Below are 56572 nucleotides of genomic sequence, written 5' to 3'. Positions count from 1 at the left end.
GATCTATCATGCTGGCCCGGCCTTCGACGGTGCCCAGATCGGCATCGATATCAGAATTGCGCAGATCGACGCCAATGACGCGATGGCCGCCACGTTCCAGCCTGTCGCGGGTGGCGGCGCCGATTCCCGATGCAGCGCCGGTTACAACTATGGTTCTGCTCATGAAACACTCTCCATCTTTTGCTTTGTTGCGTTGTAGATGGCAGTTTTTTCTGCGCATAGCCAGTGCTTGTTCTCTCGCTCGCATGAGATTATCGTTGCGGTGATGACGCAGCAGCTTTTGACCGATGCCAAAGCTACGCCGGGCGGCCATAGCGGACCGTGGACGGTGCTGGCCTCTGCCGTCAGCAGTGCTGCGCGTGTCGAACTTCGCCGTTATGAGCTGCCCCGGCCCAATGAGATGTGGGAACTGGACGAAGCGCCGATCCTGTCGATCGTCATGCCGCGCGCCGAAGGGACGCAGGGCGAAATCATGTTCGATCTGGGCGACCGGCGGCGACACAAGGTTGGCCGCCTGATGCTGCGGCCCGGCGGCATCGCCATGCATTCGCGCGGCGATGGGGGCACGCTGGACATATTGACCTGCCGTTTCGATCCGGTGCGCTTTGCCGCTGTAACGGGATTGTCGGACTGGGACTCACGGCGGTTGAGCCGATGCGCGGCGATCAACTCACCGGTGCTGATGGCGCTGGCGGAGCGGCTGAAGCAGGAAACGGTGACGCCGGGCTTTGGTGCGGAGATGGCGGTCGAGGCGCTGGTGCAGTTGGCGATGGTAGAACTGGCGCGGCTGTTCCGGCGGACGCGGCAAGCGGACGCGGCGCAGGGAGGTCTTGCGCCCTGGCAGCTCGCCCGGATCGAGGAGGCGCTGCGGTCGAGTGACGGGGAATGGCCGACGACGCAGGCGCTTGCCAGCCTGTGTGGGATCAGCCGGTCGCACCTGTCGCGATCCTTCGCGGCGACGGCGGGCATGGCGCTGTCCGATCATGCAGCAGCGATCCGGATGGAGCGGGCGCAAGACATGATCCGGGGCGGATTGCTGCCAATGAACCGGATCGCGAAAGCGTTGGGCTTTGCGACGGCGAGTGCTTTTAGTGCCGCGTTCCGGCGGGCTACGGGGCTGACTCCGCGTGCGTTCCGGCAGGGGTTTCACTGAGGGCTGTTCCGCCAGACTCCGTTCGTGTCGAGCGTAGTCGAGACACGATGTACTGCGGCTTCTCGACTGCGCTCGAAGCGAACGGACTTAGTGATTGGCCTTTAGAAATTTGATCAGCACCCGCGCCAGCGCTGCGCCCTGATCTTCCTGCACGAAATGGCCGCCATTGGGGATGCGGGTGTGCGGCTGGCCTTTTGCGCCTGGGATGCGGCGTTGGAAGACCGCTTCCCAGGCAATGGTGGCAGGGTCCTGATCGCTGAAGGCGGTGAGGAAAGGCTTGTCCCAGCTTTCGAGGAAGCGCCAGGCGGCGCGGTTCGCCTCCAGCCCTTCGGCGCCCTCCGCGATCGGGATGCCGCAGGTGATCTGGAGCATGCCTTTCTTGTAGGAGGCGTCGGGGAAAGGTGCGGCATAGGCGGCGAGCACCTCTGTTGGAACATCGGTGACGCAGGCGCGACCGACGAGTAGTTCCAGCGGCAGATCTTCGCTGGTGCGGCAGGTTTCGACCCAAATGGCGATCTGCTCGCTCGGCCAATCGGGGACGCCGAGCGGTGGCGGGTCGCAATTTTGCAGCAGCGTGTTGGTGGCGAGGACAGCGCTGAAACGCTCGGGACATTCGGACAGGACGCGCAGGCCGACGGGGCCGCCCCAATCCTGGCAGACGAGGGTGACGCCGCGAAGGTCGAGGGCCTCCACGAAGGCGCGCATCCATTGGACGAAGCGGTCGAAGCCATAGTCGGCGCGAGATGCGGGCTTGTCCGATTTGCCGAAGCCGATCATATCAGGCGCGATGACGCGATAGCCGACCGCCGCTACCGGGCCGATCATGTGGCGGTATAGATAGCTCCAGGTGGGATTGCCGTGCAGCATGAGGACTATGGGTGCCTTCGCATCCCCTTCATCGACATAATGCGTGCGCAGCGGGCCAAGGCGCGTATCCTCCACCTCCACATAGTGGGGCGCGAAGTCATAGGCCGGCAGCGCATCGAAGCAGGCTTCGGGCGTCCGCAATATGCCCGGTCGGACTTCCATCGTCAGGAAATGTAGCGTTCGCGATAGGTGGCGAATTCGCGCTTGATGGCTTCTTCATCGAGGCCGAAGCGTTCGAGCGAATAGTCGTGCATCGGGCGCTGCTCGCGCTTGTTGCCCGCAAGAAATTCAGCCAGCACTTCTTCCAATTGCGCATCGACGGGGATGCCCATGCGGGAAAGGACCCGTTCGGCCTGCGCCATCGGTTCCTTGCCGACTTCGCGATAGTCGATGTCGATGAATCGGTCTTCGCCGATCCGCTCACGCGCGGCTTCGAACATGCGCATCCATTCGACAAGGCGCGGGAACCAGAAGGCGCCGACTTCCGCGTCGGTCAGCGTGGCGCTGAGCTTGTAAAGTGCGGCCTGCATGGAAACGTAGGAGGGGACGGTCTGCAACGGGTCGCGATGCGTCATGATGAGCAGCGCGTTCGGAAAAGCCTTGGCCGCGACCTCGGCATAGGGAAGGTTGGACGGGCTCTTCAATATCCACTTGCGGCCCTTGCGCGAAGGGTCCTGCCACTGGAGATATTTGAGGATGGTCTTGAGGTCCTCATGCCCCTTTGACTGGTCGTAAGTGTTCAGCCAGCGGGTGAAGCTGGGCACATAATTCATGCCCTCGATCATCGTGCTGACGAACATCTGGCCGAGGATCAGGATTTCTTCGTCCGGCGCGTCGGGTTCGAGCGGGTGGATGGACGCGAGTTCGGGTGAAAGCTGGAGCCAGCCGTCGATCATCGCCTGCGCATAGGCGCGGCGCTCGACCGGATTGCCGCGTTCTTCGCCGGGGAAGGGGGCGAAATTCTGCGCTTCGTACCAGCGTATGCCCGTCATGCCGGGCGCGCTGGCGAGCAGGCGCTGGAAGATGGTGCTGCCCGTGCGCGGCAGTCCGAGGATGATACCCGCGACATCGACTTTTTCGTTGAGAATCTCAGGGTGGCGCTTGATGTCCTCGACCATGCGCAGGCGGCTGACCAGCCCCTTTACGATCACTTCCGTCGTCGAAGCGCGGCCGGCCGGGGTCAGGCGCCCTTCTCGGTCAGATGCCTCGATATACTGGTCCATCGGTTCTAAGAACCATTCGTCCCCGAAGTCAGCGAGCCCTGCCCTTTCACGCGCCTGTTGCAGCAGCGCCTCCCGTTCGAGGGGCTGGGTCTGAATCTGGTCGGGCTGGGTCGCCATGGTCGTCACTCTTCTTCAAAAAGCTTGAGGTTGGGGTAGAATCAGCCTGCGGTCTGGCCGCCGTCGACGGGGAAGGCCACGCCGGTGATTCGCTTTGCCTCTGCCGATGCCAGAAAAGCCACGGTGTCGGCGATGTCGTCGGTGGTCGCCATCGCGCCGCTGTCTAGCCAGGATGCCGAACGCATCACCATCTGCCAGTCGATATTTTCCGGCGGGGTCTGATGCAGCATCGGCGTGTCTACGCCGCCCGGACAAACGGCGTTCACGCGCACGCCTTCCTTCGAAAATTCCAGCGCCAGCGCGCGGGTCAGGCCGACTACGCCATGTTTCGACGCAGTGTAGGCCGAATTATAAGGCACGCCGACAAGGCCAGCGGCTGACGCCATGTTGATGATATTGCCGCGGCGCTCGACCAAATGGGGCATGGCGGCGCGGCACATCTGATAGACGCCGGTCAGGTTGACAGAGATGACGCGGTCCCACCGCGTGCGATCAACATCTTCGAAGCGGCCGAAATCCAGCACGCCAGCGATGTTGCAGAGGATGTCGAGCCCGCCATGAAGCGCGACCGCGCGATCGACTATAGCCTTGCAGGATGCTTCATCCGCGACGTCGAGCGCGAGGGCGGTAGCCGCCGAACCAATGGCCTGTGCCGTCTCTTCAACGCCTTGGGCGTTTCGATCGCCGATGATCACCTTGGCGCCGTCGGCCGCCAGCCGCTTTGCCACCGCCAGACCGATTCCCGAAGCTGCGCCGGTCACGATCGCCGTCTTGCCTTCCAGACGCATGCTACCTCTCCTTAACCTGTCATTTTGTTTGTTGATGCTTGCGTCAGTTTGCTACGCAATTCAAGGCTCATACACGGAAAAACTTGACAAGCGCGAACCCGGCGGGCCTGTTTCGGTATATAAAATCAGAAGGAGGATGTCTGATGCTGTCGCTTCAGGAAATATCGGATCGGCTGGAGATTCAGGATCTTCTGTCCCGCTATAGCTATGCCATTGATGAGCGGAACTGGGACGGACTGGACGACGTCTTCACCCCCGACGCAGTGATTGATTACAGCGAAACTGGCGGCGCGAAGGGCAGCGTGGCGCAGATCAAGGCATGGTTGCCCGTGGCCATGGAGCGATTCCCGCTATTCCAGCATATGGTGGCGACGACCAAGCTGGAACTGGACGGGGACACGGCGCGCAGCCGGACCGTTCTGTTCAATCCCATGGTCTATAAGGGCGACGATGGCGTGGAGCAGGTGTTCTTCATCGGCCTCTGGTATCGCGACAAGCTGGTCCGCACGGACAAGGGGTGGAGGATCGCGGAACGATATGAGGAAATGGGTTACGCGCATAATGTGCCGGACATGCCGCCAGTGCCAACGGTCGTGGCATGAAGGCGCGCTAAGCGGCCTCCAACTCGTGCCCTGATCGGGTCCCCGCCCGGGATCCGCGGTCGGAAGCATTCTTGCGCGTTCCGCCACTATCTGGACCGGTCAATATATCCTATAGCCAGGCGTTAGAGCCGCACGGCGTTCGTGCGGGTTCATGGTGCCAGGCCAAGGGGGGACGAGGCCAGTCGATGATCAGCAGCGAGGCGGAGAAAAGGGTTGAGGGGGCAACGCGGCGGGTAGGCAGACCCAATGCGCGCGAGGCTGAGCTGAAACAAGAGGCAATGCTGGAAGCGGCGTTGGAGGAATTTTCGAACCATGGTTTCCATGGTGCCTCGGTGCGCGCGATCGCCGAACGCGCGGGCGTATCCACGCGGACGGTGTATAATCGCTATACCGACAAGGTCGCGTTGTTCGAAGCCTGTCTGGAAATGTCGGCCATCCGTCATCACTTCCCGGGGGATTGCAAGGGCACGCTGCGTGAGCAGCTGATGCGCTACGCGCTGCATGTAAGCACCCGGATAAACCATGACCGGCAGGTCAGGCTGGCCCGCATCATCTATCGCGAAAGCATCAGCTTCCCTCAACTGGAGGACGTGTCGCGCCGCCAGTTCGAACGGTTCCAGCTTGATCCGTTGCAGCAGATTTTAAGGGCGCATGGTTTCAGCAAGCCCCGTGCTGAAATGCTGGCCGATTTGTATGTCGCCCTGTTGCTGCGGCGGTGGCAGTATCGCGTGATCTATAATACGAAGGCCATGACCCCGGCACAGATCAAGGCCAATGCCGAAACCGTGACAAGCCTGTTCCTGAACGGCGCATGCGCGATGTTGAACGAGGATAGCCCCACAAAGAAGGACTGACGCGGCTCCGGCTGGCCCTCAGACAGTCGCGATGGGCGTCACGGGTGAACCGACGCTGCCCGGCAGGCGAAGCGGCGGCGCGGTGAGCAGGAAAGCATGGCGCTTTTGTTCATGCAGCCATGCGGCCAGTTGCTCAAGATACCAAAGTTCGCCCAGGAAAATGCCCTGCCGGAACAGGCATAGGTCGTGGATGGGCAGGCGGATGGGGGGTGGTTCAGGCGAAAGGATGAGGTCGAGCGCCTCGATCGCGATATTGTCTGAACAGATGGCGGTGATGCCGCTGTCGATTATCCATTGGAGCAGGCTTTCGTCCCGGCCGTCCAGGGCGCACCCTGCCATGGCCAGCGGCGTATCCTTGCCGCTCGCTTCCCGGTCGAGAACCATCCGGTCGACGCCGGTGTAGAGGAGCAGGAAGTCGCCTGTACGCACCTCCACCCGCTGTGCATCCATCGCGCGCAGCAGATCGTCGCGGGAGATGGGCCGGTACTCCGTCCCATAGGCGGCTTTCAGGTTGACCATGACGCCGCGACCCTGCACGCCCGCCATCGCCAATGTCTCTATGCCGAGCGCGCGGGCGCAGGTCTCGCCAGCCGGGCCGTCGGGGCCGTTGATATGATCGCCAGCGCGGAAGCCGTTATAATAGACCAGCTCCGCCACGCCGTCGCCGTCCGCGTCGAAGGCGCGACCGCGATGTGACAGCGCGTCCCACTGGGTGGAATGCTGGGTGTAGAGCAGGACCCGGTCATCGCAGGTGGATTCGTCGCCATTGTGGTCGAGGCGGTTGTACATTTCGCCCTCCTCGTCGCAGGCTGCGCTGAGCAGCGGTGGGCGGCGGAAAGGCGCGAGGGGAATGGTGGGTACGTTGAGTGGCAGGCTGAGCGTGAAGGCGATGCCTTCGACGACTTCCGCCATGGCGGCGCGGCGGCGTTCGGGCGTGATCAGGTTCATCCGGCCGATCTGGTCATCCTCACCGAAATCGCCCCAGTTGGACCCTTCAGGCCGGTTCACCCAGCGCGGCATGTTCACTCTCCTTCATGTTATCCTGTCAGGGTAAAGCTGCGTCATGACGCGGCGCAAGCCTTCGCGCCAGTTGACCTGGCATGGCCCGGTGATGGCGAGGCGTCGCATGTTGTCGACGCCCGAGCCGGGTTGTGCGCCGGGTGCGGGGACGATTTCGACACGCGCGGGGACGCCGATCAGGCTTCCGGCATAGGCGGCCATATCCTGCACGCTCACCATGTCGTCGCCTGCCCAATTGACGATTGTCGCGGGGACGCTTGCGGCATCGAGGAGGGCTGGCAGTTGAGCGAGCAGATCATCGTCATGGATCGGATTATAGGGGCAAGGATCGGATCGCGTGAGCCACGGTCGGCCTTCCGCCACGGCTTGTGCGACCAGCGTCGGCAACCCTCCGCGCGGGCCATAGGATGCGCCCATCCGGGCGAGGATTGTGGATATACCGAACTCCCGCGCGCAATACCGGGCAACCGCTTCCTGCGCGATTTTGGCGACTGAATAGGCGGTCATGCCTGGAAGCATGGCATCGCCTAATGGATCAGTTTCGCCATAGGCGTGGCGTGGGTCGGGGTGCGGTTTGTAGATGGCGACGGTCGACATGATCAGCGCCGCCTCCACATTGCGGCAGTGGGACAGGAGCAGGCCGGTTCCTTCCGCATTGGTGGTGATCGCCTGATCGCAATCGCTTCCCTCGACCGAGGCGGCGAGATGCAGGAGATGCGTGAAGTCGCGCGGGAGATCGGAAAAGTCGGGCTGCCGGAGATCGATGGCCAGGGTTCTGATCCCCGCTTCTTCAACCTCCTGCCGTTGCGTGGGATCGCTGCAGCGGGCGATGCCCCAGACTTCGTTGGAAAGAGCGAGGGAACGGGCGAGGGGGAAGGCGATCTGGCCAGCGGGGCCGGTGATCAGGATCTTGCGTCCTTGCAGGGGGGAAGATGATGCCATGGTCCGATGCATAGGCGCGAGGCGTGGTGACGCTAGCGGGGAGTGCGGTTCTACGCATTTCTGTAACGGTGTGATCCTGACGTAGGAGAATTACCACATGGGAGGCATTTGATCTGCTTTCCAGTCGGTGGAAGATTGGGATGTTGTTCTGAAAATAATGAATGAAATGCAGAATTGGCAGCGGTGGGGATATTGATTTCACAACATGGCATGTTAATAGGCCTGTGAAAGTGAGTGCTTACACAACACACCGGGGAACGGGGTGGGGCACGGACCTTAAAAAAGGGGGAGTTAGAGTGCGGCCTGCATGACATCGTAAGATGAACGGTGACGAAGAAGCCGCGGCACCATCCATTTCGAACATCGACGCAGCCGCCTGAACCATCGCCATGTCGGCGGAGGCGGGGCTGTTTCGGCCCTGTGGCGCCGATCAGCTTAACCAAAAAACACAGTGGAGAGGATCGGGGTTGCGGTGAGAACGCCGCCAGCCCTGCACCATATGCATAGGAGAGTGTGAATGTCGTCTGTTATCCGCGCGCGGCGGCGGTTGCCGCTGCTTGCCACCAGCATGATGGCTGGTGTTGCCGTTACAATGTTTGCTCCGGCGGCCCTGGCCCAGACCGAAGCACAGCCGCAGGCGGCCGAGCAGGATGGTGGCATTGCCGACATCATCGTCACGGCCAACCGTCGTCAGGAACGCAACCAGGACGTTCCGATCGCCATCACTGCTTTCTCGCCCGACCGGCTGGAACAGCAGGGTATCGCCAAGGAACAGGATCTTCAGGCGAGCGTGCCGTCGCTGGTCGTCGGTCCCAACGGCAATGGTTCGCGTGATTCGCAATCCTTCACCATTCGCGGCCAAGGCGCGACTTTCCAGGCCTCGCCGGGCGTCGTCGTGTATATGAACGAAGTGCCGCTGCCCGCTGGCATCACGCTCAGCCAGCAGGGCGGACCCGGCAACTTCGTCGATCTGGAGAATTTGCAGGTTCTTTCCGGCCCGCAGGGCACGCTGTTCGGTCGCAACACGACCGGCGGCGCGGTGCTGCTGGTGCCCAAGAAGCCGACCAACAATTTTGGCGGCTGGATCAAGGGTGAGATCGGCAATTATGACCGCCGTTATGTCGAAGGCGCGGTCAATGTTCCGCTGATCGAGGACAAGCTGCTGGTCCGCGTCGTGGGCGCGTTCCATGATCGCGACGGCTTTACGCGCGATGTCGTGTGGAACAAGGATCGCGACAACGAACATTGGTATTCGGGTCGCATCGGCATCACCTTCAAGCCGACCGAGACCATCGAAAACTACACGATGATCTATGGCGCGAACTCCAAAAATAATGGCGCGGGTTTCGTTCACAAGGGCTTCAACATCGCCGGTCTGTCTGCGCTTAACCTTTGCTATGAAGGCGCGACCATTCCTGGCGCTATCGCATCGTGCGATGTCTACCGCGCGGCGACAGCACAGGCGGACGCGCTGGGTCCGCGCCAGACCGCGCTGGGCATCGATATTTTCTCGCGCACCAAGACCTGGGGCGTTTCGAACACGACCGATATCGAGTTGAGCGACGAATTGACGCTGCGTAACATCGTCAGCTTCCAGAAGCTGAAGCTGGACTATGCCTATGACAGCGACGGCACGATCCTGCAGCAGCATGACGTCGATCCCAACCGCCTCCCCGCTCCGGGCCAGGTGGTTCTGCCCGGCGACAATACACCTCTCACCTATTTCAACGCGTCCGATCCGGGCTTCCCCCGCGACGACCTGAAGCAGTTCACGGAAGAATTGCAGTTGCAGGGCACCACGCTGGACAGGCACCTGACCTACACGGTCGGCGGCTTCTATTATGACCAGCGGCCGAGCGGTAAGCAGGTTGGCGCCGCGATCGTCTATTGCCCGGCGGCGTTCACGGGGACAAACGTCGATACGCCAGGCATCGCCGTGTGCCCGGCGAACTACAGCACCTATGGCACGACGCAGACGTCCAAGGCGCTCTATGCGCAGGCGACGTTCGACTTTGGAGCGGTCTCGCCTGCTCTGGAGAGCCTGCGCCTGACCGGCGGCTATCGCCACACCTGGGACAAGATCCGCGGTTTCGCGACCGCTTTCCTGCCGCAGATTGGGGGCGCGACCGCAAAGTGCGGTTCGACCGGCGCGGTCGTACCGATCGGGACTGCCCTTGCGGATTGCACCTATACCGCGGAACTGAACAGCAAGGCTTCGACTTGGCTGATCGGTCTCGATTACAAGGTGATGCGCGACGTGCTGTTGTTCGGCAAGGTGAGCCGTGGGTACAAGGCAGGCGGCTTCAACCAGCAGGCCGTGTTCACCAATACCCGCACTTTCCAGCCGGAAACAGTCACATCCTACGAAGCTGGCTTTAAAGCCGACTTCCGGATTGCCGATGTGCCGTTCCGCCTGAACACCAGCGCTTACCTGCTGGATTACAAGGACATCCAGCGGGCGGGCGCGGACTTTAATCCGGTGTCGGCTGCTGGCGGCGCGGTCATCCGGAACGCCGATGCGCGGATCAAGGGTGTCGAGGTCGAAGCGTCGATGCAGCCGTTCAAGGGCCTGGAGATCGGCGGCAACTTCAGCCACACCGATGCGAAGTATAAGAAATATGAGTTCACCACGTCGACGGGTGGCTTTGGCTGCAACGGCGGCGTGGCGCCTGGTGGTACGGTGGACCTGAGCTGTTTGCCGTTCCAATATGTGTCGCCCTATATCTGGAGCATTCATGCCAATGCTACGGTGCCGATGGGCGACGACATGGGTGAGCTGAACTTCTTCGCGAACTATTCGCACAGCTCGCGTCAATACACTGATCCAGGCAATGTGCCCGCGCAACAGCCGGGCGCCTATCTGGAAGCCTTTGGCCTGCTCAACATGTCGCTCGACTGGAACGGCGTTGCGGGCAGCGGGTTCGATGTGGGGCTGTTCGTCACCAATGCGACCAACAAGCTCTACCGGATCAGCAACAGCAATGTGTATCAGCAGGGTGGGTTGTTGTATCAAACGAGCCTGTATGGCGAACCCCGCATGTACGGGCTGCGCCTGAAATATCGCTTCGGCGGAGAATGATTAGGGAGGGCCGGGGAAACCCGGCCCTTTTTCTTTGTGGACATGGGGGGCGTCTGGGCCATCATCGGTATCGACAGGACGAACCGGGGAGAGGGCGAGAAATGGCTGTGAATGGGTTGCCCGAGCGGCTGAGGCGTAACGACATGAGTACGCAAGAGGCCTTTGCCGCCTTTGTTGGCGGGTGGCAGCTGGTGCTGTGGACGACCTTTCATGCCGATGGCACGCAGGATCATCCCTTCGGCACGGATGCGGTCGGTCAGATCATGTACAGCGCCGACGGGCATATGAGCTGTCACCTGATGCAGGCGAACCGGCCGAAGTTCGGCGAGCCCAGCGTCTATCAGGTGAGCGACGCGGCGCTTGGGGCGTCGATGCGCGGCTATAGCGGCTATTTCGGGCGCTTTTCGATCGATGCGGAAGCGGGGATCATCACGCACCATGTCGATGGCGCATGGTATCCGGACTGGATCGGATCAGAACAGCCGCGCCATTATGCGTTTGAGGGCGACCGGTTGTTCCTGGAGGCGGCGATGGGCGATGATCTGGTGCGGATTGAATGGCGGCGGGTGGTTACAAATGAGGCGCGGGCGATGGGTGGCGGGTGAGATCAGGGGCGCTGATAGTGCCTCAATGGTGGCTTTAAAGGGAAGGAAAGGGCTTCGACAGGCTCAGCCCGAACGGATGTTGGGTAAATGGATGAGAAAATGGCGCACAAGCTGCCGTTTCCGGTCAGCCGTGCGCGCTATTTCTCCAGCTTGTCAGGATCAGGCGTTCCCGCCCGTCATGTCGCGAGCAGCGACATAGGCGAAGGTCATTGCGGGGCCGATGGTGACGCCTGCGCCGGGATAGCTTTCGCCCATGGCTGATGCGGCGTTGTTGCCGACTGCGTACAGGCCGGTGATCGGCGCGCCTGCGTCGTCCAGAACCTGCGCCTTTGCATTAGTGAGCAGGCCGCCATTGGTGCCGATGTCGCCGGGATAGATGGGCATGGCGTAGAAGGGACCCTTGTCGAGTGGGCGCAGGCAGGGATTGGGGCCGTGGCGGAAGTCGCCATACATTTTGTCATAGGCCGCTTCGCCGCGGTGGAATTCGGGGTCTTCGCCCTTGGCCGCATGGGTGTTGAACTGGGCGATGGTGGCCGATAGGGCCGCAGGATCGATGCCGATCTTGCCAGCCAGTTCCTCGATCGAGCGGCCCTGTTTCAGGATGCTGCGCACGCCCTTGTTATGGATGAACGTCGGCATGAGCGGGTAGAGCGGACCCATCGGGAATTTATGGCGATATGTGTGGTCGAAGATCATCCAGCTGGGGCTGGCGTCATTATGTTCCGCTTCCCGCCGGGCCATTTGCTGGCCGACGATATGGTAGGAGGCGGCTTCGTTGAGGTAGCGCTTGCCGCTTTGGTTGACCATGAGGCAGCCGGGGAGCGCGCGCTCGACGGTGCATAGGCGCCCGCGATCCTCGCCGGGGACATAGAAGACCGGCGCGGCCCAGGCCGATTGCAGGTTCAGCATGGTCGCGCCGACCGCTTCGCCCGCGCGGATGGCGTCGCCGGTATTGCTGGTCACGCCGCCCGAATAGCGCGAGGTCGGATAGAGGGGCGAGTTGGCGTCGCGCATCGTCTGGTTCTTGTCGAAGCCGCCAGCGGCGAGGACGACGCCCTTGCGCACGCCGATGCGGTAGGGCTTGCCATCCTTTTCGACCACGGCACCGGTGACGCGGCCATCTTCGCGGATCAGTTCGCTGAGCGGGGTGTTGAGCCAGACGGGCACGCCCGCCTTGTCGAGAGCCATGCGCAGGCCGCCGGTCAGCGCATTGCCGAGCGTCAGGCGGCGATCCTTGCGCGAAGTCAGGCGGAAGGGGAGGTCGAGCCAGTAGCGCGACATGTTGACGACGAGGTTCTTCATCCAGCCCTTTGTGCGGTAGAGCAGTTCGCTCGTTTCGCTGAAGTGCCAGTTGAGATAGCCGAACAGGCTGGCCGCAGGCGAGGCGAAGCGCAGGGTGCGGATTTCCTTGCCGAGCGGCTTGCCATCGAGGGGCATGGGCAGATGGGTGCGATAGCCCTGCGCCGACCCGCCGGGATTTTCCGCATGATAATCGGGATAGGGGAAGGCCATGTACTGGACCGGCGTGTTCGCCATGACCCAGCGCAGCATGGGCGCTGCATTATCGACATAGGCACGGATATTTTCGTCCGGAACATTGTCCGCCGAAAGGCCGCGCAGATAGGTGAAGGCGTTGTCGAGATCATCTTCAAAGCCTGCCGCTTTCGCGACGTCGCTGCCCGGGATCCAGATGCCGCCGCCCGATGTGGCCGACGTGCCGCCCCAAAGGTCAGCCTTTTCAACGATCAGCACTTCGGCGCGGTTGTGTGCGCCGACGAGGCCCGCGAGCAGGCCGCCCGCGCCCGACCCCACCACCAGAATGTCGACTTCCTTGTCCCAATTGCTCATTATAGCCCCATTCCGATCCGGGTTCCAAAGCGGACGGGGAGCGCTGCCGCCATCAGGCCGCTGCGCCAATCCCCTCCCGCAATATTCACGCGAACTGTGCCCTTCCCGGCCATAATGTCAACTTCTTGCGTAGCTGGCGGGCGATTTTAGCGTGCAAGGATGACGGTTCAGGGGCGGATCAGCACCTTGCATTCGCGCGGCTGGCTGCGCAGCGCCTCAAAGGCGGCGGGCAGTTCATCCAGACTGACGGTGGAGGTGTGGATGGGCTTTGGCTTGATCGCGCCGGTCGCGATGGCGTGGATCACCGCTTCGAAATCCCGTTCGTTGTAGGCCTGGCTGTAGCGGATGGTCAGTTCCTTGCCGAGCGCGATGACGGGGGTGATCGTTTCGTCATGCATCACGACGCCCGCGACGATGATCTGCGCGCGGACGGCGGCGAGCTGCATCGCCTGGTTGAAGATGCCGGGAACGCCGATGCATTCGAAGATGATCCGGGGCGCATTTTCGCCGGTTGCCTGGGCGAAGGCGGCGGCGACGTCCTGCGCCTGCGGATCGATGACGGCGGTGGCGCCGACCTGCTGCGCCAGCGCGCGGCGTTCGGGAGAGCGCTCGCTCACCACCACATGGCGGGCACCGGCGTGGCGGGCGAACAGGGCGACCGCAATGCCGATGGGGCCAGCGCCGAGCACTAGAACGGCTGCATCCTTCGGCATGTGGGCCAGGGACACGATATGGTGGCCGACGGCGAGCGGCTCGACCAGCGCGCCTTCCTCCAGGGTGACGCCTTCGGGCAGGCGCTGGACCATGTCGGCGCGGGCTGTCACAAGCTGGGCATAGGCACCCTGCGCGAGGAGGTTGGTGCCGGTGAACAGGTTGGTCGAGCAGAGCGCGGGTAAATCCGCATCGCAGGCTGGGCAGTGATGGCAGGCGTTCAGCGGAAGGGCGGTGACGCGGTCGCCGACTTTCCATGGGCCTTTGACGTCGCGGCCGAGCGCGGCGATGGTGCCGGCGAACTCATGCCCCAATATGAGGCCCGAGGGCGTATGGGCGCTTTCCGCCATGTGCAGGTCTGACCCGCAAATCCCGGCATTGGCGACTTCAAGGATGACCTGATCAGCAGCAGGCACTGGATCGGCGACGGTTTCGATGGCGAGCGGCTGACCGGCTCCGCGAAAGACGGCGGCGCGCATCAGCAGCGCCCCGTCACGGGGATGCAGGCGCCGGTGACCGCGGCCGCCCCGTCCGACAGGAGGAAGGCGATGACGCTGGCGACCTGCGCGGGGGACACCCAGCGGCTGAAGTCCGCGTCGCTCATGTCGGCGCGGTTGGCTGGCGTGTCGATGATGGAAGGCTGGACCGCGTTGACGCGAATGCCATTGTCCTTTTCTTCCTCGGCCAGTGCTTCGGTGAGCTTGGCGATGCCCGCCTTGCTGGCGGCATAGGCGCCCATGCCTGCCCCTGCCTTGATCGCGGAGGCCGCGCCGATGCTGACGATGGCGCCGCCGCCGTCGCGCAGTGAGGGGAGGGCAGCGCGGACGGTGTTGACGGCGGTGCGCAGGTTGATGTCGAACAGGCTCGCCCAGGTCGCGACATCACCATCCGCGACGGTTTCCCAGCGGAAGGTGCCTGCGACATTGACGAGGGCTGCGACAGGGCCGTTGGCGTCGATCGCCTTGTTAACGGCCGCCGCCGTTGCTTCAGCGTCGGTCAGGTCGATACCGCCCAGATAGGTGCCCTGCGTCGCGGCGCCTGCGCTATCGGCGCGGTCGATGCCCGTTACCTTATAGCCTGCCTGTGTCAGCGCTTGGGTTACGGCCTGGCCCAATATGCCAGCAGCGCCGGTTACGATCGCGTGCGTTTTCATGATGTCTTCTCCTGTCCCTGCGATCAGAGCGTCGATTCTTTCAGCTTCCCTTGGCCGAGCGGTGATGCCCCCTCGTCCATGCGGCCGACGCGGGTCAGGTCGTGGGGATAGTGGACCGATGCCCGCCCGAAAAGCAGGCCGCCGAAAATTGTCAGCACCGAAAGCGAGAAGAGGCTGACGCGGAGGGATTCGGCGCCGAACCGATCGGCCAGCAAGTCGCTGACGACCCCGCCTATCACCGGGCCAAATGCGCTGCCGATCACGTTGATGATGACGACGAGCATCGCCGTTGCCTGCGCCCGTTGATGCGGCAGGACGAGGCGGGCGGCGGCGCCGAAGGAGGGGCCTGCCCACATCGCTGCCATCATGCCGGTGAGGATGGAAAGCAACGCGACGCCAGGGACGCGCAGGCGGCCGATCTGCACGGCTGCGCCACCCGGCAGGGTGAACATGACAATGAAGATCGGGAAGGCGAGGAGGAATGCGATGGCGGGCACGCGCAGTTGCCAGGCTTCGCCACGGACGCGCAGGCGGTCCACGATGACGCCGCTCAGCAGGCTGCCCGTGATGCCGCCGGTCGCCGCGCCGATGCCGAGCCAAGTGCCTGCCTCGACAAGGGTCATGCCGTGGGAGCGCATGAAGAAGGCGGGCGTCCAGATGGCGGCGGCATAGCCGAATATATTGAACGTTCCGACGCCGAGCCCCAACAGACGCAGCGAGGGTATCCCCCAGCAGCGGCGGATGGCGCGCCACAGGCTTTCGGATGGCTCGTCGCTGGGCACTTGCGCCGCCTTGCTGCGGCGGGGGCCGGTGAGCCAGAGCAGCAGCGCCAGGGGGAAGCCGGGAATGGCGAGCGCGAAAAAGGCCCAGCGCCAGCCCCCCATGGCGGCCACGGCTGCGCCGCCGGTCAGGCCGAGGACAACGCCGATATAGGTGGAGGCGGAAAGGACGCCCATGGCGCTAGACCGGCGGCGTTCGTCATAGAGGCTGGCGAGGAGGGATTGCGCAGGCGGCAGGCCGCCCGCTTCACCGATGCCGACCATCAGGCGGGCGATGCTCATGTGCAGCATGTTGCCAGCCGCGCCACATGCTGCCGTTGCTGCGCTCCACAAGGTTGCGGACAGGGTGAGGACTCCGCGTCGCGACCAACGGTCTGCGAAGCGTGCGAGCGGCATGCTGAACAACACGTAACTGGCGATGAAGCCGGGTCCGCCGACCAGGCCGAGGAGCGAATCGGACGCGCCGAATTCCGATTTGATGGCGGGAATAAGGACGGAGAAGACGTGGCGATCCGCGTAGCTCAATGAATTGATCGCGAGCAGCAGCAGCAAGATATAGAGCGCATAAGCCGCGCGGGCCGGGCGTTCCTCCGTCGGCGCCATCATTCTCTCCTCACATTGGCAGGCAACCGGTTCGCGTCGAAAAAACTTCATGGCCGGATGCAATTATTCAAGGAGGGATGGCGCAGATGCATCGGATTCGCAAGCGCGGAGGTCATCCAATCCGCAAATATGGAACGACTGCCCGTGAATGCGCGACGGTCGTCAATGCGCTGGGGCAGTTACGGGATCATGCGGACCTTTGGGCGGATGGCCTACGAGCGCGACGCGCTTCATGACGCGGCGCGTGTTGTAATCCGCGATCGCGCAATGCTGGGTCGTGCGATTGTCCCAAAAGGCGATGTCGCCCACATTCCAGGAAAAGCGGACCTGAAATTCCGGCCGCTTCACATGATTGAGCAGGAAATCGAGCAGCATGCGGCTTTCCTCCTGCGACACGCCCATGATCTGCGTCGTCCAATTGGCGTTGATGTTGAGCGCCTTGCGTCCGCTGACCGGATGCACCTCCACCAGCGGGTGGATGGCGGTGGAAAAGCTGTGCACCTTGTCCCCCAGCATGTCGCGCATGGATTGGCTGCGGGTGGCCAGCGGCTGGATGGAATGAAGGGCGCTGAGGCCGTCGATCAGGTTCCTGATCGGCTGCGACAGCGCTTCATAGGCGGCGACCGAACTGATCCAGCAGGTGTCGCCGCCGACGTCGGGCTTCACCATGCATTGGAGCAGCGATCCCATGGGCGGCGCTTCGAGATAGGTGCGGTCGCGGTGGAGATATTCAGCGCCTGCGCCTTTTGCTGAATTACTTTCCATCCACAGCACTTCGCGCCGGGCGGCGGGATCGGGCTGGATTTCCGAGAGGTCGAGCGTGCCGAAATGACGCCCGGCGCGCATATGCTCTTCCTCCGACAAGGGCTTTTGATTGCGGAAGAAGACGACATAATTGTCGTAGAGCGCGTCGTTGATGGCGGCGACGGTTTCGGGCGACAGATCAGTGGAAAGGTCCACGCCCCTTATTTCCGCGCCGATCGTGCCGGTCAGCTTGATGACTTCGATCATGACGATTTCCTTCCGATGATTCAGGCGGCCGCCAGCGGGGCGCCCGGCGCCACGACATGGCCCGGCAGGGCGCCGGTCAGCTGTCCATTGATGACGATCGGCTGGCCATTGACGATGGTCGCCCTCACCCCGGTGCCCAGCGCCTTCCAACGGCCGATGCCGCCGGGCAGGTCGTGCACGAATTCCTTGCGCCACGGGCCGATGGTTTCGGGATCGAAGATCATGATGTCGGCCCAACCGCCGACGCGGAGCGTGCCGCGATCGGCGAAACCGAGCATCGCGGCGGGGACTTGCGTTATCTGGCGGATGCCTTCCTCCAGCGTCCAGCGTTTCCGGTTGAGCACCCAGGAACGCAGGAAATAGGAGCTCCAGTCCGCGCCATCATCCTTGTGCAGATGCGCGCCGCCGTCCGACACGCCGACGATCATGTTGGGGTGACCCTGTGCCACATCGACCGCCGCAGCCCATTCGGGGCTTTCGGTGCGCCAGCGGAAGGTGGTGCGCAGATCCTCGTCCAGCGCGAGGTCGAGCATGGCGTCCATGGGCGCCACGCCCCAATCCTGCGCCAGCGCGGCGATCGACTTGCCTTCGAGGGGGCGGTTCCTCTCCTCGGCGACTTGTACTACATAGACGTCGGGCCATTGGGGCGGGGGAAGTGTTGTGCCCTTTGACGGGTCGCGGTTGCAGTCTTCGACGGAGTGGCGGACCCGGTCGCGCCATATCGTGTCGCTAAGGGCGGCGCGCCGCTCTGCATCGGGCAGGTTCAACAGGTCGTTGAAGGCGAAGCACGCCTTGTAATGGACATTGTTGGGGCCGATTTCGACGGTGCGGTCGAACGGGCGGCTCATCAGCAGCGAATAGACTGGCGTGCCGCGCGCGGTTGCATCGTCGAGGAAGCGGGACGCGGTGTCCCAGCTGGCGGTCGGCACATCGACCTTGCTCGCCCCGCCAATGCCCTGAATGATCACGGGGAGGCCCGATGCCTCGCCGATCTGGAGCAGAAGGTCATAATCCTCCTGCGTCATGCCGCCTATGGCGCTGGCGGGCAGGTAGCAAATGGTGCCCCGGCGCGTCCGTCCGGCGGCAGCGCTGAGCGCCAAAAGCTCATCCCGGCCGGCGCGGCGGGAAGGGACAGGTCGGCCCTTGATATCGAGATGCGTGGGCGCTGCGGAGGAGGAGAGGCCAGCGGCGCCTGCTTTGACCGCTTCATCCACCATCGCCTGCATCGCGGCGATCTCTTCGGCTGTTGCGTCGCGGTCGTAGGCGCCTTCGCCCATGACCCAGCGGCGGATGTTTGAATGGCCGACATAGCAGGCGAAATTGACGCCTAGCCTGCCTTTCAAGGATGCCAGATACTCCGGGAAGGTTTCGAAATTGTCCCACGGTACGCCGGACAGGGCGATGGGATTCATATCCTCCACGCTGGCGAAGATGTCGGTCAGGAATTCCCGGTCATCCTTGCGCACGGGCGCCGCCGAGAAGCCGCAATTGCCCGCCAGTACGGTGGTGACGCCATGGAAGCAGGACATGGTGGCATAGGGATCGAAGGTGATCTGCGGATCATAATGGGTGTGCGGGTCCACTATGCCCGGTGCGACGATCATGCCGCTGGCGTCGATCTCTTGCTCCGCCGTTGCTTCGGCGAGGAGGCCCAGGGCGGTGATATGGCCGTCCTTTACGCCGACATCGATACGGCGGCGGGGCAAGCCGGTGCCGTCGATCACAAAGCCGCCGCGAATGATCAAATCGAATGTCTGCGATGTCATGCGCCGGGTCGCTCTTATTGGTTCTGCTGTACGGCGAAGATTTATTCCCAATATGGAATAGGGTTCACCAACAGGCGCAGCTTTGCCGCCTATCCGGAAAAGGCGTGCGGCAGCTCATCTGCCGAAGGTAAAGCCGTCGATGCGCAGAGGGGCTGAAAGCGGAGAAGCGGGCCTGGCCGGATCGGTCGCGGCAGGCCCGCATTCTTACCTCACCATTCCATCTCGGGCGTGACGATCAGGTCCTTCACCGCGTCGGGAGCATAGGTCCAGGGTTCGTCGAAGCCGACGGAGACCGAGCTGTAGCCAAGGATCTGGCGCAGGATTTTGGACGATTCCTTCATCACTTCGGGATCGATCGTCATCGGGAAGTTGATCATGGGCTTCCACCAGGGCGGGCAATAGCCGATGATCACGCCAGCGCGTTCAAGGTCGGTTGACCTGTTCGCGCCCGTGCCGTGCAGCAGCAGGTCGGTATAGATGAGGACCGATCCGGCGGGCGCTTCGGCGGGAACGGATTCATATTGGACAGCCCAGGATTGCGGTTCGGTGTCGCGGTGGCTGCCGGGGACCATGCGGGTGGCGCCATTGGCTTCGACAAAATCATCCAGGCACCAGATGAAGCGAGTCTGCGCGGCGCCCGCCGACAGCGGGACAGCGCCGCTGCGGTCGCGGTGGATGCCCTGTTGCGCGCTGCCGGGGCGCGTGACGTTGGCGCCATAGCTGTGCACCAGATAGGATTCGTCCAGCGTCTGTGGCCCCAGCAGTTCGCGGGTGATCTGAAGCGGCAGTTCATGCTCCAAGATGTCGCGGAAGAAGCGTTCCCGGTTCATCAGATGGCAACCCGACATGCGGCGATTAAGATCGTCATTATCGGTGTAGAAGCGGCGGACGCGCTCTTCATCGATGGCTTCTTCTCGGGCGATTTCGGCGGCGAGGAAGTCGCGCATTTCGCGCGCCTTGTCCTTGGTCACGACCTCGGCCGCGATGGCGTAGCCCGCGCGGTCGAGATCGGCACGGATCTGGTCCATATCCCTGGTCGGCTGTGGCAAGGGCCCGTCGAATTCGAGCGGTTTTACAGGGCGCGTGTCCATCGCACCCATATTATGCGTGACTTGCCTCTTCGCGTTTCCGGTGGCCATGACTGATCCTCTCTCCGATATTCGTCCGGTGTTCGGTCCACCTGTATTTTATAACCGCTGCGTTGCGCAATCAATTCGTACAGTCGTTGTACTTTCCTGCTTGAGCGCGCGCATCGCCATGGTCCAGTGCCAGGCGGCCCACAGGAAGAAGGCGGTGAGGCAGATCATCGCGTCCCGCAGGCCGAGCGCCGCGTCGCCGCCGCGCAGATAGGCGAAGGCGTCGCTCAGCACGCCTGCCACAAGAGGCCCCATCGATACGCCGATCAGGTTCGCCGCCACGATGTTCATGGCGCTTGCCCGCGCGCGCATCGATACGGGCGCGAGGCTTTGGGTGAGGGCGATCGAGGGCGCGGTCCAGAAGGAGCCGACGATGTAGCTGGGGATGAGGACGAGGAGAACGGCCTGCCCATCCGCCATGCTGAGCGCGATGATGTCCAGCGGGATGCAGAGGAGCATGCCCGCGATCGGCAGCCAGAGCGCCATGTGGAGGCCCGACTTGGCAAGCCGCGTTCCTTGCCAGCCACCTGTCCAGGTGCCGATCGCTCCACATATGCCGGTCAACAGGCCAAGGCCGACGCCGACATGCGAAAGGCTCATGCCATGGTTGCGGATGAGGAAGGAGGGCAGCCATGTCGAGATGCCGGTTTGGGCGAAGGCCATGATCGCGGTCCCGGCGACGATGTGCAGGAAGGCGCGCCGTTGTGAAAGGACACGCAGGCTTTGAAGGAAGCTGAGCGGCTTCTGCTTTTCAGCCGATTGATCGGAGGGGTCTTCCGTACCCCCACGGATCGGCTCGCGGGCGATGAGGGGGAAGAGGATCGCGATCAGGATGCCGGGGGCGCCCGCCAGCAGAAGGGCCGTGCGCCAGTCGGTCGCCTGCGCGACGATGCCGCCTATGGAAAGGCCCGCCATGATGCCGATGGGCACGCCGATGGCGAAGATGCCTGCCGCAGCGGGTCGCTCGCGCGGCGGGTAGAGGTCGGATATGAGGGAGTGGGCGGCGGGGGCGAAGCCTGCTTCGGCAAGTCCGACGCCCATGCGTGCAGTGAAGAAGGCGCCGAAGCTGCGGGTGAGGCCGCACACCGCCGTCATGATGCTCCAGCTGGCGGTGAAAAGCGCGATCAGCCGTACGCGATTGACGCCCCGGTCGATCAGCTGGGCAATGGGGATGCCCATCAAGGTGTAGAAGATGCCGAAGGCGCCGCCGGTCAGCAGGCCAAGTTCCCAGTCGGCGAGCTGGAAGTCGGCCTTGATCGGTTCCTGCAAGATGACCACGATCTGGCGGTCGAGATAGTTGAGGCTGTAGATGAAGGCGAGCATCAGCAGCATCACCGTGCGGCGTTGCGCTTTGATCGGCGCTGATGCGACGGCGGCATCGGGGCCAACCGCTGGGAGGGCGTCCGACATGGTCAGCGGTGCCGGGTTCGTCATCAGCTTTTCTCCCAAGAAGCCGCCGTCTTGCGCAACGGCTTAGGTCATGAGGGCCAAGATCATCGGATCGCGGTCAGGATCAACGCGGGCGCGCAACTTTCCGCGCATATGGAAGCCCGCAGGTCAGGCCCAGGGTATCAGGACCGGGGCAGGCCGAGATGATGCTGGGCGATGATGGTGCGATGCACTTCGCTGGTGCCGCCATAGATGGTCTGGCCGATCGACTGGCGGTAGGATTCCTCGATCTTCGCCAAGGCTGGCGTTTGGTGGTTGAGCGTGCCGGGTGCGGCGAGGGCGGCGAGATCGGCGGCATCTGCCATGTAGATTTCGGTGGTGAACATCTTGGCCATCGGGCCGATCGCGCGGGTCATCCGCTTGGCCTCGATCGCCCAGGTGACGCGGCGGCAGAGTAGGTCGGCGATTTCCAGATGTGTACGCACGCGGGCAAGGCGGGCGCGGACGGCTGGCTTGTCGATCGGGCGCTTGCCGGACGCGTCGCTGCTGCTGGCCCAGTCGAGCGCGGCGCGCATCAGGCTGTGATGATAGATATGATAGCCTTCGCCGCCATGTTCGATTTCCATGGCGGCGGCCATCACCTTGAGCCCGCCATTGACGTCGCCCAAGCGGTAGCGGTCGGGCACGTGGACTTCGTCGTAGAAGGTGATGTTGGTGCGTTCGTCCGGGAGCGTGTCGACCGGCTGGATCGTGACGCCCGGCAGGTTCATCGGGAAGAAGAAGAGAGTGATGCCCTTATGCTTGGGCGCGTCCGGATCGGTGCGGGCGAGCATCAATATATAGTCGGAGATATGCGCGCCGGTCGTGAACATCTTCTGGCCGGTGATGATCCAGTCATCGCCATCGCGCACGGCGCGGGTGCGGGCGGCGTACATGTCCGATCCTGATGCTGGCTCGGTAAAGCCGAGACAGGCGAGGGCGGAACCATTGGCGAGACGGGGGAGGACTTCGGCCTTTAGTTCGGGCGAGCCGAATTGCATCGTCATGCGCGCGCCCATGTTGGTGCAGCCGATGGGAATGCGGGAGAGGCCGAATTCCTCGAACACGCGGCCGAGCGCGGTGACTTCCATGGGGCTGCGGTCTTGTCCGCCCCATTCGCGCGGCCAGTCGGGATAAGCGAGGCCAGCGGCGGCAAGCTGGCGATGGAGGTCGGGGAGGTGGCCGTCGGTGGATGTGGCGGCGGCTGCGCGCAGTTCGGGGGTGACTGCGGTTTCAAGGAAAGCGCGCACTTGCGCTGCGAAGGCTTCTTCGGCCGGGGTGAAGCCCATTTCGATGCCGGGATCGCCTGCGTCTGCTAGGGCGGTTGTTGCGCCGGCCCAGAGCCGGTCGCCTGCTTTGATCAGCCGATCTTCGGGGTCGCCTTCCGCCAAGGCTATGCGATCGATCGCGAGGAAATAGAGATGGATGTCATATTCGTCGGACAGGCCATAGCCGCCGAAGGTGCGTAGCGCCCGGCGCACGGCGGTTCGGGCGGTGGTGGCGGTCCACCAGCTGGTCAAGGCGGCGAGAGCGCCTGCTTCGGGCTGTTGCTGCGCCACGCCCCAGATGGTGCGCCAAAGCAGCAGACGGCCACCCTCCATGTCGGTGATGGAGTCGGCGAGGGGGAAGGCCACGCCCTGAAATGCGCCGATCGGCTGGTCAAACTGCTTGCGGTCGGTGGCGTAGGTGGCGGCCATTTCGATGGCGCGGGTGCCTGCGCCGACGAGCCATGCGGAGCGGAGCAGGGTTCGTTCGGTGAGGGCGGCTTCGAAAAGTTGACGCGCTGCGTCGCCGCTGGCGATGGGGTGCCTTTCGCCGGTGGGCATGGTGGCTTGGATGGCGTCGGATTGCCAGCTTAGCTGGATGCAGCCTTGCTGCGCTTCGAGGTTGATGGGGGTGGACGTCGCCTGTTCGAGCAGCGCGGCGGCGGCTTCGCCTTCAAGGCTGCCCAGCAGCGCGCAGGCGGCGATGCCGTCCGCGATCGGGATAGGGGCCGCGCCTCGTCCTGCCGCCTCGCAGATCAGCGCGGCTTCCATGAGGCCCATGTTTAGGCCGCCGCGATCTTCTGGCGCGCGCATGGTGATGAAGCCCATATCGGCAGCCTCGCTCCAGAGGCTGGCGTCGATGGTGCCCTTCGACGCGCGCGCGGCCTGAACCACCTCTTCGCGATCGAAGAAGCGCAGGGCCGCTTCATGCATCATGGCCTGCTGTTCGCTGAGTTCGAGGTTCATGCCAATTCCATCTTGTTCGCGCCTTCCTGCTTGGCCATCCTGAAGCGTAGGATGTCAATTTGGCGGCAGCGCGCTTCCGGTAGTGCGGAAGGGCGCTGGTAGCGGATGCTCGCAGCGCCGATCGCGCGCAACCAGCGGTCCAGGAGTAAGGCAGATGGTAGAATATATCCGTTACGCGGTCGAGGAACGGGTCGCGACGATCACGCTGGATCGCGCCGACCGGGCGAACGCGCAGAATGAACCTTTTTTGCAGCAGTTGAACGAGGCGTGGGAAAAGGCTGCGGCGGATGAGTCCGTGCGCGTCATCCTTCTGCGCGCGGAGGGCAAGCATTTTTCCGCCGGGCATGATGTGAGCGAGGAGGCCATTCGCGACGGGTCGTTCAACCGCATTCGCGAGACGATCCCGGAGCGCGGACTGCTGGGCATCCATGAATGGGAGGCGAAGCATTATCTCGGCTATTCCAAGCGTTGGCGCGATATTCCCAAGCCTTCGATCGCAGCGGTTCAGGGGGCGTGCATCGCGGGCGGGCTGCTGCTCGCCTGGCCGTGCGACCTGATCATCGCTGCGGACGATGCGCGCTTTTCCGATCCGGTGGTGCTGATGGGCATTGGCGGGGTCGAATATCATGGCCACACATGGGAATTGGGGCCGCGCAAGGCGAAGGAGATGCTGTTCACCGCCAAGCCGATCGACGCGCATGAGGCGGAACGGCGGGGCATGGTGAACCGCGTCGTGCCGCGTGCGGAGCTGGATGCGCACGCGCTGGCGCTGGCCCGTGAGATTGCACAGATGCACCCGCATGCGCTGGCGATGGCGAAGCGGGCGGTGAACCAGACGCTGGACATCATGGGGCAGAGCACGGCGCTGCAAAGCTGTTTCGATATCCACCAGCTGGGCCATGCGTCGGCCTATGGCCAGACCGGCGAGTTCATCGTGGCGGGGATGGACAAGGTGAAGTCGCACTCATGAGCATCTTGACGCAGGTTGAGGGGGGTGTCGCCACGCTTACGCTGAACCGGCCGGATCGGCTGAACGCCGTGACGGAGGCGATGCTGGATGAGATTGCGCTGACGTTGCGTGGCTGGTCCGTTGATCCGGCTGTGCGCTGTGTCGTGCTGGCCGGTGCTGGGCGTGGCTTTTGTGCGGGCTATGATCTGTCGGGTGAGGGGGAGGCGGCGCGGGCCGAACCGATGCGTGCCGATGAGGCCGCCGCGCGGATGAGCGTTCATGGCGAAATTCCGCTGCTGCTTCATCGTATGCCCAAGCCTACGATTGCTTGTTTGCGTGGGCCGGTGGCTGGGAGCGGCTTGGTCATGGCGGCGGCGTGTGACCTGCGGATCGCTTCGCGGACGGTGAAGTTCAAGCTCGCTTTCGCCAGCGCCGGGCGGTGCGGTGATCCTGGGGGCAGCTATCTGCTTACCCGGCTGCTGGGCGCGGCGCGGGCGCGGGAGATGTTCCTGCTGGATGAACCGATGCTGGGGGATGAAGCGCTGGCGAGCAGGTTGGTCAATCGGCTGGTTGAGGATGAGGTACTTGAGACCGAGTGCGCGGCTTTGGCGGCGAAGCTGGCGGGCGGGCCGACGGCGGCCTTTGCGGCGATGAAGCGGAACCTCAATGCGGCGGGCGCCATCGCGCTGGAGGAAAGCATGGCGCAGGAGGCGGCTGCGAACGCGCAGATCAGCTTGTTTTCGCATGATGCGAGTGAAGCGGCGCGGGCATTCATGGAGCGGCGCGAGCCCAATTTTCTCGGTTACTGACGAGCCGCAATTGGCACCTGTTCCGGCATGGCGGAATTGGGACGGGTTCGACTTACCTCGTGCCAAAGATTCGATATTGCAAAAAGTGAGAGTGGCGCGCTCGCATGCGCTCGACATCAGATGGGATGGGATGAATGGCCACGGCGGCAAAGGCGATCGACACTGACAGCATCCGGCGGGCGGTTGAACTGGCGGACCTGAATGCGCTGCGGACCGCGCTGTATCAGAATAGCGGGGATGAGGAGATTGCCGCCTTGCCCGCCGCCGCGCAGATGAGCGAGGGGCAGAAATCGCTGCTGAAGGAGCGCGCGGTCGAGTGGCTGGCGGATAATGCCGGTGCGGTGGATTTGCCGGAGCCGCCCGAAGAGGAACTGCGCCGCCTGATGACGATGCTGTCGGGCGAGATGACCGATGTCGAGTTCGAGGCGCGGCGTGACCTTCCGGCCTTCCGTGCCGTTCCTTGCGCCGTCGAATGGGAGGGTGAGAAGCCGGAGATTCCGGAGGGTTTCCGCATCGTCATCATCGGCAGCGGCCCGGCGGGGATCGCGGCGGGGGTGCAGTGTGAGTTGCTTGGGCTGCCCTATCTGCTGCTGGATCGTCAGCCTGAGGCGGGGGGTACATGGACGATCAACCGCTATCCCGACGTGCGGGTCGATACGCCGTCCATCACCTATGAATATAGTTTCGAGAAGCTCTACCCGTGGGGCGAGCATTTCAACCGGGGTGAGGATGTTCGCGAATATCTGCAACATGTCTCGCGCAAATATGGGGTTATGGCGAACAGCCGCTTTAGCCATGATGTGACGGGCGCGGTGTTTGATGAACGTCGCAACGTCTGGCGGCTGGACGTGGAAACGCCGGGCGGGCGTGAGGAAATCGTTGCTAATGTGGTGATCACCGCTTGCGGCACCTTTGCCAATGCGCAGCTGCCGGACATTGACGGCGTGCAGGAGTTCGGCGGGCAGATCATCCATCCGTCGGCTTGGCCCGAAGGGTTGGACCTGACGGGCAGGCGGGTCGCCATCATCGGCAATGGATCGACGGGCGTGCAATTGCTGAGCGCTGTCGCTGAAAGGGCGGGGCATGTCAGCGTCGTGCAGCGGACCCCGCAATGGATCAGCCCGCGCGAGAAATATGGCGCGCCGATCGAGCCGGAACTGGCGTGGCTCAATGAGAATATGCCCGGATACTGGAACTGGTCGCGCTATACCGCGACGATGCCGTTGTTCGACATCGACCGGTTGCAGCGCGTCGATCGCGAATGGCAGGCGCAGGGGGGCAAGGTCAGCAAGGCCAATGATGATCTGCGCGCCTTCCTGACTAGCTATATCCGGCAGGAGACTGGCGGGCGCGAGGATCTGATCGAAAAGCTGGTCCCTGACTACGCGCCCATGTCGCGCCGTCCGGTGGTCGACAATGGATGGTATCGCGCGCTGACCCGCGACAATGTGGAGTTGCTGAGCGGCTCTGTCGGGCGTTTCACAAAGTCGGGCTTTGTGATGGCGGATGGGACGGAGCGGGACTTTGACGTGGTCATCGCCGCGACTGGGTTCGATGTGCTGAAATATCTGTGGCCCACCCGCTACAAGGGGCTGGAGGGCCAGGACCTGCACGACACATGGGACGCGGGCGACGGGCCGCGCGCCTATCTGTCGATGATGGTGCCGCAGTTCCCGAACCTGTTCATGCTGTATGGCCCCAATTCGCAGCCGCTGACCGGCGGCACGGGCCTGCCCCAATGGTGGCTGATCTGGGCGAGCTATGCCGCGCAGTGCGTCATGCGCATGTTGAAGGAGCAGAAGGGCCGCGTCGATGTAAGGCCGGAGGCTTTTGAGCGCTATAATCGTGAACTGGATGCCGAGGCGCAGAACTGGCTTCAGATGACGCCCGAGGGCGGTATCGAGAAGAATTACTATGTGAACCGCGAGCATCGCAGGCTTCAGGTCAACGCGCCTTGGCTCAGCCCCGATTATCACCGCATGTGCACGGTGGTGAATTGGGACGATCTGGAACTGAGCTGAATAGCGATGCCCCGCCCGGCCCTGGCCGCGTCACGCGCCATCGATATTTTGAACTTCATGGCGGCTGCGCCACTGCGCGGCTATTCGCTGACAGAGTTGGTGCGGCAGCTGGACCTTAATCCGGCGTCCTGCCACGCGCTGCTGGGCGCGATGACGCGGGACGGCTATCTGGTCCGGGCGCAGCGGGGGCGGGTTTATCGGCTTGGCCCGGCGTTGATCGCGATTGGTCATGCCGCGCTGCAATGCCATCCGGTGGTCGCGGCTGCGCGCAACCAGATCGCGCTTTTATCCGCGGAACTGGACATGGACAGCCTGCTTACCGCGCGGCTGGATGACCGGCTGATCGCGCTGGCGTCGGAGGGGCCGGGGCGGCTGCCGGGGCTGGCGGTGGGTCAGCGGGTTCCGCTTATTCCGCCGCTTGGTACGCCCTTTCTTGCCTGGGCGAACGACCGGGAGGTGGATAGCTGGCTCGCCAAGGCGGCGGGGGCGATCGATGCGGACCGGTTGCGCCAGTCGCTCGCGATGGTGCGGCAGAGGGGCTATGCCGTGACGCAACGCAGCCCCGAGCAGGCGGCGACCGGGCTTGCCGTGCTTGGTATGGCGGAGGAGCCGTTGGCCGGAGAGTGGCAGAAGCGGGTGGCCGAGCGGATCGGCCAGATGGGGGAGGATTATCTGATGATCGAGGCGCAGCCTGATCGGCTGCATCCGGTGATGATGATTTCGGCGCCGGTATTTGGCGACGATGGAGCAGTGCTATGTACTTTGTCGTTATACGGCTTTGACCGACCGCTGCCGCTCTCCCGTATCGCTGCTCTGGGCGAAGCCATTGCGCGGCATTGCCGGGCGGCGAGCGCGATCCCCGGCGAACCGGACAAGCAGATAAATGAAGTTGGGAGAGGCTGAACATGCGGGCGCTGATCTATGAAGGGCCGGGCAAGGTTCGTTTTGTCGAGGATGTCGAAGTGCGCGAGCCGGGCGCGGGCGAGGTGCTGGTGCGCATCGTGGCGAGTGGCATTTGCCATTCCGACATTTCCGTCATCAACGGCACGATCGATTGGCCTGCGCCTGCGGTACTGGGCCATGAAGGGGCGGGCATCGTCGAGAAGCTGGGGCCGGGCGTCACCGAGCTGGCGGTGGGCGATCATGTGGCGCTGCATACGCTCGCCAATTGCGGACGTTGCGGCCCGTGCGAGAGCGGCAGGCCGACCCACTGCCGTCAGTCCTATGGCAATCGGGCACAGCCCTTCAGTCGCAATGGCGAGCCGGTGTCGAGCTTTGCGGCGACGTCGACCTTTGTCGAGAAGACGGTGGTGAAGGCCAATCAGGCGGTCAGGATTGATCCGACGGTGCCGCTCGACATTGCCTGCGTCGTGGGTTGCGGCGTGCTGACGGGGGTGGGATCGGTCGTCAACCGGGCGCGCGTGAAGCCGGGTGAGACGGCGGCGGTGTTCGGCATTGGCGGCATCGGGCTTAACGTGTTGCAGGGCTTGCGGCTTTCCGGGGCGAGCCGGATCATCGCGATCGACTTGCTGCCGACGCGCGAGGAGAAGGCGCGGGAGTTCGGGGCGACGGATTTTATCGATGCGTCGCAAGGCGATGTGCCGCAGCGGATCAAGGACATCGTGTCGGGCGGCAATCCCGATCATGGCAGCGGCGTCGATTGGGCTTTCGAGTGTGTCGGTAGTACGCGGGTGCTGAACGATGCGATGGCGAGTCTTGGCTGGGGCGGCAATTGCGTGATCGTCGGGACGACAGCGGCGGGGACGATGGCAGAGGTATCGCTGACGCCGCTCTCCTTTGTCGATCGCGGGGTGATGGGTGCGCGCTATGGAGCGTCGCGGCCGCATCAGGATATCCCGTCCTATATCGCGCAATATCGGCAGGGTAAGCTGCTGCTGGATGAGCTGGTGACGCAGCGTTACGATCTTTCAGACTTCGAACGGGCCTTCCACGATTTGGAGGAAGGCAAGCTGGCGCGCGGGGTGTTTGTGCTGTGACTGGGGCCGGCGCCTGGGAATTGCCGCCGTTGCGAGAAGGCTATGCCGCCGATGAGGCGCTGGTCGAGCGGCGGGCGCGGGCGGCTGGTTCTGCCGATGCTGCGGAGCGGGCGGGCGAGACGCTTATTGGCGGCGTGCGTTGTTTGGTCATTGAGCCGCGCGGGCGTGATGCGCGGGGAGAGATGATCTACCTGCATGGCGGGGGGTATCGGCTGGGGTCGCCGCTTGCCTATATCGACTATGCCCAGAGGATCGCTGATGCGGCGGGGCGGCGGGTCACCCTGCCCTTTTATCCGCTCGCGCCGGAGCATCCCTTTCCGGCGGCTTTGCATGCTGTTGTGGCAGTTTATCGCGGGTTGGAGAATAGGCGTTCGGTGGTGGTCGCGGGAGACTCCGCCGGGGGCGGGCTGGCGGCGGCGCTGTGCATATTGGCGGCGCGGGCTGGTGAGCGGCCTGCGGGTGCTGTTCTGGTGTCGCCGATGCTGGATTTGACGGCGCGGGGCGAGAGCCTTGATCGTAATGCAGAGCGTGATCCGATGTTTTCGAAGTCCGCCGTGCTGGATAGCGCGCAGCTATATTTGCAGGGGCATGATCCGCGCGATCCGCTGGTTTCGGCGCTGGAGGCTGACCCGGCGAACTTTCCGCCGACATTGGTGCTGACGGGCGGTGCGGAGGTGTTGCTGGATGAGGCGGTTGCCTTTGCCACGCGGCTGGCGCTTGGGGATCGGCGGGTCACGCTGCATGTCGCGCCGGGCATGGGGCATGTCTGGCCTTTGCTGGCGCCTGAAACTGGCGAAGCGCAGGATGCAATCGCGGCGATTGCGGGCTTTGTGAAGGCGCTGAAATCTACTGGCTCCGAGGATTCCGTGTAGCCGGAAAGCCGTCCCGCTTAATTGCCAGACGCGGGCGGGTGCAGGACAACAAGTAGCAACTTATCATAGCTGACCGAAAGACATTGCGATGACGACGCCCAGCCTTCCGTTTCCCGTCTATGATGCGGACAATCATTTCTATGAGCCAGAGGATGCGCTGTTCCGGCATTTGCCCAAGAAGTGGCACAAGGATTTCCGCTTCGTAGAAGTGGATGGCCGCAAGCGGTTGGCGATCAAGGGGCAGATTTCGGACTATATTCCCAATCCCACCTTTGAGCGGGTGGCTGCGCCGGGGACGCATGTCAAATATTATAAGGCCGAGAACCCGGAAGGGCTGACAATGCGGGAGATGACGGGGAAGCCGATCGCGCCGCCCGAATCCTGGCGGACGGGCAAGGAACGGCTGGCGGTGCTGGACGGCCATAATGTGCATGCGGCGCTCATGTTTCCGACGCTCTTTTCGGTGATCGAAAAGTGGATGAGCTATGATCATGAGTTTTTGCATGATGCTTTGCATGCGTTGAACCAATGGACGAGCGAGGAGTGGGGTTTTGCGCGGGAGAACCGGCTGTTCGGGGTTCCGGTGGTGTCGCTGGCCGACATGGACCGCGCGCTGGCCGAGACCGACTGGCTGATCAAGCAGGGCGCGCGGACGATCTGCATCCGGCCTTCACCAGTGCCGGGCTATCGCGGCGGGCGGTCGATGGGGCTGAAGGATTTCGATCCATTCTGGGCGCGGATTGAGGAGGCGAAAATCTTCGTGTCGATCCATGCTTCCAATTCAGACTATGATTATCTGATCGAGATGTGGACGGGCGGGGCCGAGTGGTTGCCGTTCGAATCCGATCCGTTCGTCAATTGCCTGCGGATCATCGAACGGGCGATTTCCGACACGATCGCGGCGATCATTTGTGGTGGCGTTTTTGACCGCTTCCCCGGTGTTCGGGTGGTGAGTGTCGAGAATGGCGCGAAATGGGTCATCCCGCTGATCGAACAGTTGAAGCATGTTTATGGGCAGATGCCGCAGAAATTCATGAATGATCCCGTTGACCAATTTCATCGGAACATTTTCGTGACGCCCTTTGTCGAGGATGATTTCGGGCAACTGCGAGAACATATGCAAGTCAATCGCGTCTTGTTCGGGAGCGACTATCCGCATCCGGAAGGGACTGAACACCCCCTCGATTTCCTTCATGAGTTGACGAGCTATTCGATGGCGGAGAAGGAAATGGTGATGTCGTCGAACCTCAAGGGCCTGTTGGAAGGCGTGCGCAATTAAGGACGACGCCAAGTGAGCCAGGACGTTATCGAGCAGCTTCGCGCCAATTTGCGCGACCATCAAGATGATCGCGGCATCGAGTTTGAGGGCCGGTGGGTGAGTTGGGGCGAGGTGGCGCGCTATGGCGATGCCGTCGTTGCGCTGCTCGACGCTGCCGGGTGCCCGCCATCGGCGAAGGTCGGCATCATCATCCGCAACCGGCTGGCCCATGCGGCGGCGGTGGTGGGGCTGCTGGCGCACAGGCGGTCGGTGAGTTTCATCTATCCGTTCCTTCCTGCGACGGCGATTGCGGACAATGTCGAGAATTTGGGAGCCGCGGCGATATTGGCGGATGAGCAGGACTGGCCGAACTTTTGGGAGGCTGCGGGACAGGCTGGTTGCGCGGGGATCGCTTTTGGCGGGATCGATGACGCGCCCATGCTGGTCGATGGGCTGAAGAAGTGCAGGCGATCCTCGTTCGACGATGCCTTGCCCGATGGGGGGATCGAAGTGCTGTCGAGCGGGACGACGGGGACGCCCAAGCGCATTCCTATGCCGCTGAAGCTGCTGGAGCGGGCCGTGATGAGCGCGCCCGGTGCGGAGTCCGGCAGCGCGCCGCCGGTGCAGATCAACATCTGGCCGCTGGGCGGGGTGGGGGGCGTGTGCCTGCTGACGGGCGCTGCGGTCAATAATACGCCGTTGGTGCTGATGGAGCGCTTCACGGTCGAAGGGCTGGTGGATGCTCTGCGACGGCACAGGCCCGATACGCTGGGCCTTAATCCCACCGCGATCGCGATGATCATGGACGCCAATGTGTCGCCAGAGGACATGGCGAGCGTGAAGAGCGTTTCGGGGGGATCGGCCTATCTCGACCCCGATCTTCAGGAGCGGTTCGAGCAGCGCTATAAGCTACCGATCCTGTGGGGTATGGGCGCGACGGAATTTTGCGGCACGATCGTCCGCTGGACGCCGCAGATGCGGGCGGAGCGCGGGGACAGCAAGCGGGGCAGCACGGGGCTGCCGATGCCGGGTGTTGAGATACGCGCTGTTGATCCGGAAAGCGGCGCGAAAGTGCCGCGCGGGGCGGAAGGATTGCTGGAAGTGCATTGCCCGTCCGTGCGGCCTGATTGGGTGCGGACCACCGATCTGGTGATGATCGATGAGGACGGATATGTCTTTCATCGGGGACGGCATGACGGCGCGATCGTGCGCGGGGGCTTCAAGATATTGCCTGAGCGGGTGGTTGATGTGCTGCGCCAGCATCCTGCCGTTGTCGATGCCTCCGTGGTGGGTATCCCCGACCCGCGGTTGGGGGCGGTGCCGGTGGCTGCGGTCGAATTGAGCCGGAGCGCAGGGGCGGTGGACGAGCAGGCGCTGCTGGCGCATGTGCGGGCCGAACTGCCGCCGACGCATGTGCCGGTGGAAATCCGGATCGTCGATGCGCTGCCGCGCACGCCTTCGCTGAAGGTCAGCCTGACCGAAATCAAGAAGATGTTCCTGGCCGACGCCGCATGAGCGGGCGCGCGCAACGAAGAGGATGGAGAGGATGAGCGTGTCACTGTTGGGGCTGGAAGGAAAGAAGGCGCTGATCGTCGGTGGCGGCCGTGGCATGGGCGAGGCGAGCGCGTTGCTGCTGGCCGAGGCGGGGTGCGATGTCGCGGTGCTGGACAGCGTCATGGAGCGGGCCGAGCAGGTCGCGAGCGAAGTACGGGCGATCGGGCGCGCGGGTGTTCCGATCGAGGCCGATATTTTGGATGAGGCATCGGTCAAGAAAGCTGTGGCGGATGCGGAAGGGGCGCTGGGCGGGCTGGATATATTGGTGACAATCGTGGGGCAGGCGCTGTTCAAGCCGCTGCTCGACGTGACGCTGGAGGAATGGGACTATGACCAGTCCCGCAACCTGCGCTATTTCTTTGTGACGGCGCGCGCCGTTGCCCAGTCGATGATTGCGCGCGGGGTGCCGGGATCGCTGATCTGCATCGGGTCGGTCGATGGAGCGGTTGGGTCGCCGATGCATGCTCCTTATGGTGCAGCCAAGGCGGGGCTGATGCATCTGGTGAAGTCCATGGCGACCGAATGGGGGCGGCATGGCATTCGCGCCAACGCCGTGGCTCCCGGCAGCATCACCACGCCACGATTGCCCGAAACGGCGGAATCGCGGGCGCTTATGGAGGCGAGCGTGTTGCCGATCGGGCGGCCGGGGACGACGCGGGACGTGGCTGGGGCTGTGCTGTTTCTGGCGTCGGGACTATCGGAATATGTGACGGGCCACAGCCTGTTCGTGGATGGCGGGTGGATGGCGGCGAACCATTTCGATCCGCGAGTGATGGCGACCAAGAAGAGCAACGAATAGCGGGTCACTCGGCCAGGAAGGGTGTGATCGCCGCCAGGCATGCGTCGAAGGCGTCGTGTTGGGGCCAGTGGCCGCTGCCGGGCAGGCGGACTTCCCGCACGTCAGGGAGGTGGGCGAGTAGGTCGGCGGGCAGGCCGGACGGCCAGCTGCGTTCGCCATAAAGGAGGAGAGTTGGGCAGGCGATGTTGCGCCACAGCGCCCGGACATCCTCCATGGAGACGTCGGGAAATGCCCAGACGGCGAGATAGGGATCATGTTTCCACTGCCATCCAGCCTTGCCAGCCCGACGCAGACCATGGCGCGTCATGTGTCGTGCCTGCGCAGGCGTGAGGAAGGCATGGCGTTCGCGCATACGCTCGACCGCTTCGTCCACGGACGCGAAGATGCGCGGGGTGGCGAGGGAAGCGGCGCGGCGTTCCTCAAGCCAGTTGCGGGTTGTTTGTTCGATGCTTTGGCTGAAGCGATAGGCTTCGATATCGGGAGGCGCGCCAACGGTTTCGATCGCGACGATGCGCGTTATCGTTTCGGGATAGGTTGCGGCGAAGCGCAAGGCGATGTGCGCGCCCAGGGAGTGGCCGATCAGGATGGCCTGACGCTGCGGACCCAGCGCCAATTGTTCGGCAAGCGCGGCGAGATCGGACAGATAGGCCGCGAAGTCATAGCGCCCGTCCTGCGACCAGCCGCTGTTCCCATGGCCGCGAAGGTCGGGGGCGATCACATGGTAATCGGGAAGCAGGGCATTCGCCAGCGCATCCCAGCTGCGGCTATGGTCCCGGCTGCCATGAAGGAGGATGGCGAGCGGCGCGCCTTCATGCGTCCATTCGGTATAGCTGAGCGGCATGCGACCATTGCGAAAGCGGCGCTTTACAGGCTTCGTCCTGATGTGGGGGCGACTTTTTCTGTCGTGCATGGTTGCAGTGTAGAGAGGAGCGAAGCTGTGCTGGCGACCGGCAATGGCGGCTTTCCATATTCGCGTAAGGGATCGCGGCGGAGCGGATTTCCTACGCTTGAATCCAGGGTGCGCCAGGAATATGGTGGGGAATAGCAAAATCCGGGTGATCGGCAGCGCCGACGCTGGCAAGAAGTGCGTAGGAGGCGGGATGAGCGCTAACTCACAGGCGGAAGGCAGGTCTGGCGGCAGGGGTAGCGTGAAGTCGTGCCTGCGGACGCTGGAAGTGCTGGAATATTTCATGAAGTCGGGCGAGCCTGCGCGCACGATCGAGATCAGCGAAGCATTGGGTATCCCCAATTCAAGCGCTGACGAAATCTTGCGCACGCTGGCGAGCACTGGCTATCTTACCTATAGTCAGGCGACGAAGCTCTATGCGCCGTCCTACAAGCTGGTCGCGAATGCTTCGTCGATCGAACAGAGCTTTTTTGGAAGTGGCCGGATCAATGAGGTGATGGAGGATATGCGGCGGGAGACCGGCGGATCGGTCTTCGTCACGCAGCAGAATGACTGCTGGTCGGAGAGTGTCGCTGAAATGTCCGGCGGCTGGGCGGCGAAGCCTGATGCTGAACCCTATTATTCCACTGAGATGATCTGTTTCCAGCGGAACAGCTGGCGGCCCGGCACCAATTTTGCCGCGGCGATGCTGGCGCAGCAATCCAATGTCGACATCATCCAGCTGGCGACCCGGACGCAGCGGCTGGGGCTGGGTCCGAAGGGTCCGACGCTGATGAAGCATCTGGTGGACCGGATTTCAATGACGCGGGCGCGCGGGTTTGCGCTGTGCCGACGGAGCGCGACCATTCCGGTGGACTCGATCGCCATGCCGTTACGGGTGCCGCACGGCGTCGCTTCCTATGCGATCGGCGTGGTGGGCGATCCGCTGTTCAGCAATGACAATGACGTGCGGCAGATGCTGTCGGGCATGCAGGCGGTCATCTACCGCTATAATGATCGCCTTCGCCGCAGGACGACAGTCAGTGTTCAGTAGCTGATGTGCCCATGAGCGCATGGGTGATGTCTTCGGCGCTGGCGATGCGGGCGACCACGCGAAGTTGATCGCGCACGATGACGTAATGCGTGGCGGGATCGGCCGCCGCGATGCAATCCTCCGCGACGATGGCGTGATAGCCGAGGTCGGTGGCCGCCAAGGTGCAGCCTGCGACGGCGACGTTGGTTGAGACGCCGGTGATGACGACCGTTCCGATGTGCAGTCGGCGCAATAGGGCGTCGAGGGCGGTGCAGTGGAAGCCGATGAGGCCGGAGCTTCTTTCAATGATGAAGTCTTCAGGCGCGGGTTTGAGTTCTGGGACGATCTCAGCCGCGGGGCTGCCGGTTACAAGTGATCGGCCTTTGCGCGCCATCGCGGCGAGCATGCTGTTGGGCTGAACGTCGGCGAAATCCGGACGATGGGCGATGGTCAAATGGAAGACCGGGAGGTTGGCGGCGCGGAAGCGGGCGGCAAGATGCGCGATGCGGGGCACGATGTTGCGCTTGCGGGCTTGGTCGACAAGGCCGGGGAAGCCGCCCATGCCGGGTTCTACGATGCCCCGCTGACATTCGCTGATGATCAGGGCTGTGCGGCCGTGCAGTGGGACGGACAAGGTCATGCTCCAGAGGATATTCTTACGCTCAAAGAGCGCTGTGCGCGCCTGTCGGGCAAGGGCGGAGCAGGCCGCTCCACAGATACGGAAAGCAGGAGTTGGCGGTTGGTTGCCGTCTGTGGGCCGATAGACATGCGGCCAGAGAAAAATGAATTTCCGTAGGAGTTGGTGAATGGCCGCGAAATATGCCGATGTGGCGGGGACTGCCCGTGCCGATTTAGGGGCGCGCAAGCTGCCGTTGAAGGACAGCCCTGAATTGCGGCAGGCTTTGGCCGAGGGTGAGATCCACACGCTGCTGATGACTTATGTGCATCTGAGCGGTGACGAGGCGATGCTGGACAAGTTCGGGCCGCATATCAAATCGCCCTATGCTTATCCGCCGGAGGAGATTCCCGGCGAGCTGGTTGAGGCGTTGAGGGCGAAGCTGCTGCATGTGCTGACCACGCCCGGCGTGGCCATGGAGGAGGAGCCTTCCGACGCGCTGATGCACCGGATGATGGCGGCGGGCCTGGCCGAGGAAGTGGCCGACGAGTTCCTGCCGCTGCTGTTCGATCAGATCGGTTTCCGTCCCGAACAGCCCCGTCGTGAGCGGAAGGACCGGAAGCCCGCACCTGCCGGGTTCAAGGTGCTGGTGATCGGGGCCGGGATGACGGGCATTGCCGCTGGCGTGAAGCTGGCGGAGGCGGGCTATGACTGGGAGATTATCGAGAAGAATGAGGAAGTCGGCGGGACATGGTGGGAGAACCGCTATCCGGGCGTCGGCGTCGATACGCCGAGCCACTTCTACTCCTTCTCCTTCGCGCTGAATTCGGAATGGCATAATTATCATCCGCTGGGCACCGACATGTTCGCTTATCTGAAGCGGGTGGCGGATGTTTATAAGTTGCGGCCCAATGTCCGGTTCAACACGATGGTTGAGAAGCTGGTGTGGGACGAGGATGCGGCGGTGTGGAACGTCACCGTTCGCAAGAAGGATGGCAGCGCGGAAGTGATCCGCGCGAATGCGGTGATCAATGGGCATGGGCCGGTCAACCGGATGAAGTGGCCTGCCATTCCGGGGCTGGAGAGCTTTGCGGGCGTGCGGCTGCACACGGCGGCGTGGGATACGTCGATCGACCTCAAGGGCAAGCGCGTCGGTGTGATCGGCACGGGCGCGAGCGCGGCGCAGTTGATCCCCGCGATCGCCGGGGATGTAAGCCAGCTGCACGTCTTCCAGCGGAGCCGCCATTGGGTGATGCCGAGCCCCGCCGGGAATGACGAGGTCACGGATGGCGTCAAATATGCGATGCGGCATATTCCCCATTATCTGGAGTGGTTCCGCTTCCGCATCTACTGGTATGCGGCCGATGGGCTGTATCCCAATGTGCTGCTGGACCCGGAATGGCCGGAGGACTCGCCATCCGTCTCGGCGGTGAACGAGACGATGCGCAAGTTCGCGGTGGGTTACATTGACAAGATGTTTGCGGACCGGCCGGACCTTAAGGACAAGCTGACGCCCGATTTTCCGGTGTTTTCGAAGCGGATCATTCTGGATCGGGGGCCTTATTTCCCGACCTATCTCCAGCCGCATGTGCATCTGGAGCAGACCGCCATCGCAGAGGTGACGCCCAAGGGGCTGGTGCTGAAGGATGGGCGCGAGGTTGAACTGGACGTGCTGATCTGCGCGACCGGGTTCGATGTGGCGAACATGATGGGCGATCTGGAGATTGTCGGGATCGGCGGCAAGCATCTGCGCAGCGAATGGGGCGCGGAAGACCCGCGCGCCTATTTCGGCATGCTGGTGCCGGGCTTTCCCAATTATTTCCATACGGTGGGGCCGAACAGTGCGCCCAACCATGCGGCAGGGCAGAACCTGATTTCAGAGCGGCAGGTCAATTATGCGATCGAATGCCTGGATTGGGTCAATGCCGAGGGCAAGAAGGCGTTGCAGCCGAGCAGGGCCGCCTTCGATGCATGGCAGACCAAGGTCGAGACGCAGATGGTCAAGATGATCTGGAGCCATCCGCGCGCCTACAGCTATTACAACAACAGCAAGAAGCGGAATTTCCTGTCCTGGCCGTGGCGGCTGATAGACTTCTGGAATGAGTGCCAGGGGCCGCGCAAGGATGACTTTGAATTGTTGTGAAGGATGGGGGCGGCCTTTTGCGCCGCCCCTTAGTTTTCACAGCTGGTCGGTGTAGCTGTCGGTTCCGGGGATTGTGGGGATGAAGGGAGAGGCTATGGCGATGCGGCCGATGCCGCTTTCCTCGATTGCTTGGGCGAGCGGGACATAGGCGGAGTCCCAGACGGCTTTCGGGTCCTCGATCGAGAAGCTCAAAAAGACGGCGCGGTCGTTCTCCTCAACTGGCACATCCTTGGGGCTGGTGGGATCGAGCGGCAGGGGGGAGCCGGTCAGCGCAACGTCGCCCGGCAGGTCGCGGGCGCGGAGCAGGGCGGAGAGGTCCGCGCTGGTCTTGCCCGGATGGAGATCGACGATGATGCCGACGAGCCCGCCATAGGGACGGTCGAGCGCCAGTTCGATCGGCATGCTGCTGCCGGGCGCATTATATTCCTCGTCGAAATTGTAGAAGCTGGTGTGGATATGGTCGCGTTCCTTGAACATGCGGCCGGTGGCGTGGAGGTCATTGACCTGACGGACGGCCCATGCGTCCCAATCCTTATGATGCCCGTCCAAAATCCAATAGAGCGCGAGATAGGAACCCTTTGACAGGTCCATGGTGCCTGAGCCGAAGCGCTTCGCCTTTTCCGCGCGGGTGGCGACATAGCGTGCGCCGGACACGGTATAGGCGCCGATCATGCAGCCGCTGTAGAAATGGTCGCGTTCATACCAGCGATTATAGGCGACCTCATGGCCGGGGCGCGGCTCGACCATGGTGAAGAGCAGCGAGCCTAAGCGTATGGGACGGTCGGCGCGGGCTATGTCGGCCCGTTCGTACAAGGTTTCGCAGCTTTGCATGGCGCTCTCCTGAAAATGATGGCTTCACTGAAGCGGGGCAGGCGGCGGTGTTAAAGTGGTGCCGCGCCTCTTCCGGGTTGACGGAAGCTATCGACCGGCAAGCGCTCGATAGGCGGGATGGCCGATGTCGCTCAGAATATCGAGATGGTGAGGGGTCCAGCCTAGTTCCCGGCGGGTGCGCGGGCTGCGGGAGCGGCTGCATGTCGCCATGCCGATCAGCGTTTCGAATTTTCCCCAGCGGCGCACGCCTTCGGAAAAATCGATGCTGCGCGCCGTGATGCCAAGGTCGCGGGCGACTGCCTCCGCCAGGGTACGGTTGTTCAGTTCGCCCGCGACGGCATGATAGAGGGCGCCCGCCGACCCGCGTTCCAGCGCGAGGCGGTAGACCTCCGCCAGGTCATCGACATGGACGTTGGAATAAAGGTTGAGGCCCTGCCCAAGATAGCCGACTTCGCCCGTGCGTCCGGCGTCGCTGTAGAACATGCGCAGATGGCCGCAGCCGCCATGCCCCCAGATCATCGGCGGCCTGATCACCATCGCGCGGACTCCGCCCGACGATCCGGCGCGGCGGACGATATTTTCCGTGTTGAACCGCAGGCCGATATATTTGGAGGGTTCGAACGGGTCGTCCTCGGCGAAACTGTCCTCGCTCCATAGCCCGTCCGTGCGTTGCGAAAGAAGGCCGGTGCCGCTGGTGAAGAGGAACTGATGACCGCGCCCGTCAGCCGCGTTGAGCAGGCTTCTGACCGTATCATATTCCTGCTGGAGCAGCAGCTGGGCGGCATAGATGGTGGCGTCGTGCTGGCGCATCATGTCGATGACGGCGTCCAGATGCGACAGGTCACCCCGCAGCGGGGTTATGCCATGATCGATAAGCGCGCGATCGCCTTCGCTTGTGCGGCTGAGGCCGCTCAGCTGATGGCCGGACGCCCGGAGGTGCCGGGCGATGTGCGATCCGAGATAGCCGGTCGCGCCGAGGACGAGAATGCGCATCGGGTTAGGAAGCAACAGCGGTCCACGCGGCGTCAAGAGTCCAGCCGTGCGTTCCGGAGAGGCGGAGAGGGTTAGAGCGAGCTGACGAGGTGGCCGCCATCGACCACCAGCTCCGCGCCGGTGATGTAGGAGCCAAGGTCCGAGGCGAGCAGGAGCAGGGCGCCGTCCAGATTTTCCGGGCTTCCTATCCGGCGCTGCGGTATCCGGTTGATCATCGCCTTGCCTGCGTCCGTTCCCCAAAAATGCTCATTCAAGGGCGTTACGATGTAGCCGGGGCACAGGGCGTTCACGCGGATATCGTAGCGCGCCCATTCCAGCGCCATGACCTTGGTCATCTGCACCAGGGCCGCCTTTGAAATGGCATAGGGGCCAAGCTGTGCGCCCTGGCGAAGGCCAAGGATGGACGCGATGTTGATGATGCTGCCCGGCCGACCTGCCGCAATCATGGCGTGCGCGGCGCCGCGCGCGACCAGATAAGCACCGCGCGCATTGGTATCCATGACGCGATCCCATTGCGACACATCTTGATCCAGCATCGGACCAGCGCTTACGACGCCCGCATTGTTGATCAGGATATCGACGGCGCCGACTTCCTCCCACAAGCGATCAACGGAGGCGGCGTCCTGTACGTCTAGCGAGATGGCGCGCGCGTGGGGGAGCGATGCGGCAAGGCTTTCCAACTGGTCGCCACGCCGGGCGGCGAGGATCAGCTGAACGCCCTCCGCAGCGAGCGTGCGCGCGAAATGCGCGCCGAGCCCGCTGCTTGCCCCGGTGATGAGCGCGGTCCTGCCCGCCAAGCTGAAAGTCAGCGGCATCAGGCGGCCATTTGCGGGCGCGTGTGGAGCGGCGCTTCGGGATGATAGCTGGTCGGCGACGTCGCATAGGCTGCCGTCAGCGTGGCGATGAAGCTCGGGTCCGACATGGGATCGGTCGGGATGGCAACGGGAATGCCCTTTGCCTTCAGGTCGGCGATCATGATGTCGAACGCCTGATCGGTGGTCAGGTCGTCGGTGTGATCGTAGAAGCGCTTCAGGTCCGCCATGTCGGTGAACACATGCGCGCTATAGTGGAAGAGCATGCGCATGTCGCTGGCCTCATAGCGGGCGAGGACGCGGTCACCGTCGATGATGCGCCAGCCGTCTTCGCCATCCGCCTCTATCATTGATTGCAGCGTCATGCCCGCCGCCATATCGCGCCGTTCAGGCAGGCCGGACGCTTCGCCCCGGTGGAACATATGCTGGTTGTCGGTCACAAGGCCGCTGTTCCAGATCGGGGCGGACAGCCGCTGCGGTGCTTGGTCAGGCCCGTCGGGCCAATAGGTGAAGCCGCCGTCGATGTCCGAATTATAGTACCAGGAGATGACCTGGCCGGCTTTTACTTCCCATGAGTCAAACAGCCCGGACTTGGCCATGACCGCGCCCAGCCATGCGGGCATGTTGGTCGGGTCGAGTCCGCGCCAGCTGCGGCCATCGATATGGCCCGGATCATAGCCATGCGACGGCGCGTTGATGTTGAACTGGAATAGGTAGGGCGCGCCGTAGCGGGCGCCGTGCATCGCCTTCACAAGATCCAGCAATTTGCGGCTGTAGAAGATCTCATGCGCTTCTTCGATATAGGGCAGGCCGTTATTGCCGAAGGTGCCGCGAAAGGCGGGGGTTAGGAGGTCCGACAGTGTCAGCCCTTCATTCCGTCCGCCCGATGGGCTGGACACGGCGAGCATTTCTTCAGCGGATTTGAAGTGGATGGCCTGGATCAGTTGCCATGGCCCTTTGGTGCGCAGGATGCCGATCATCCGCGCATATTCGTCATCCGTGTAGATGTTACTGATCGGCCGGGGCGGCACGATCGGGGTCATGGGGCGGCGGCGCTTCGATATTTCCATGGGGCCTCTCCATTTTCATTCGAACTATATGCCGCCGCCGCCGTGCATGCACCTGTTTGTCAGGCGGCCAGTGCTTCCTCCGGTTCCGGCGGGAAGATGGACGGTTTGCCGGGGTCGTAGGTCTGGACGAGCAAGCGGATGAACTGTTGATCGGTCAGCGGATCGGTGGGCACTTCGAACGTGGCGCCGCGTGCGCGCAGATCGGCGATCAGCATGTCGAACACCTGATCATGGCTGATGTCGTCGGTATGGTCCAGCGAGCGCTTCAGTTCGCTATAGTCCATGAAGATGTCCGCGCCCCAGTGGATGAGGAAGCGGAATTCGTCTTCCGGTATCTTCCGGATGACCTTGCCATCCGTGGTGATCTGCCAGCCATTGGGATCGTCGGGATCGGCGCTCATGAGCGAATTGATCGCGAGCCCTTCGGGTCGGCGCAGGGCGGCGGGGCCGCTGGCTTCCGCCGTGTGGTACATCATTTCATTTTCGACGACGACCGCGCGGCTCCACATGGGCGCCTTGATCTGCGCGGGCTGACCCTGCGGGCCATCGGGCCAGTAGTTGAAGCCGCCGCCGATCTTGCCCTTATAATACCAGGTGATCACTTGCGCCTTTTTGGCGCGCCAATGTTCGAACAGGCCGGATTTCACCATGATGTTCATCAGCCATACGGGCGATGTCTGCATCGAAACGCCCCGGAAGCGAGTGGCGTCAACATGGGGCGCCCCAGCGCCGGGACACGGCCCCTGAATGTTGAACAGCATATTTTCGGGCCGGGCGTATTCGGCCTTCCAATATCCCCGAACCAGATCGAGGAATTTCTTGTTGAAGAAGCAGTCTTCGATATCGGGATGCTGGACTGTCGATCCTTGCGCGAAATAGCCACGGAATACCGGCGAAAGGAACATGTCCCATGTGGGGGTAAAGCTTGCCGGAAGGCCGCCTGAGGTCGTCGCAACGACTTCTTCGGGTGACTTGAAATGTTGTGCCAGGATCAGCGACCAGGGGCCGTTTTCCCGCACGACGTTCAGCATGCGACGATGCTGGTCCTGCGTATAGGCGTTCTCGATGATCTGGGGCGGGGCCACTGGGCGGAACTGGGTCGTCATGTGAACTCTCCTGAGTACCTGTATCGTCGGCCGCCTTTTGATGTGTTGCCTGCGAAAGCAGTGGCGGTTCGGTAACTGAGTGAATCCTAACTTATTTCGCTCCGACCTGCAAGATATGACAACATGCAATGTAATTCAAGCGGGCTTGTCCCCTGCCATTTGGGGCAGCCATTCGCGAACCGCGGTTTTCAGCAGCTTGCCATTGGCATTGCGGGGAAGAGGCCCCTCCACGATGTAGACATGGTCGGGCACCTTGTAGTCGGACAGATGCCGTGCGCAGAAGTCGCGCAGGCCAGTGCCGTCTACCTGGCCGGGTGCGACAACGAACGCTTCGACCCGTTCGCCCAGGACGGGGCAGGGCCTGCCGATCACAACGGCCTCGGTGACGGCCTCATGCGACATGAGCATGTTTTCGACCTCGATCGAATAGATTTTGAAGCCGCCCCGGTTGATCATGTCCTTCATACGGTCGAGCACGCGGATATAGCCGTTCGCGTCCATGGTGCCGATGTCGCCGGATCTCCAATAGCCGCCGGTAAAGCCTTTCTCGGTCGCTTCGGGGTTGTTCCAATAGCGTGGTATCGTCATCGCGCCCGCGATCCAGATTTCGCCTTGCTCGCCGCGTGGGCATTCGCGGCCTTGGTCGTCCATGATGATGATGTCGGCGTAGGGCAGGGCCTTGCCGACCTTGTCGGGATGGGCGGGACAGTCGCCAAGCGGCATCATGACGGCGGGGGATGAGGTTTCAGTCGATCCGTAGATGTTGACCAGCGTCAGTTGCGGAAGCTGGGCGGCGAGTGTTTCGATGCTGGATTCAGCCATCGGCGCCCCGCCGAACGCGCCGATGCGCCAGCTCGACAAGTCGAAGTCCGCAAAATCGGGTTCCATCAGGCAGAGCTTATACATGGCCGGGACCATGATGGCGTAGCTCATGTGTTCGGCCTGCGCGAGTTCGAGGAAAGGGCGGGCCTTGAATGCCTGCTGCATGACTATCTTGCCCGCAACCCGGATGCCGAGCATCAGAACAAGGGCGATGCCGGTCACGTGCGAGGCAGGGACGGCGAGGATCATCGACTCGCCATCCTTCAATTGCAGGTGCTGCTGGCTGCCGATGCAGTTGGTGACGAGGCCAAGATGCGTGAGCACCGCGCCCTTGGGGCGGCCGGTGGTGCCGGAGGTGTAGAGGATGCAGAAGGGGTCATCTTCGCCAACGCCCGAGCGGTGTGGGGCGTCGGTCAGCACTTCGGCTGTGGCGTCGGACCAAAGGGCAGCTTCATCGGAATAGCGGAGCCAGTGGCGCAGTTGGGGGTGGTCGGAGCGGCCGGGCAGTTGGTCTTCCAGCGCGTCGTCATAGATGATGGCCGCGGCGCCACTGTCATCGAGCAGGTAAGCGGTTTCGGGCGCGCGCTGGCGAATGTTCATGGGCACGGCGATCAGGCCGAGTCTTGCCGCCGCCAGAAGCAGGGTGGAATAATCGGCGCGGTTGGAGAGGAGGATGGCGAGCCTGTCGCCTGCCGTGAGGTCGAGGGATGTCAAACGCGCGGCGCAGGCGGCGACGCGGGTGGCGAGGAAAGTATAGCTCCATCGGTCTTCGCCATCGACCAGGGCGATCGCGTCGGGCGAGCGGCTGACGGCGTTCAGGAACATGGCGTAAATGTCTGCCGGGCGATCCTGGTGACAATCGACCAGCCTGCCGTGATGCACTTCCTTGCGGAGTTGCAAATGCTTCATCTCTTGTCGGTCCTCTCCGCCCGGCCAGCTGTGCTATGATGGGCACGAAAGCTCTTTGACGGCTTTCTAATTACACCTTGCATTGTGCTTCTTCCCTTGGCAAGCGCCAAGAAACGATAAGGAGCGGAGACGAGCCATGGCAGATCATGAGGATGGCGCGGCGATTGCCCGCAAGGTCGAAAATTTCGTCCGCGACGTGGTCGTTCCTTATGAGACGGGCGACCGAAGGGATGATCATGGTCCGCTGGACGCGCTGGTGCAGGAAATGCGCGCCAAGGCGCGAGACGCAGGTGTCCTGACGCCGCATATCCGCGCCGACGGAACGCACCTTAGCCACCGGGCGGCGGCGCGGGTGCTGCGTGCTTCGGGATTGTCGCCGTTGGGGCCGCTTGCTTGCAACACCAATGCGCCCGATGAAGGCAATATGTTCCTGCTGGGGAAGGTCGCTACGCCGGAGCAGAAGCGCCACTATCTCGACCCGATGGTTGCGGGGAATGGGCGTTCCTGTTTCCTGATGACCGAACTCGCGGCGGAAGGCGGGACCGGATCGGACCCGGCGATGATGCAGACCCGTGCGCGGCTGGAGGGCGGCGAATGGGTGATCAATGGGCGCAAGGCGTTCGCCACCGGATTTGCTGGAGCCAGCTTTGCTATCCTGATGGCGAAGACGGAGCGGGATGACGGCGCGGCGGCTGCGACGATGTTCCTCGTTCCGTTGCCGCATCCGGCGCTGGTGCAGGAAAGGCTGATTGGCACGATCGACAGTTCGATGCCGGGCGGTCATGCGGTGGTGAAGATCGATGATCTGCGCCTGCCGCCCGAGGCTGTGCTGGGCGCGCCGCATGAGGGCTTTGCCTATGCGCAGGTCCGGCTGGCTCCAGCGCGGCTGACGCACTGCATGCGTTGGCTGGGTGCCGCGACACGGGCGAACGAGATTGCGACCGACTATGCGGTGAAGCGGCAGGCATTTGGTAAGCCGCTGATCGACCATGAGGGCGTTGGATTCATGCTGGCGGACAACCTGATCGACCTGAAACAGTGCGAGTTGATGATCGATTGGTGTGCGGATGTGCTGGACGCCGGGGACAAGGCGATCACGGAAAGCTCCATGGCGAAGGTCGCTGTGTCCGAGACGCTGTTCCGAGTGGCCGACCGCTGCGTGCAGGTGATGGGCGGGACGGGTGTGAGCCATGACACGATCGTCGAACAGGTGTTCCGCGAAATCCGCGCGTTCCGCATTTATGACGGGCCGACGCAGGTGCATAAATGGTCGCTCGCCAAGAAGATCAAGCGCGAGGCGCTGGCCAAGCCATGAATGCCGAGGAGCTGAACGCCGGGCTTTCCGAAGTGCGCGAGGCGCATCGGTTCGATGAAGGCGCGTTGCGGGCATGGCTCAAGGAGCATGTTCCCGAGGCGGAGGGGCCGCTGACCGTGCGGCAGTTCAAGGGCGGGCAGTCCAATCCGACCTTCCGGCTGGACGTTCCGGGCCGTGCCTTCGTCATGCGTCGCAAGCCGCCCGGCGTGACAGTGCCCGGCGCCCATGCCGTGGATCGCGAGGCGCGGGTGATGGGTGCGCTGGGCAAGCAAGGTTTTCCGGTGCCGCGCATCTACGGGCTTTGCACGGACGATGCGGTGATCGGCAGCTGGTTCTACGTCATGGAGTGCGTCGAAGGGCGTGTTTTCTGGAACTCGCGTTTCGAAACCGTCGCGGCGGAAGAGCGGGTTGCTTATTTCGACGCGATGAACGCGACTTTGGCGCAGCTTCACAATTTCGATCCCGTGACTCTGGGCCTCGATGATTTCGGGAAGAAGGGCAATTATTTCGAGCGGCAGATTGCGCGATGGTCACGTCAGTATCTGAATGACGAGGCGGCTGGCCGCGACGTCAATATGGACCGGCTGATAGAATGGCTGCCAGCGAATATTCCGGCGGGCGATGAAAGCCGGATCGTCCATGGCGACTATCGGGCCGACAATATGGTGTTCCATCCGACCGAGCCACGCGTTGCGGCGGTGCTGGATTGGGAGCTTTCGACGCTTGGCCATCCGTTGGCGGATTTCGTCAATCACCTGATGATGTACCGGCTGCCGCCTGCCATTCTTTCCGGCCTGCGGGGCGTCGATTTCGCCTCGCTGAAATTGATGCCCGAGGAGGAGTATATCGCCGCCTATTGCCGCAGGACCGGGCGGGACGGGATCAACCATATGGGCTTTTACCGCGCTTTCGCGCTTTTCCGGCTTGCGGCCATCTATCATGGCATTAAGGCAAGGGCACTACGCGGAACGGCCGCATCAGCGCATGCAGAAGAACTGGCGGCGCAATATCCCCTGCTCGCCCAATTGGGATGGAGCGAGGCGGAAGCGGCCTGATCAAAAGGGAATGGTGGAATGAAGACCCGGATTACCGAGCTTACCGGCACGCGCTATCCCATTATCCAGGGTGGCATGCAGTGGGTTGGCCGTGCCGAGCTGGCTTCGGCGGTGTCCAATGCTGGTGGCCTTGGCATACTGACGGCGCTGACGCAGCCGACGCCCGAGGCGCTGGCCGCCGAGATCGAGCGGTGCCGGACCATGACCGACAAGCCGTTCGGTGTGAACCTGACCATCCTGCCGACCGCGCAGCCGGTCCCTTACGAAGCCTATGCCGAGGTCATCGCCGGATCGGGCGTTGGCGTAGTCGAGACAGCCGGGCGCAGTCCGGCCGAGTTCATCGCCCGTTTCAAGCAGGCGGGCGTCAAGATCATCCACAAATGCACCGCCGTCCGCCATGCGCTGTCCGCGCAGCGGGCGGGCGTCGATGCCGTGTCGATCGACGGGTTCGAAGCGGCGGGCCATCCGGGCGAGGATGATATTCCGGGCATGGTGCTGATCCCCGCTGCGGCGCGCGCGCTGGACATCCCGATCCTGGCGGCGGGTGGCATGGCGACCGGACGCAGCATGGCGGCGGCGCTGGCCTTGGGCGCGGAAGGCGTGACGATGGGCACCCGCTTCATGCTGACCAAGGAAGCGCCGATCCATGAGGCGATCAAGCAGGCGGTGGTGCAGGGGACGGAGCGCGACACGACGCTGATCTTCCGCCAGTTGCGCAACACGGCGCGTGTCTTCCGCAATGCCGTCGCGGAGGAGGTGAATGTCAAGGAACGGGAGCCCGGCGCTACGTTCGAGGATATTCGGCCGCTGGTCGCCGGTGCGCGTGGGCGCGCTGCGCTGGAAAGCGGGGAAATCGATGGCGGCCTAATTTGGGCTGGCCTTGGCATCGGCCTGATGGACGATATTCCGACATGCGCCGAACTGATCGAGCGCATCGTGGGCGAATGCCGCGAGGCGCTGGGCCGCGCCGTGGCGCTGACCGGGGAGGCATGAGCATGAGCTACAAAACCATACGCTATGAGGTCGAGGATGATGGCGTCCTGCTGCTGACGCTGAACCGGCCCGACAAGCTGAACGCGTTCACGGTCGAGATGTGCGAAGAGTTGATCGACGCATATGGCCGGGCGAGCCAGGATGATGCGGTGCGCGTGATCGTGGTGACGGGTGAGGGCCGTGCCTTCTGTGCGGGCATGGACCTGTCGGTCGGGGGCAATGTCTTTGGCCTGGATGAGAGCATGACACCGACGATGGAGGATCTGCGTGAACGCAGCGAAGATCCGGCCATCCTGAAAGGCGTGCGGGACACGGGCGGTCGCGTGGCGATGGCGATGTATGATTGCCTGAAGCCGATCGTCGGTGCGGTGAACGGCGCGGCGGTCGGCATTGGTTCGACCATGCTGCTGCCGATGGATTTCCGTTTCGCGTCGGACAAGGCGCGCTTCGGCTTTGTCTTCGGACGGCTGGGCATCACGATGGAGGCGTGCTCGTCCTTCTTCCTGCCGCGCATCGTCGGATTGGAGCAGGCGCTGGAATGGGCTTACAAGGCCGATATTTTCGATGCTGCCGAAGCGCATGACAAGGGACTGGTGCGCGCCGTGTTCCCGGCCGAGATACTGGTTGAAGAGGCGAAGGCCTTTGCTCGCTCGCTGGTCAAGGATCGCTCGCCCGTTTCGATCGCGCTGATCCGGCAGATGCTGAACCGCAACAGCGCGCAGCCCGATCCGTGGCAGGCGCACCTGACGGAATCGCTGGCGGTGTTCTACACCAGTCAGGCGGACGGCCGCGAAGGGGTCCGCGCCTTTAATGAAAAGCGGCCAGCGGAATTCACGGGTAAGGCGTCGCAGATGCCGCCCTTCTTCCCCTGGTATGGCGAAAAATAATTCAACGGAGAGAATTGAGATGATCACGCTGGAAGACAAAATCGCGATTCAGGAACTGGTCGCGCGTTTCACCCGCTGTTCCGACTTTGGCGATTGGGAAGGCCTTGCCACCCTCTTTGCGCCCGAGGTGGTGACGGAGTTGGAAGGCCTGCCGATCCGCTATGAAGGCGTCGAGGCTCAGGTCGAGCATGCCAAGGAGTCGGCCAATCAGACCGAAGGCAAAAACCGTCACTATAATTTCAACATGATCGTGTCCGAGAGGGACGGCGCGGTACATGCCGAATATGCTTTTATGAACGTCAATGCGGGGCAAGCGCCGATGAGCGCCAAGATCGTCGTGAGCGGCCGTCAGCGGGACACGGTGGTGAAGACCGGCGACGGGTGGAAGATCGCACATCGCTTCGTTCAGTTCGACCAGTCGTTCAGCCTTGATTTCTAAGCCAGGGAGGAACGGTCGTGGACATTAAGAATTTGTGCGCTGTCGTCACCGGCGGCGCTTCGGGGCTGGGCAGTGCGACTGCTGAAAGGCTGTCCGAGCTTGGCGCTCGCGTCGCGATATTCGACTTGAACGAGGAAGCTGGCACCGCGCTTGCGCAACGGTTGGGCGGCAGCTTTCACCATGTGGATGTGACCAGCGCGGAATCCGTGGACGCAGGATTGGCGGCGGCAGAGGCGCAGCTGGGGACGCCGCGTGTGCTGGTGAACTGCGCGGGCATCGCGCCGGGCTTTCGTGTCGTGGGCAAGGATGGTTCGCCTCACCCACTCGACGCATTCCGCAAGGCTGTCGAGATCAACCTGATCGGCACATTCAACGTTATTTCCCGCTTTGCCGCCCGGGTGGCTGCTGCTGGCGGGGAAGGCGAAGAAGCTGGCGTGATCGTCAACACCGCATCGGTAGCTGCTTTTGATGGACAGATCGGGCAGGCTGCCTATTCGGCGTCCAAGGGTGGTGTCGTGGGCATGACTCTGCCGATCGCGCGAGACCTGGCGCAACATCGCATTCGCGTGATGACGATCGCGCCGGGCATTTTCCTGACGCCGATGATGCAAGGCCTGCCACAGGCGACGCAGGATTCGCTGGGCAAGCAGGTTCCGCACCCTTCGCGGCTCGGTAAACCGGAAGAATTTGCGAAGCTGGTTCAGAATATCATTGAAAATCCGATGCTGAACGGAGAGGTGATCCGTCTGGACGGCGCGATCCGCATGGGACCGCGCTGACCGTTCGCCATCAATTGGGTGCGTAAGAAGGATTTCTGCCATGACCGAGACCAGCCGGGATGTGACCAATTTGCCGGAAACCGAGGCGAAGCTGCGCGAATTTGTCGAGCAGGGCGTCATATCGGGCGGCATCCTTGCATGGGGAACCGTGGACGGCCCGGTCCGCTACCATGGCGAAGGCGTGCTGGGCTATGCGCGAAAGGATGGCGTGGACGAGCGGTCCATCTTCCGCGTCTTTTCGCAGTCGAAGCCGATCACCGGCATCGGCGCGATGATGCTGATCGAGGATGGCATCATCGGGCTGGACCAGCCGATCGGCGAAATACTCCCGGCATTTGCCGAGATGCGCGTCATCGAGGGTGATGACCCGGAAGTGACGCGGCCTGCGGCGCGCCCGATTACCGTTCGCCACCTGCTGACCCATACGGCGGGCTTTGGCATGGATGGCATGACGCTGGGCGAGCTTTATACGAAGCATGGCGTGGCGCCGGGTTCGCGGGACTGGGTGCCGGGTCCGGGCGATCTCCCGGTGCCGGCAACGCTTGCCGAATTGGGCGAGCGTATTGCCGCGCTGCCCTTGGCAACCGATCCCGGCACGCGGTTCGATTACAGCGTCGCGCTGGACGTGCTTGGGCTGGTGATCGAAGTGGCGTCGGGCATGCCGTTCGATACCTTCCTGAAGACGCGGCTGTTCGATCCGCTGGGCATGGTGGACACGGGCTTTTCCATCACGGCGGATCAGGCCGCCCGCTTTGCTGATCTCCCCCAGCAGCAGGAGGACGGCACATGGGCATTGGCCGATGATGCGGCGGACAGTCTCTATGCGCGGCCTTATTATCCGTCGGGTGGCGGCGGCCTTGTGTCGACTGCGCATGATTATTCGCGCTTTGCGGCCATGCTGCTCAATGAGGGCGAACTGGACGGCGTGCGCTTACTAAAGCCGGAAACGGTGCGGATCGCACGGTCGAACCTGCTGCCCGAAGCGGTGACGCATGTGGACGTGCCGATCGGTTATACGCTGTCCAATGTCGGAATGGGCGCGGGCATGTCCGTTTCCTTGGCAGCGAGCGAGCAGACCAACAGCTTCTTCGACTGGCCGGGCGCGGTGCCCGCCGGTGTGTTCGGTTGGCCGGGTGCTGCGGGGACGGCATGCTGGATGGACCCGGAGCGCAAGTTCTTCCTCTTGTACCTCACGCAATATTGGCCATCCTGGCTGAACGGCAGCATGCGGCCTGAGATTGTCGCGGCGGCCTACCGCGATCTGGAGAAGCAATAAGGAGGGACGCTGCCATGCCGATACTGGACAATGACGCCGACTTCACGCCTTGTCTGGGATCGCCCGGCACCGGCGTAGTGATTACGGGCGGAGCTTCCGGTATCGGGCTGGCGGCGGCGCATGCGCTGGCTGCCGTAGGGCGGCCGGTTGCCCTGTGGGACATTAATGCGGAGGGTGCGGCCGGATCGGCGAGCATCATCGAGAGCCGCTATGGCGTGCGCGCGGCGGGTTTCGGCGTCGATCTGCGCAACCCGCAGGCGGTGACGCCCGCCGCCATCGCGACACGGGCGGCGATCGGTGCTATTGGCGGTATCGTGCATTGTGCGGGCACGGCCGAAGCCACGGGCATCGACGGAGTGACGCCGGAAAACTGGGATGCAGGACTGGCCCTGCATGTCCGGTCGATCGTCCTTATGACCCAGGCTTTCCGCGAAGACCTGCGTAAGTCGCCGGGGAGCGCCATTGTCGCACTGTCATCCATCAACGCGACGCTGGGTAATGGGATGATACCGATCTACAGCGCGGCGAAGGGCGCGGTAATATCACTGGTCCATTCGATGGCGGATGAACTGGCGGCTGATGGCGTACGCATCAACGCGGTGAGTCCCGGCATGATCGATACGCCGATCATTGCGGAGACCAAGGCCCATCTGCCGGGGCATTTCGAGCGGCGGATCATGCTGGGCCGCTATGGCGCGCCGGAAGAACTGGGACGCGTCATCCGTTTCCTGATGTCGGATGAAGCGAGTTACATGACGGGCGCGGAAATCGTCGTGGACGGCGGCAACATCAATTCGCAACGGCAATAGGACTGCCGACGCACCGCGCTAGGGAAGAGGGCGCTGCGGTCAGGTCAGCCGTAGCCGACGCCCGTGCAGCGCCCCGGCACGCCTTAGAGGCGGTTCACTTCCTTGGCGGTCAGGCTGGTGACCAGACCCTTTTCCGCCGTGCTGAGCGTGGTTACGGGAATAACCACGAAACGGCCGCTGTAGATGATCTGGACAGCGGTCGTTTCGCCCGCATTGTTCTTAAGGATGCGGTCGATATAGCCGACCTTGCGGCCGTCGACCGTCTTCACAAGTGCATTGGCCTTGATCGCGGGCGCGTCGGCGGCGATCGCCGCAGCGGAAAGCGACAGCGACAGAGCCGCCGCGAAGGCAAAAGAAAGCTTCATGATAATCCCCTTGTGGATAGACGAGGGGGCCGATAGCACGCTGTAAAACGAATAATAAGACACCCTGTGTTGCAAAAAATGCAATTTGCGTTTCGGGTTCGGAATTTGGCGGATATGGCATGGGATCGGCGGCTGACAGCGCCTGATGAATGGAATGGGGAGGTTTCAGCCGGGATGATTGGTTCGCTCTTCCACCCTAACGAATGTCGGTTCGCATGACCGGGCAGGCGCGTGAGTCGGGGCCGCGCCTTGCGGCATTTTCCGTGACGAGCATCGCGACCGGCGGGTTCAATATTCCGCTCCAGACCTATTTGCCTGCCTTTTACGCCACGGTGATCGGCATGGACCTGGCGACCGTCGGGCTGGTCTTCATGATCAGCCGTCTGTGGAGCGCGGCGGCCGACCCCGTTATCGGATGGGCTTCGGACCACACACGCACGCGCGTCGGAAGGCGCAAACCCTGGATTTTGGGCGGCGGCGTGCTGTTCCTTCTGTCCCTGCTCGCGGTCTTTTCGCCGCCTGCCGGAGCCACGCCGCTCTATCTTGGCGGGTGGTTGCTGCTGCTGTGCCTGGGGTGGACTGCCACCTCCACGCCGCTTTACGCCTGGGGCGGGGAGATGGCGTCATCGCCCGTCGAGCGAGCGCGTATCCAGGCCTATATCCAGACAGGGTCGTCCATCGGCATCTTTCTGGTGCTGGTATTGCCTGCCGCGCTGGACGCGCTGGGCCGGGGCAATCCTGAGGTTCGGGTCGGATCGATGGGGGCGCTCGTCGCCGCTGTCCTCGCCGTTGGCATGGTGCTGATCGCCTTTCTCTTTCGCGAGCCGTCGCTGCCGGAACGCGCGCCCGCAGGCGCGAACTGGCGGCAGGGGATGAAGGCGGTGCTGACCGATGCAGCACTTTGGCGGATCGTGGCGTCGGATTTCTTCGTCGCGCTGGGGCAGGGCTTTCGCACTGCCGTGTTCCTGTTCTTCGTGACGCGTTACATGGGCATGGCTTCACCGGCCATGTTGCTGATGCTGCAATATGCGTTCGGCATGTTCGCAGCGCCGCTATGGGCGCGGATCAGTTATCGGTTCGGGAGGCTAAGAACGCTGATCATGGCCGAGGGCGTGCAGGTTGCGATCAACCTGATGGTCTTGTTCCTGACGCCGGATCGCATGTGGCTGTTCATCCTGCTGATCGTGGGACAGGGGCTGACGCAGGGATCGGGCAATCTGATGCTGCGGTCGATGATCTATGATGTGGCAGACCGTCATCGCGAGGGTAGCGGCGTGGAGCGGGCCGGGCTGTTTTCATCCGTGTTCAATGTGACGACCAACGCGGCCTATGCGATCGCAGTGGGTATAGCCTTGTCCATCGTGGGCTTGCTCGGATTTGATCCGAGGTCTTCAGGATCGGAAGGGGTCGCGGGCGTACATCTGTTCTTTGCGATCGGCCCCGCTATTGGGCATTTGCTGTCGATCCTTGTGATCAGCTGGAAGCGCGGGAGCAGAGGTGGAAGGCTGGATGCTGAAAGCCGCCTGCCTTCCGCTTGATCCCCCGATTCCGATGAGTGAGGGTTGCGTCAAAGGTCGATAACTTTTTCAGGGTTCATGATGCCATCCGGGTCGAGTGCCCGCTTGATCTGGCGCATCACCTCGACAGCGGCGCCATGCTCCGTAAGGAGATGGGCTTTCTTGCCAATGCCGATGCCATGCTCGCCAGTGCAGCTGCCCTCCATGGCGAGAGCGATTTCGACGATCCGTTCCGACAATGCCTTCGCCTTCTTCGTTTCCTCGGCCAAGTTTGGATCGAAGACGAGGATGACATGGAAATTCCCGTCACCGACATGACCCACGATCGGTGCGGTAAGGCCGCTTGCCTCAATGGCGCGGCGCGTTTCGTCTATACAGTCGCAAAGCCGTGAAATCGGGACGCAGACATCCGTTGCGATCGCCTTGCACCCTGGGCGCAGCGCCAGATTGGCATAATGGACCTTATGGCGTGCTTCCCAGAGGGCGGTTCGGTCCTCCGTCTTAGTCGCCCAGGTGAATTGGCCGCCGCCATTGTCGGTGGCGATCTGTCCGAAGTTTTCCGCCTGTTCCGCAACGCCCGCAGGCGTGCCGTGAAATTCGAGGAACAGCGTCGGACATTCGCGATAGTTTGTCCGGCTGTAGGCATTTATCGCGCGGATCTGTAGCGGATCGAGCAATTCGATACGGGCGACGGGAAGGCCGATCTGGATCGTCTGAATCACTGCGTTCACCGCGCCGCGCAATGTTTCAAATTCGCAAACGGCGGCGGAGACGGCTTCTGGCTGGCCATAGAGGCGCAAGGTGACTTCGGTGATGATGCCGAGCGTGCCTTCGGACCCGACGAATAGCCCGGTGAGGTCGTACCCGGCCGCGGATTTACGCGCTCGCCCACCGGTGTGGATGATCCGGCCATCGGCAAGCACTATCGTCAGCCCCAGCACATTCTGGCGCATCGTGCCGTAGCGAACCGCGTTGGTGCCGGAGGCGCGTGTCGAAGCCATGCCGCCGATGGACGCGTCGGCGCCCGGATCGACAGGGAAGAACAAGCCCGTGTCGCGCAACTCGCTGTTGAGCTGCTTCCGGGTGACGCCCGCCTGCACGGTGCAGTCCAAATCTTCTGGACTGACGCGCAGCACCTGATCCATGCGGGAGAGGTCGATGCAAAGACCGCCTCTTGCCGCCAGAAAATTGCCTTCCAGCGATGTGCCGGTGCCGTAAGGCGTGACGGCGATGCCCCGTTCCTTGCAGAAGATGACCGCTGCGGCGAGTTCCTCCGTGCTGAGGGGGAAGACAACCGCGTCCGGGGGCATGGCCGGGTAGAAGGTCTCTGCCCGACCATGATGATCGCGGATGGCAGCGCTATCGCTGAACCGATCGCCGAACATGGCGCGCAGGGCGGACCAGTCAGCTTGCGGGACATGTACCGCCGTTGCCATTTGCATCTCTCCCGTGGGTCAGTGACCCACGTTACAACGCTCCGGCATATTCCTCCACTATGTTGGCTGGTGCGGTTTGAGCGCCCCTGACCAGTCGGCCCGGCCGCGCGCCGGTCGCCTTGTCGGTACGGCGGATGACTTCGCCCGATACTATGGTGGCGACGAAGCCGGTGGCATTCTGGTCCAGCCGCCTGCCGCCTCCCGGCAGGCCGTAGCGTATATGAGGAGCGTGTAGGCGCAGGGCCTCAAGATCGATGATGTTGATGTCCGCCTTGTAGCCGGGGGCGATCCTGCCACGGTCGCGC

At 63.0% G+C, this 56572-nt stretch carries 51 protein-coding genes (2 of these 51 running past the window's edge); 25 read left to right on the top strand and 26 right to left on the bottom strand.

The features are described from left to right. Positions 1 to 163 carry the beginning of an SDR family oxidoreductase gene (locus tag IZV00_RS16610; RefSeq protein WP_196226742.1) on the bottom strand. The gene continues 602 nt to the left of window position 1, outside the view, so the window shows 163 of its 765 coding nt (coding positions 1–163); it begins with the start codon at positions 161 to 163; its stop codon lies off the left edge, out of view. 36 nt (positions 164 to 199) lie between these two features. Here IZV00_RS16610 and IZV00_RS16605 point away from each other — a divergent pair, with 36 nt between their 5' ends. Continuing rightward, positions 200 to 1153, top strand: coding sequence for a helix-turn-helix domain-containing protein (locus IZV00_RS16605; RefSeq protein ID WP_196226741.1), 954 nt, complete (start codon positions 200 to 202; stop codon positions 1151 to 1153). Positions 1154 to 1240: 87 nt separating this feature from the next. Here IZV00_RS16605 and IZV00_RS16600 read toward each other — a convergent pair whose 3' ends face one another. The 3 genes from IZV00_RS16600 to IZV00_RS16590 are packed head-to-tail and all read right to left on the bottom strand — an operon-like array spanning position 1241 to position 4148. Continuing rightward, positions 1241 to 2182 (bottom strand): haloalkane dehalogenase, encoded by a 942-nt coding sequence (locus IZV00_RS16600; protein ID WP_196226740.1) that lies wholly within the window; start codon positions 2180 to 2182, stop codon positions 1241 to 1243. A gap of 2 nt (positions 2183 to 2184) precedes the next feature. Next, positions 2185 to 3360: a sulfotransferase family protein gene (locus IZV00_RS16595; protein ID WP_196226739.1), complete on the bottom strand. Its 1176-nt coding sequence runs from the start codon at positions 3358 to 3360 to the stop codon at positions 2185 to 2187. Positions 3361 to 3401: 41 nt separating this feature from the next. Beyond that, on the bottom strand, positions 3402 to 4148 hold the full coding sequence (locus IZV00_RS16590) for an SDR family NAD(P)-dependent oxidoreductase (protein WP_196226738.1): 747 nt from the start codon (positions 4146 to 4148) through the stop codon (positions 3402 to 3404). A gap of 143 nt (positions 4149 to 4291) precedes the next feature. Between IZV00_RS16590 and IZV00_RS16585 the strand changes: the two genes are divergently transcribed. Next, positions 4292 to 4750 (top strand): nuclear transport factor 2 family protein, encoded by a 459-nt coding sequence (locus IZV00_RS16585; RefSeq protein ID WP_196226737.1) that lies wholly within the window; start codon positions 4292 to 4294, stop codon positions 4748 to 4750. Positions 4751 to 4935: 185 nt separating this feature from the next. Then, positions 4936 to 5604, top strand: coding sequence for a TetR/AcrR family transcriptional regulator (locus tag IZV00_RS16580; protein ID WP_196226736.1), 669 nt, complete (start codon positions 4936 to 4938; stop codon positions 5602 to 5604). 18 nt (positions 5605 to 5622) lie between these two features. Here IZV00_RS16580 and IZV00_RS16575 read toward each other — a convergent pair whose 3' ends face one another. Further along, entirely contained in the window at positions 5623 to 6624 is a 1002-nt protein-coding gene (locus IZV00_RS16575; RefSeq protein WP_196226735.1) for a cyclase family protein, read from the bottom strand. A gap of 12 nt (positions 6625 to 6636) precedes the next feature. Then, the gene (locus tag IZV00_RS16570) at positions 6637 to 7566 is read right to left on the bottom strand and encodes an NAD-dependent epimerase/dehydratase family protein (RefSeq protein WP_196226734.1); all 930 of its coding nucleotides are present in this window, start codon (positions 7564 to 7566) and stop codon (positions 6637 to 6639) included. Between the two features lie 517 nt (positions 7567 to 8083). Between IZV00_RS16570 and IZV00_RS16565 the strand changes: the two genes are divergently transcribed. Then, on the top strand, positions 8084 to 10645 hold the full coding sequence (locus tag IZV00_RS16565) for a TonB-dependent receptor (RefSeq protein WP_196226733.1): 2562 nt from the start codon (positions 8084 to 8086) through the stop codon (positions 10643 to 10645). Positions 10646 to 10788: 143 nt separating this feature from the next. Further along, positions 10789 to 11250 (top strand): lipocalin-like domain-containing protein, encoded by a 462-nt coding sequence (locus IZV00_RS16560; protein WP_196226732.1) that lies wholly within the window; start codon positions 10789 to 10791, stop codon positions 11248 to 11250. Between the two features lie 159 nt (positions 11251 to 11409). Here the strand turns inward: IZV00_RS16560 and IZV00_RS16555 are convergent, their stop codons facing one another. The 9 genes from IZV00_RS16555 to IZV00_RS16515 all read right to left on the bottom strand — a co-directional run bounded on the left by IZV00_RS16555 (position 11410) and on the right by IZV00_RS16515 (position 23916). Further along, on the bottom strand, positions 11410 to 13098 hold the full coding sequence (locus IZV00_RS16555; RefSeq protein ID WP_196226731.1) for an FAD-binding protein: 1689 nt from the start codon (positions 13096 to 13098) through the stop codon (positions 11410 to 11412). A 167-nt stretch (positions 13099 to 13265) separates the two neighbouring features. Then, positions 13266 to 14288 (bottom strand): zinc-binding dehydrogenase, encoded by a 1023-nt coding sequence (locus tag IZV00_RS16550; RefSeq protein WP_196226730.1) that lies wholly within the window; start codon positions 14286 to 14288, stop codon positions 13266 to 13268. Next, a complete protein-coding gene (locus IZV00_RS16545) occupies positions 14288 to 14962 on the bottom strand; it encodes an SDR family NAD(P)-dependent oxidoreductase (RefSeq protein WP_196226729.1) in 675 nt (224 codons plus the stop codon). The genes IZV00_RS16550 and IZV00_RS16545 overlap by 1 nt, the downstream gene beginning before the upstream one ends. Positions 14963 to 14985: 23 nt before the next feature. After that, the gene (locus IZV00_RS16540) at positions 14986 to 16347 is read right to left on the bottom strand and encodes a spinster family MFS transporter (protein ID WP_196226728.1); all 1362 of its coding nucleotides are present in this window, start codon (positions 16345 to 16347) and stop codon (positions 14986 to 14988) included. 159 nt (positions 16348 to 16506) lie between these two features. Further along, positions 16507 to 17355 (bottom strand): TauD/TfdA dioxygenase family protein, encoded by an 849-nt coding sequence (locus tag IZV00_RS16535; protein WP_196226727.1) that lies wholly within the window; start codon positions 17353 to 17355, stop codon positions 16507 to 16509. A 20-nt stretch (positions 17356 to 17375) separates the two neighbouring features. After that, the gene (locus IZV00_RS16530; protein ID WP_196226726.1) at positions 17376 to 19121 is read right to left on the bottom strand and encodes an N-acyl-D-amino-acid deacylase family protein; all 1746 of its coding nucleotides are present in this window, start codon (positions 19119 to 19121) and stop codon (positions 17376 to 17378) included. Positions 19122 to 19330: 209 nt separating this feature from the next. After that, positions 19331 to 20260 (bottom strand): phytanoyl-CoA dioxygenase family protein, encoded by a 930-nt coding sequence (locus tag IZV00_RS16525; protein ID WP_196226725.1) that lies wholly within the window; start codon positions 20258 to 20260, stop codon positions 19331 to 19333. Between the two features lie 48 nt (positions 20261 to 20308). Continuing rightward, a complete protein-coding gene (locus IZV00_RS16520) occupies positions 20309 to 21691 on the bottom strand; it encodes a spinster family MFS transporter (RefSeq protein ID WP_196226724.1) in 1383 nt (460 codons plus the stop codon). 137 nt (positions 21692 to 21828) lie between these two features. Next, complete coding sequence (locus IZV00_RS16515) at positions 21829 to 23916, bottom strand: acyl-CoA dehydrogenase (RefSeq protein ID WP_196226723.1); 2088 nt, start codon at positions 23914 to 23916, stop codon at positions 21829 to 21831. A 154-nt stretch (positions 23917 to 24070) separates the two neighbouring features. Here IZV00_RS16515 and IZV00_RS16510 point away from each other — a divergent pair, with 154 nt between their 5' ends. From IZV00_RS16510 to IZV00_RS16470, 9 genes are all read left to right on the top strand, one after another. Continuing rightward, entirely contained in the window at positions 24071 to 24886 is an 816-nt protein-coding gene (locus IZV00_RS16510) for an enoyl-CoA hydratase (RefSeq protein ID WP_196226722.1), read from the top strand. Next, positions 24883 to 25674, top strand: coding sequence for an enoyl-CoA hydratase-related protein (locus tag IZV00_RS16505; RefSeq protein ID WP_196226721.1), 792 nt, complete (start codon positions 24883 to 24885; stop codon positions 25672 to 25674). Before IZV00_RS16510 ends, IZV00_RS16505 begins: the two co-directional genes overlap by 4 nt. 134 nt (positions 25675 to 25808) lie before the next feature. Beyond that, positions 25809 to 27695: a flavin-containing monooxygenase gene (locus tag IZV00_RS16500; RefSeq protein ID WP_196226720.1), complete on the top strand. Its 1887-nt coding sequence runs from the start codon at positions 25809 to 25811 to the stop codon at positions 27693 to 27695. A 6-nt stretch (positions 27696 to 27701) separates the two neighbouring features. After that, positions 27702 to 28598 carry an IclR family transcriptional regulator gene (locus IZV00_RS16495; RefSeq protein ID WP_196226719.1) on the top strand — a complete coding sequence of 299 codons (897 nt, stop codon included), beginning with the start codon at positions 27702 to 27704 and terminating at the stop codon, positions 28596 to 28598. Between the two features lie 2 nt (positions 28599 to 28600). Continuing rightward, a complete protein-coding gene (locus IZV00_RS16490; protein WP_196226718.1) occupies positions 28601 to 29692 on the top strand; it encodes a Zn-dependent alcohol dehydrogenase in 1092 nt (363 codons plus the stop codon). Next, positions 29689 to 30564 (top strand): alpha/beta hydrolase, encoded by an 876-nt coding sequence (locus tag IZV00_RS16485; protein WP_196226717.1) that lies wholly within the window; start codon positions 29689 to 29691, stop codon positions 30562 to 30564. The genes IZV00_RS16490 and IZV00_RS16485 overlap by 4 nt, the downstream gene beginning before the upstream one ends. Positions 30565 to 30652: 88 nt before the next feature. Continuing rightward, positions 30653 to 31843 carry an amidohydrolase family protein gene (locus IZV00_RS16480; RefSeq protein WP_196226716.1) on the top strand — a complete coding sequence of 397 codons (1191 nt, stop codon included), beginning with the start codon at positions 30653 to 30655 and terminating at the stop codon, positions 31841 to 31843. Positions 31844 to 31855: 12 nt separating this feature from the next. Further along, the gene (locus IZV00_RS16475; RefSeq protein ID WP_196226715.1) at positions 31856 to 33337 is read left to right on the top strand and encodes a class I adenylate-forming enzyme family protein; all 1482 of its coding nucleotides are present in this window, start codon (positions 31856 to 31858) and stop codon (positions 33335 to 33337) included. A 31-nt stretch (positions 33338 to 33368) separates the two neighbouring features. After that, entirely contained in the window at positions 33369 to 34175 is an 807-nt protein-coding gene (locus IZV00_RS16470) for an SDR family NAD(P)-dependent oxidoreductase (protein WP_196226714.1), read from the top strand. Positions 34176 to 34179: 4 nt separating this feature from the next. Here the strand turns inward: IZV00_RS16470 and IZV00_RS16465 are convergent, their stop codons facing one another. Continuing rightward, positions 34180 to 35016 carry an alpha/beta fold hydrolase gene (locus IZV00_RS16465; protein ID WP_196226713.1) on the bottom strand — a complete coding sequence of 279 codons (837 nt, stop codon included), beginning with the start codon at positions 35014 to 35016 and terminating at the stop codon, positions 34180 to 34182. Between the two features lie 259 nt (positions 35017 to 35275). Here IZV00_RS16465 and IZV00_RS16460 point away from each other — a divergent pair, with 259 nt between their 5' ends. Continuing rightward, the gene (locus tag IZV00_RS16460; RefSeq protein ID WP_196226712.1) at positions 35276 to 36115 is read left to right on the top strand and encodes a helix-turn-helix domain-containing protein; all 840 of its coding nucleotides are present in this window, start codon (positions 35276 to 35278) and stop codon (positions 36113 to 36115) included. Here the strand turns inward: IZV00_RS16460 and IZV00_RS16455 are convergent. Then, positions 36102 to 36734: a cysteine hydrolase family protein gene (locus IZV00_RS16455; protein ID WP_196226711.1), complete on the bottom strand. Its 633-nt coding sequence runs from the start codon at positions 36732 to 36734 to the stop codon at positions 36102 to 36104. The two genes, IZV00_RS16460 and IZV00_RS16455, sit on opposite strands and share 14 nt — an antisense overlap. 166 nt (positions 36735 to 36900) lie before the next feature. Between IZV00_RS16455 and IZV00_RS16450 the strand changes: the two genes are divergently transcribed. Next, positions 36901 to 38853, top strand: coding sequence for a flavin-containing monooxygenase (locus IZV00_RS16450; RefSeq protein ID WP_196226710.1), 1953 nt, complete (start codon positions 36901 to 36903; stop codon positions 38851 to 38853). Between the two features lie 36 nt (positions 38854 to 38889). Here IZV00_RS16450 and IZV00_RS16445 read toward each other — a convergent pair whose 3' ends face one another. From IZV00_RS16445 to IZV00_RS16420, 6 genes are all read right to left on the bottom strand, one after another. Beyond that, a complete protein-coding gene (locus IZV00_RS16445; RefSeq protein ID WP_196226709.1) occupies positions 38890 to 39684 on the bottom strand; it encodes a hypothetical protein in 795 nt (264 codons plus the stop codon). Positions 39685 to 39771: 87 nt separating this feature from the next. After that, positions 39772 to 40677, bottom strand: coding sequence for an NAD-dependent epimerase/dehydratase family protein (locus IZV00_RS16440; protein ID WP_196226708.1), 906 nt, complete (start codon positions 40675 to 40677; stop codon positions 39772 to 39774). A gap of 71 nt (positions 40678 to 40748) precedes the next feature. Next, entirely contained in the window at positions 40749 to 41492 is a 744-nt protein-coding gene (locus IZV00_RS16435) for a glucose 1-dehydrogenase (protein WP_196226707.1), read from the bottom strand. After that, positions 41492 to 42559, bottom strand: coding sequence for a hypothetical protein (locus IZV00_RS16430; RefSeq protein ID WP_230463384.1), 1068 nt, complete (start codon positions 42557 to 42559; stop codon positions 41492 to 41494). The genes IZV00_RS16435 and IZV00_RS16430 overlap by 1 nt, the downstream gene beginning before the upstream one ends. A 59-nt stretch (positions 42560 to 42618) precedes the next feature. After that, positions 42619 to 43665 (bottom strand): hypothetical protein, encoded by a 1047-nt coding sequence (locus IZV00_RS16425; RefSeq protein ID WP_196226706.1) that lies wholly within the window; start codon positions 43663 to 43665, stop codon positions 42619 to 42621. 135 nt (positions 43666 to 43800) lie between these two features. Then, a complete protein-coding gene (locus tag IZV00_RS16420) occupies positions 43801 to 45396 on the bottom strand; it encodes a class I adenylate-forming enzyme family protein (RefSeq protein ID WP_196226705.1) in 1596 nt (531 codons plus the stop codon). Between the two features lie 136 nt (positions 45397 to 45532). Between IZV00_RS16420 and IZV00_RS16415 the strand changes: the two genes are divergently transcribed. The 8 genes from IZV00_RS16415 to IZV00_RS16380 are packed head-to-tail and all read left to right on the top strand — an operon-like array spanning position 45533 to position 52949. Next, complete coding sequence (locus IZV00_RS16415; RefSeq protein ID WP_196226704.1) at positions 45533 to 46711, top strand: acyl-CoA dehydrogenase family protein; 1179 nt, start codon at positions 45533 to 45535, stop codon at positions 46709 to 46711. Then, positions 46708 to 47766 (top strand): phosphotransferase, encoded by a 1059-nt coding sequence (locus tag IZV00_RS16410; protein WP_196226703.1) that lies wholly within the window; start codon positions 46708 to 46710, stop codon positions 47764 to 47766. Before IZV00_RS16415 ends, IZV00_RS16410 begins: the two co-directional genes overlap by 4 nt. A gap of 18 nt (positions 47767 to 47784) precedes the next feature. Beyond that, the gene (locus IZV00_RS16405) at positions 47785 to 48759 is read left to right on the top strand and encodes an NAD(P)H-dependent flavin oxidoreductase (protein WP_196226702.1); all 975 of its coding nucleotides are present in this window, start codon (positions 47785 to 47787) and stop codon (positions 48757 to 48759) included. Between the two features lie 2 nt (positions 48760 to 48761). After that, on the top strand, positions 48762 to 49646 hold the full coding sequence (locus IZV00_RS16400) for a crotonase/enoyl-CoA hydratase family protein (protein ID WP_196226701.1): 885 nt from the start codon (positions 48762 to 48764) through the stop codon (positions 49644 to 49646). A 19-nt stretch (positions 49647 to 49665) separates the two neighbouring features. Continuing rightward, positions 49666 to 50085, top strand: a complete 420-nt coding sequence (locus IZV00_RS16395; protein WP_196226700.1) for a nuclear transport factor 2 family protein — start codon at positions 49666 to 49668, stop codon at positions 50083 to 50085. 17 nt (positions 50086 to 50102) lie between these two features. Further along, positions 50103 to 50864, top strand: coding sequence for an SDR family NAD(P)-dependent oxidoreductase (locus tag IZV00_RS16390; protein ID WP_196226699.1), 762 nt, complete (start codon positions 50103 to 50105; stop codon positions 50862 to 50864). 40 nt (positions 50865 to 50904) lie between these two features. Continuing rightward, positions 50905 to 52140: a serine hydrolase domain-containing protein gene (locus tag IZV00_RS16385; protein ID WP_196226698.1), complete on the top strand. Its 1236-nt coding sequence runs from the start codon at positions 50905 to 50907 to the stop codon at positions 52138 to 52140. A 14-nt stretch (positions 52141 to 52154) separates the two neighbouring features. Next, entirely contained in the window at positions 52155 to 52949 is a 795-nt protein-coding gene (locus IZV00_RS16380; RefSeq protein WP_196226697.1) for an SDR family NAD(P)-dependent oxidoreductase, read from the top strand. A gap of 83 nt (positions 52950 to 53032) precedes the next feature. Here IZV00_RS16380 and IZV00_RS16375 read toward each other — a convergent pair whose 3' ends face one another. Beyond that, positions 53033 to 53314, bottom strand: a complete 282-nt coding sequence (locus tag IZV00_RS16375) for a hypothetical protein (RefSeq protein ID WP_196226696.1) — start codon at positions 53312 to 53314, stop codon at positions 53033 to 53035. Between the two features lie 215 nt (positions 53315 to 53529). Here IZV00_RS16375 and IZV00_RS16370 point away from each other — a divergent pair, with 215 nt between their 5' ends. Next, positions 53530 to 54852, top strand: coding sequence for an MFS transporter (locus tag IZV00_RS16370; RefSeq protein WP_196226695.1), 1323 nt, complete (start codon positions 53530 to 53532; stop codon positions 54850 to 54852). A gap of 29 nt (positions 54853 to 54881) precedes the next feature. Here IZV00_RS16370 and IZV00_RS16365 read toward each other — a convergent pair whose 3' ends face one another. Both IZV00_RS16365 and IZV00_RS16360 read right to left on the bottom strand, forming a co-directional pair. Continuing rightward, the gene (locus IZV00_RS16365; RefSeq protein WP_230463383.1) at positions 54882 to 56267 is read right to left on the bottom strand and encodes an FAD-binding oxidoreductase; all 1386 of its coding nucleotides are present in this window, start codon (positions 56265 to 56267) and stop codon (positions 54882 to 54884) included. Between the two features lie 31 nt (positions 56268 to 56298). Further along, positions 56299 to 56572, bottom strand: the end of a protein-coding gene (locus IZV00_RS16360) for an N-acyl-D-amino-acid deacylase family protein (RefSeq protein ID WP_196226693.1). The gene runs 1481 nt beyond the window's last position; 274 of the gene's 1755 nt are visible here — the last part of the coding sequence; the start codon falls outside the window, past its right edge; its stop codon occupies positions 56299 to 56301.

The organism is Sphingobium sp. Cam5-1 (assembly GCF_015693305.1).
Taxonomy (GTDB): Bacteria; Pseudomonadota; Alphaproteobacteria; order Sphingomonadales; family Sphingomonadaceae; genus Sphingobium.
This window is presented reverse-complemented; position numbering and strand designations above follow the sequence as displayed.

What these genes read in the sequence shown, in the direction of transcription:
- IZV00_RS16580 (WP_196226736.1), top strand. Translation starts at nt 4,936, where the DNA reads ATGATCAGCAGCGAGGCGGAGAAAAGGGTTGAGGGGGCAACGCGGCGG.
- IZV00_RS16450 (WP_196226710.1), top strand. Translation starts at nt 36,901, where the DNA reads ATGGCCGCGAAATATGCCGATGTGGCGGGGACTGCCCGTGCCGATTTA.
- IZV00_RS16480 (WP_196226716.1), top strand. Translation starts at nt 30,653, where the DNA reads ATGACGACGCCCAGCCTTCCGTTTCCCGTCTATGATGCGGACAATCAT.
- IZV00_RS16420 (WP_196226705.1), bottom strand. Translation starts at nt 45,396, where the DNA reads ATGAAGCATTTGCAACTCCGCAAGGAAGTGCATCACGGCAGGCTGGTC.
- IZV00_RS16400 (WP_196226701.1), top strand. Translation starts at nt 48,762, where the DNA reads ATGAGCTACAAAACCATACGCTATGAGGTCGAGGATGATGGCGTCCTG.
- IZV00_RS16605 (WP_196226741.1), top strand. Translation starts at nt 200, where the DNA reads ATGGCAGTTTTTTCTGCGCATAGCCAGTGCTTGTTCTCTCGCTCGCAT.
- IZV00_RS16380 (WP_196226697.1), top strand. Translation starts at nt 52,155, where the DNA reads ATGCCGATACTGGACAATGACGCCGACTTCACGCCTTGTCTGGGATCG.
- IZV00_RS16515 (WP_196226723.1), bottom strand. Translation starts at nt 23,916, where the DNA reads ATGAACCTCGAACTCAGCGAACAGCAGGCCATGATGCATGAAGCGGCC.
- IZV00_RS16545 (WP_196226729.1), bottom strand. Translation starts at nt 14,962, where the DNA reads ATGAAAACGCACGCGATCGTAACCGGCGCTGCTGGCATATTGGGCCAG.
- IZV00_RS16435 (WP_196226707.1), bottom strand. Translation starts at nt 41,492, where the DNA reads ATGCCGCTGACTTTCAGCTTGGCGGGCAGGACCGCGCTCATCACCGGG.
- IZV00_RS16405 (WP_196226702.1), top strand. Translation starts at nt 47,785, where the DNA reads ATGAAGACCCGGATTACCGAGCTTACCGGCACGCGCTATCCCATTATC.
- IZV00_RS16365 (WP_230463383.1), bottom strand. Translation starts at nt 56,267, where the DNA reads ATGGCAACGGCGGTACATGTCCCGCAAGCTGACTGGTCCGCCCTGCGC.
- IZV00_RS16585 (WP_196226737.1), top strand. Translation starts at nt 4,292, where the DNA reads ATGCTGTCGCTTCAGGAAATATCGGATCGGCTGGAGATTCAGGATCTT.
- IZV00_RS16465 (WP_196226713.1), bottom strand. Translation starts at nt 35,016, where the DNA reads ATGCCGCTCAGCTATACCGAATGGACGCATGAAGGCGCGCCGCTCGCC.
- IZV00_RS16570 (WP_196226734.1), bottom strand. Translation starts at nt 7,566, where the DNA reads ATGGCATCATCTTCCCCCCTGCAAGGACGCAAGATCCTGATCACCGGC.
- IZV00_RS16530 (WP_196226726.1), bottom strand. Translation starts at nt 19,121, where the DNA reads ATGACATCGCAGACATTCGATTTGATCATTCGCGGCGGCTTTGTGATC.
- IZV00_RS16490 (WP_196226718.1), top strand. Translation starts at nt 28,601, where the DNA reads ATGCGGGCGCTGATCTATGAAGGGCCGGGCAAGGTTCGTTTTGTCGAG.
- IZV00_RS16495 (WP_196226719.1), top strand. Translation starts at nt 27,702, where the DNA reads ATGCCCCGCCCGGCCCTGGCCGCGTCACGCGCCATCGATATTTTGAAC.
- IZV00_RS16520 (WP_196226724.1), bottom strand. Translation starts at nt 21,691, where the DNA reads ATGACGAACCCGGCACCGCTGACCATGTCGGACGCCCTCCCAGCGGTT.
- IZV00_RS16600 (WP_196226740.1), bottom strand. Translation starts at nt 2,182, where the DNA reads ATGGAAGTCCGACCGGGCATATTGCGGACGCCCGAAGCCTGCTTCGAT.
- IZV00_RS16415 (WP_196226704.1), top strand. Translation starts at nt 45,533, where the DNA reads ATGGCAGATCATGAGGATGGCGCGGCGATTGCCCGCAAGGTCGAAAAT.
- IZV00_RS16550 (WP_196226730.1), bottom strand. Translation starts at nt 14,288, where the DNA reads ATGCGCGCCGCCGTCTTTCGCGGAGCCGGTCAGCCGCTCGCCATCGAA.
- IZV00_RS16500 (WP_196226720.1), top strand. Translation starts at nt 25,809, where the DNA reads ATGGCCACGGCGGCAAAGGCGATCGACACTGACAGCATCCGGCGGGCG.
- IZV00_RS16525 (WP_196226725.1), bottom strand. Translation starts at nt 20,260, where the DNA reads ATGGCCACCGGAAACGCGAAGAGGCAAGTCACGCATAATATGGGTGCG.
- IZV00_RS16410 (WP_196226703.1), top strand. Translation starts at nt 46,708, where the DNA reads ATGAATGCCGAGGAGCTGAACGCCGGGCTTTCCGAAGTGCGCGAGGCG.
- IZV00_RS16565 (WP_196226733.1), top strand. Translation starts at nt 8,084, where the DNA reads ATGTCGTCTGTTATCCGCGCGCGGCGGCGGTTGCCGCTGCTTGCCACC.
- IZV00_RS16445 (WP_196226709.1), bottom strand. Translation starts at nt 39,684, where the DNA reads ATGCAAAGCTGCGAAACCTTGTACGAACGGGCCGACATAGCCCGCGCC.
- IZV00_RS16470 (WP_196226714.1), top strand. Translation starts at nt 33,369, where the DNA reads ATGAGCGTGTCACTGTTGGGGCTGGAAGGAAAGAAGGCGCTGATCGTC.
- IZV00_RS16440 (WP_196226708.1), bottom strand. Translation starts at nt 40,677, where the DNA reads ATGCGCATTCTCGTCCTCGGCGCGACCGGCTATCTCGGATCGCACATC.
- IZV00_RS16455 (WP_196226711.1), bottom strand. Translation starts at nt 36,734, where the DNA reads ATGACCTTGTCCGTCCCACTGCACGGCCGCACAGCCCTGATCATCAGC.
- IZV00_RS16385 (WP_196226698.1), top strand. Translation starts at nt 50,905, where the DNA reads ATGACCGAGACCAGCCGGGATGTGACCAATTTGCCGGAAACCGAGGCG.
- IZV00_RS16430 (WP_230463384.1), bottom strand. Translation starts at nt 42,559, where the DNA reads ATGGAAATATCGAAGCGCCGCCGCCCCATGACCCCGATCGTGCCGCCC.
- IZV00_RS16375 (WP_196226696.1), bottom strand. Translation starts at nt 53,314, where the DNA reads ATGAAGCTTTCTTTTGCCTTCGCGGCGGCTCTGTCGCTGTCGCTTTCC.
- IZV00_RS16505 (WP_196226721.1), top strand. Translation starts at nt 24,883, where the DNA reads ATGAGCATCTTGACGCAGGTTGAGGGGGGTGTCGCCACGCTTACGCTG.
- IZV00_RS16510 (WP_196226722.1), top strand. Translation starts at nt 24,071, where the DNA reads ATGGTAGAATATATCCGTTACGCGGTCGAGGAACGGGTCGCGACGATC.
- IZV00_RS16590 (WP_196226738.1), bottom strand. Translation starts at nt 4,148, where the DNA reads ATGCGTCTGGAAGGCAAGACGGCGATCGTGACCGGCGCAGCTTCGGGA.
- IZV00_RS16395 (WP_196226700.1), top strand. Translation starts at nt 49,666, where the DNA reads ATGATCACGCTGGAAGACAAAATCGCGATTCAGGAACTGGTCGCGCGT.
- IZV00_RS16560 (WP_196226732.1), top strand. Translation starts at nt 10,789, where the DNA reads ATGAGTACGCAAGAGGCCTTTGCCGCCTTTGTTGGCGGGTGGCAGCTG.
- IZV00_RS16425 (WP_196226706.1), bottom strand. Translation starts at nt 43,665, where the DNA reads ATGACGACCCAGTTCCGCCCAGTGGCCCCGCCCCAGATCATCGAGAAC.
- IZV00_RS16370 (WP_196226695.1), top strand. Translation starts at nt 53,530, where the DNA reads ATGACCGGGCAGGCGCGTGAGTCGGGGCCGCGCCTTGCGGCATTTTCC.
- IZV00_RS16535 (WP_196226727.1), bottom strand. Translation starts at nt 17,355, where the DNA reads ATGATCGAAGTCATCAAGCTGACCGGCACGATCGGCGCGGAAATAAGG.
- IZV00_RS16575 (WP_196226735.1), bottom strand. Translation starts at nt 6,624, where the DNA reads ATGCCGCGCTGGGTGAACCGGCCTGAAGGGTCCAACTGGGGCGATTTC.
- IZV00_RS16595 (WP_196226739.1), bottom strand. Translation starts at nt 3,360, where the DNA reads ATGGCGACCCAGCCCGACCAGATTCAGACCCAGCCCCTCGAACGGGAG.
- IZV00_RS16555 (WP_196226731.1), bottom strand. Translation starts at nt 13,098, where the DNA reads ATGAGCAATTGGGACAAGGAAGTCGACATTCTGGTGGTGGGGTCGGGC.
- IZV00_RS16460 (WP_196226712.1), top strand. Translation starts at nt 35,276, where the DNA reads ATGAGCGCTAACTCACAGGCGGAAGGCAGGTCTGGCGGCAGGGGTAGC.
- IZV00_RS16540 (WP_196226728.1), bottom strand. Translation starts at nt 16,347, where the DNA reads ATGATGGCGCCGACGGAGGAACGCCCGGCCCGCGCGGCTTATGCGCTC.